This window comes from Geodermatophilus sp. SYSU D01176 (assembly GCF_054050015.1).
In genome coordinates this window covers 1-57,671 of record NZ_JBJGYN010000015.1, presented here as the reverse complement: position 1 = coordinate 57,671, position 57,671 = coordinate 1, and the positions used below count along the sequence as shown (strand labels likewise).

Genomic DNA, 57,671 nt, shown 5'->3' with positions numbered 1-57,671 from the left:
TGAAAGGTGTCGCGGGAAGCCTGTGAACGGTTCCCCGCGACACCGCGGTGGAGCGGGTGACGGGAATCGAACCCGCATGGCCAGCTTGGAAGGCTTGGGACTCCGAGCGCCATCTTGGCTGGCCCGGGCCAGGTCGGGCGGATGCCGTGCCTTTCGCATGCCTTAACGCCACGCGCGGCGGCCCGGACGAGCGGCTCCTCGCTGTTGATCGGCCCCGATGCCAGTTGAGTGCCGGGTTCCGCATCAACTGCGGCTGCGCCGGGGCCGACCTCGCCACTGTGGGCCGGGCACATGCCGTGCGTGCGACGACGCGCCCGGTGCCGAATCCGTGACGCCGCGGTGACAGCGGTCTCCTAGCGTCGTCGGTCGCCCGGACATCGAGGTCGGCCCTCGGTACCAGGGCGACGGGGGGTTGACGTCAGGAGAGGACCGGCTGACCGCCGGACATCGAGCGCGACCCGCTCCTCCGCCACGGGCGGTGCCCTCCCGGCTCCACCGACCGAACGCCACCCGAGAAGGGGATGATCGTCATGGCTCAAATGCTCCGGCGAGCAGTCTGGCGGGACGGGGCGGACGACGGCTGGCACGACGACCTCGTCTGGTATGTGGCCGGTATGGCCCGGATGAGACAGCTGACGCCTGGGCGCGACGACTTCCTCGCAATTTTCAGCGACACCCTGGAGCGAGCCCTTCCGACGACCTCGTCGGGCAGATGGCATCGATCGCCCGGAATTGGTCCGATCCGATGAGCCTCGACTATCACCAAGTCCGAGCGCTTCATTGGGTTGAGCGAAGCATTGACACGCGCAGGGTGGTCTGTTGAATGAGCAGCCGTCCCATCGATAGTTCAGGGGGCCCGATGTCCGGAGATCACGAACCGCGCGGTAACGGAGCGTCCTCCGCTGACGAGCATTCCGGAAGTTATCCTCTTCCCCCGATCCCTCCACCCCCTACATATCCACCTGCCTCGACCCCTCCGCCTGCCTCGATTTCGGCTCCGCCTTCCGTAGGAGCTATAGTCCCTTCTCCGGAGGTTGCCGCAAGAGGATTCTGGTATGAAGTTCGCGGACTGGTGCAAGAGGAGGCCCTGTTCCGGCTGTTGGCCCAAACATTCCGCGCGCTGGAGGAGGCGGAGGATGGCGCTGGTAAGACACTGCATGTATACGTACGTCGAATCGAGGACCCCGAAGAGTTTGAGCGACCACGCGTAGCCGATGGTTGGCACAGTGTTGGTGACAGGCCGCATGAGTCTCGAGGCGGATAATGCCCAGGAGTCATCGGCCGGGTAGGCGTAACCAGGTTTGGTCTAAGGAAGATGTCCTGGGTTACCCGAGCAGCCTCATCGACTATTCCAAGGTGGCAGCGCCACTCCTCGCGGGATTCTCGCTGAGCGCGGTCGTCGCAATTACTGGCCGCGGATCCAGGGGATGGCGCGGCGATATATCGATTCTCCTCTTCACGATGGCCGCAGCCCTCTTAATATTCGCCATACAGGCAGCGCTGAACGCTGCGATGTATCAAACATCCCCGTCGGACCGGCTGGCATGGTGGCCCGAGGCGAAGTCCAACGACTCAGTCGCCGCGAAGGTTCGTCTAGATCAATGGTGGGAAGACGCTACGGCCTTACGGCTCAGGACTCGCGCTAGGTGGGGTTACAATCTTGGCATTGTGGCATTCCTTGGTGGCCTCATAGCGGTCCTCATTCCGGAACCGGGTAACTGGAACGGGGTGCGAATAGCGGCTCTCTGCGTCGCTGGCGCAGCCGTGCTTATCGAGGTTATCGGGACCACAGGGCGACCCGCTTCTCTTCAAAGAATCATTTCCCCATCGCGGGAAGATGTGGAAAGGAAACTATCCTCTCAATCGAACCAAATCCCCGACTCGATTGAAGGTGGCGAGGTGCGAAGGAGGCTATTCGGCATCCTTGGTGATGCTCAAGCGCCCGCCGCTCGCCAGCGGACGCCAGAGTCTCGGGCAGCGGAGTTCATAGCGGCAATTAGACAGGATTCGGGAACGCGTCGTTGACAAACAATCAAGCCGCCTAGTGCTCCGTAACTGACGTCGTCTGTGTCTTGCGGCGTCGTGGGTCGATGGCCTTGGCGATGACGGTGTCCGGGTCCTTGGTCCAGGTGAACGGTGCGCAGCGGTCGTTCCAGGCGTCGATGAAGCCCTCGATGGCCGAGATGAGGTCGGCGACGGTGGGGAAGTTGCCCCGGCGCAGCGCCTGCCGGGTGATGATCGAGAAGAACGCCTCCAGCAGGTTCAGTCAGGAGCCCGAGGTTGGGGTGAAGTGCAGGTGGACCCAAGGATGGCGCTTGAGCCAGGCGCGCACCGCGGGGTGCTTGTGGGTGGCGTAGTTGTCGACCACCACGTGCAGTTCGCGGCGCGGATAGGCCCGCGCGACCTGGCGCAGGAAGGCCAGGAACTCCTGGTGCCGGTGCCGCTGGGTGCAGGCCTCGGTCACCTTGCCGGTGGCCACCTCCAGCGCGGCGAACAGCGTGGTGGTGCCGTGCCGGACGTAGTCGAAGGTCTGCCGCTCCGCTCATCCGGGCCTGGTCGGCAGCGTCGGCGCCGTCCGCTGCAGCGCCTGGATCTGCGGCTTCTCGTCCACGCAGAGCACCACCGCCTTTTCGGGCGGATGCAGGTACAGCCCGACGACGTCGCGGACCTTGGCCTCCAGGGCCGGGTCGGTGGAGAACTTGAACGTCTGCGTCCGCCACGGCTGCACGCCGAAGCGGTGCCAGATCCGGGCCACGGTGGCGTGCGAGATCGGCCTGCCCTCGCCGGCCAGGGCCGAGGCCAAAAGGCGCGAGGACCAGTGCGTCGCCCCGAAAGCGGTCGGCGGCTCGGTCAGCGTCAGCTCCAGCACCCGGTCCCGCAGCGCCTCGGGCAGTTGCGCCGGCTTACCCGGCCGGGGCAGATCCTCCAGCCCGCCCAGGCCGTGGTCGGCGTAGCGCCGTCGCCAGGTCACCACGGTCGGCTCGGCGCAGCCGACGATCGCGGCGATCTGCTTGCCCGGCACTCCCTCGGCCGCGAGCAGCACGATCCGGGCACGCTCGACCTCCCGCGCCGGCGCGCCCTTGTCCCGGACCCGCCGCTCCAGCTCCTGCCGATCGGCGTCGGGCACTTCCACAGTCCGCACGTGCGCGGCCATGAGAAATGGTCACTCCGGCCGCGGATCACATCAAGAAGAACCGTGACGGAGCACTAGGAGGTCTGACAGGCTGCTTGACCTGCGGCTTTGCGTGGAGCGGGTGACCGGGATCGAACCGGCATGGCCAGCTTGGAAGGCTGGGGCTCTACCATTGAGCTACACCCGCGACGGTGCCCCGACAGCGTAACCGCCCGGGCGTCGGCCCTCCGCGCCGCGTCGTCCCGGGGTAGGGGCGGGACCTAGACTCGACCCGCCACGGGGTGTGGCGCAGCTTGGTAGCGCACCCGCTTTGGGAGCGGGGGGCCGCAGGTTCAAATCCTGTCACCCCGACCGTCCCGTCCTCTCCGTCCCGCCGGACCGGCGCCTCCGCGGCTGTCTCTAGACTCGGGGGTCGACCCGGCGTCGTCCGTCCTGCCCGGCGCCCATCCCCATCTGTCGATCGAGGAGCACTGCTGCTGTGAAGAGCACCATCGAGGAACTGGGCCCCACGCGGGTCCGGATGGCGATCGAGGTGCCGTGGGGGGACCTGGACCACGCCTTCGGTGAGGTCTACAAGGAGCTCGGCCGCCAGGTGCGCGTGCCCGGCTTCCGCCCCGGCAAGGTGCCCAACCGGGTGCTCGACCAGCGCGTCGGCCGGCCGCTCGTGCTCGAGCAGGTCGTCAACCACGCCATCCCGGAGGTCTACTCCGAGGTCGTCCGGGAGAACCAGGTGCGCGTCCTGGGCCAGCCGGACATCGAGGTGACCCGTCTCGACGACAACGACACCCTCGCCTTCACCGCCGAGGTCGACGTCGCCCCCAAGGTCGAGCTGCCGTCGCTGGACGAGCTCGCGGTCACCGTCGACGACGTCGAGGTCACCGACGAGGAGATCGACCAGCAGATCTCGGTCATGCGCGAGCGCTTCGGCATGCTCACCGGCGTCGACCGGCCCGCCCAGGACGGCGACTTCGTCTCCATCGACCTCGAGGCCACGCTGAACGGCGAGGTCCTCGAGGACGGCTCGACCACCGGCATGTCCTACGAGGTCGGCTCCGGCAACCTCATGGAGGGCCTCGACGACGCCGTCCGCGGGCTGTCGGCCGACGAGTCGACGACCTTCCAGACCGCGCTGCTGCAGGGCCCGAACGCCGGCGAGACCGCCGACGTCACCGTCACCGTGCGCTCGGTGAAGGCGAAGGAGCTGCCCGAGCTGGACGACGAGTTCGCCTCCACCGCCAGCGAGTTCGACACCCTCGAGGAGCTGCGCGAGGACGTCCGCACCCGGCTGGCCCGCACCAAGGTGCTGCAGCAGGGCGCGCAGGCCCGCGACAAGCTGGTCGAGCACCTGCTGGAGACCGTCGAGGTGCCGGTCCCCGAGAAGCTGGTCGAGCGCGAGATCGAGTGGCGCAACCGGGCCATGCAGAACGAGCTGCAGCAGGCCGGCATGGACTGGGACGGCTTCCTGCAGATGACCGGGGTCGAGAGCCGCGAGGCCTACGACGCCGACCAGCGCAAGAACATCGAGGAGGCGGTGCGCACCCAGTTCATCCTCGACGCCATCGCCGACGCCCGTGAGGTCACCGTCGACAACGAGGACCTCTCAGCGCAGATCATGGCGCAGGCGCAGCGCAACCGGATGAGCCCGGAGCAGTACGCCCAGCAGCTGCAGCAGGGCGGCAACATCGCCGAGTTCGTCGCCGACGTCCGCCGCACCAAGACCCTCGCCCAGCTGCTGGAGCAGACGACGATCACCGACGCCTCGGGCAACGTGGTCGACCTCGAGGCGCTGCGCCCGAAGACGGTGCAGGCCCCGGGCGCCGGCGAGGCCGGCACCGAGGACGAGGACGCCGACGAGGCCCCGGACGCCGAGGTCGCCGACGCCGCTGCGGTCGAGGCCCCCGAGGGTGCGACCGAGGACGCCGAGGACGTCACCAAGAGCTGAGAGAGCACTCCGTCCGAGCCCTTGGACGAGGCCACGCCGCGACGACGCCGTCCCACCCCACGCCCTGGGGAGGGGCGGCGTCGGTCGTCCCCAGAGGGGAGGCGCCCGCCGGCCGCTGCGCCCACGGCGAACACCCCCCGCGCCGGGACTGCCCCCTCACGCACGCGCGTTAGGGTCGTCGTGGACCCAGACCGGCACCGGGACACCGCACCGCGGCGACGCCCCGGAGCCGGCACCACCAGCCCCGCCCAGCGAGACCGGCTGCCCGACAGTCAACGGAGGTCACCGCACCCGTGAGCACCAACCCGAACTCGGCGAGCGCGCCGCTCATGCGTGGCGCCGCCGGGGGGATGAACCTCAACGACTCGGTCTACGAGCGCCTGCTCCGCGAGCGCATCATCTTCCTGGGCACCCAGGTCGACGACGTCATCGCCAACCAGCTGGCCGCACAGATGCTGCTGCTGTCGGCCGAGGACCCCAAGCGCGACATCCACCTGTACATCAACTCGCCCGGCGGCTCGGTCAGCGCCGGCATGGCCATCTACGACACGATGCAGTTCATCGACTGCGACGTCGCCACCTACGGCATGGGCCTGGCTGCCTCCATGGGCCAGTTCCTGCTGACCGCCGGCACCAAGGGCAAGCGCTACGCCCTGCCGCACGCGCGGATCATGATGCACCAGCCCTCGGCCGGCGTCGGCGGCACCGCGGCCGACATCGCCATCCAGGCCGACCTGTTCCGGCGGACGAAGCGTGAGCTCAACGAGCTGCAGTCCTTCCACACCGGGCAGAGCATCGAGCAGATCGAGCGCGACTCCGACCGCGACCGGTGGTTCACCGCGCAGGAGGCCCTCGAGTACGGCTTCGTCGACCACGTGGTGAGCAAGGCGGCCATGACCGACAGCACCAACCCGGTCACGGACAACTGACGGTTCGGAGGAGAACTGCCATGAGCTTCCAGATGCCCTCCAGCCGTTACGTGCTGCCCTCCTTCGTGGAGCGGACCAGCTACGGCATGAAGGAGTCCAACCCGTACAACAAGCTCTTCGAGGAGCGCATCATCTTCCTCGGGGTGCAGATCGACGACGCGTCGGCCAACGACGTGATGGCCCAGCTCATCACGCTCGAGTCGGCCGACCCGGACCGCGACATCACGATCTACATCAACTCGCCCGGTGGCTCCTTCACCTCGCTGATGGCCATCTACGACACGATGATGTTCGTCCGGCCCGACATCCAGACCGTCTGCATGGGCCAGGCCGCCTCGGCCGCCGCCGTCCTGCTCGCGGCCGGTACCCCCGGCAAGCGGCTGGCGCTGCCCTACTCCCGCGTGCTGATCCACCAGCCCTCGGGTGAGGCCGGCGGTCAGGTGTCGGACCTGGAGATCCACGCGGCGGAGATCCAGCGGGTGCGCACGCAGATGGAGGAGATCCTGGCGCGGCACACCGGCCGGTCGGCGGAGCAGGTCCGGGCCGACATCGACCGCGACAAGATCCTCACCGCGGACGAGGCCAAGGCCTACGGCATCGTCGACCAGGTGATCCAGAGCCGGAAGCTGAACGCCCTCCCGGCCTGATCCTCTCAACCGGTACGGGTCGAGTGCTTCGCGTGTCGGGCACTCGACCCGTACCGTCGGGGGACGCGGGACGCATGTGGTTCTGGCGCCGTCCCCGACGGGCGAGTCATCGCCCTCCGGGGCCGGTGCCTGCAGGTACCGTCGGCGAGCGCCCGATCCCCGGCCGGAGTGCCGGGAGGAGAGCCTCGCCGGCAGCGAGGCCGAGCACGGGACATCAGCACCATCAACAGGCGGGCACCTGACACCAGGAGCCTGGAATCCCCCCCGAGGTGGAGGTCAGCAGGTGGCACGAATCGGTGAGAGCGGTGACCTGCTCAAGTGCTCGTTCTGCGGGAAGAGCCAGAAGCAGGTCAAGAAGCTCATCGCTGGCCCCGGGGTCTACATCTGCGACGAGTGCATCGATCTCTGCAACGAGATCATCGAGGAGGAGCTCTCGGAGTCGTCGGACCTGAAGTTCGACGAGCTGCCGAAGCCCAAGGAGATCCACGACTTCCTCGAGCAGTACGTCATCGGCCAGGACAAGGCCAAGCGTGCGCTGTCGGTCGCGGTCTACAACCACTACAAGCGGGTGCAGGCCGGCGGTGCGGGCAGCCGTGACGACTCGGTCGAGCTGGCCAAGTCCAACATCCTGCTGATGGGCCCGACCGGCTGCGGCAAGACCCACCTCGCGCAGACCCTCGCCCGGATGCTCAACGTCCCGTTCGCCATCGCCGACGCCACCGCCCTCACCGAGGCCGGCTACGTCGGTGAGGACGTCGAGAACATCCTGCTCAAGCTCATCCAGGCCGCCGACTACGACGTGAAGCGCGCCGAGACCGGCATCATCTACATCGACGAGGTCGACAAGATCGCCCGCAAGAGCGAGAACCCGTCGATCACCCGCGACGTCTCCGGGGAGGGCGTGCAGCAGGCGCTGCTGAAGATCCTCGAGGGGACGACGGCGTCGGTGCCCCCGCAGGGTGGCCGCAAGCACCCGCACCAGGAGTTCATCCAGATCGACACGACGAACGTGCTGTTCATCGTGGGCGGCGCCTTCGCCGGGCTGGAGAAGATCATCGAGCAGCGGGCCGGCAAGCAGGGCATCGGCTTCGGCTCGGAGATCCGCAGCAAGAAGGAGATCGACGAGGCCAACGCCTTCGCCGAGGTCATGCCCGAGGACCTGCTGAAGTTCGGGATGATCCCCGAGTTCATCGGCCGCCTCCCGGTCATCACCAGCGTGGAGAAGCTGGACCGCGACGCGCTGATGAACATCCTGACCGAGCCGAAGAACGCCCTGGTGCGCCAGTACCGGCGGCTGTTCGAGCTCGACGGCGTGGAGCTGGAGTTCACCGACGACGCGCTCGAGGCGATCGCCGACCAGGCCATCCTCCGCGGCACCGGCGCCCGTGGCCTCCGCGCGATCATGGAGGAGGTGCTCCAGTCGGTGATGTACGACGTCCCCAGCCGGGACGACGTCGCCTCCGTGGTGATCACCAAGGAGGTCGTGCTGGAGCACGTCAACCCGACGATCGTGCCGCGCAAGCCGGCCCGCGCCCCCCGCGAGAAGTCGGCCTGACCCAGGCGCACCACGACGGCCCGTCTCCCACACCGGGGAGGCGGGCCGTCGCCGTTCTCGGCCGGTGACGGTGTGCGCTGGGGCGGGGTTCTGGGCCGTCGCACCCGGCCTGAGCGCACACGGTGCGCCGCTGTCCACAGATGTCGCCGAAGCGGATCACCGAGGCCGCGTCGCCCGCAGGCTGCACCGGTGGCACGGGACGTCGACGCAGTGGTGGGTCCGGACGGCTGGGCGACCCGCGCGGAGCTGAGGCGGAGGGTGGACCGCGGCACGGTCGACGCGTGGGTCGCCTCGGGCCGGCTGGTCCGCCTGCAGCCCGGGGTCTTCGCCACCCCGGCAGCCGCCCGCGACTGGCGCACCCGGGTCGCGGCAGCGGTCAGCTCCAGGCAGGCGGTGGTCAGCCACGGCACGGCGCTGGCGTTGTGGGAGGTCGCACCGCCGCGGGAGTCGGTCCACCTCATCGTCGACGCCACCCGCAGTGGCAGGGGATCCGCCGGGGTCGTGCTGCACCGGGCCGAGGTGGGGGACGCGCTGCGCCGGGTGGCCGGGATTCCGGTCACCTGTGTGGAGCGGGCCGTCGTCGACACCTGGGCGACGCCGGGGCAGCTGACCCGGCCCGTCGTCCGCGCTGCCGCCATCGACGCCGTCCGGCGGCGGCTCTGTCGACCGCGGGCGCTGACCGCGGAGCTGGCCCGGCGATCGAGACTGCCGCAGCGGGCCGAGCTGGCAGAGCTCGTGCGGCTGCTCGCTCAGGGCTGCCGGAGCGAGCTCGAGGTCTGGGGCTGTCTCCACGTCCTGCAGCAGCCGGGCATGCCGGCGTTCGTCCAGCAGCGCCCGGTCGTCGTGGCGGGGGAGCGGTACCTCCTCGACGTGGCGTACGAGGAGGTTCTGCTGGCCGTCGAACTGGACGGCGCGGCCTGGCACGGTTCCCGACGGCAACGGGAGAGGGACATCCGGCGCGACGCGCAGCTGGCGACCGTCGGCTGGCAGACCCTCCGGTATGGCTACTCACGGCTGACCGCCGAGCCCGAGGCCTGCCGACGGGACATCCTGGCGACGTACCAGGCCCGGCGCCGGCTGTTCGGTGTGCGATGAGGCCGGGTTCCTGGCACGAGAACCCGGCCTCAGCGCCCACCGATCAGGCCTCGGCGGGTGGGGCGAGGACGACGTCCACCGCGAGCGGGCCCTCACCGGGGACCACGGTCAGCGACGCGATGCGGCCGGCCTCGGTGAGGTCGCTGCGCGCGGCCTCCACCAGTGGCACCTGCTCGGCCGGCGCGGTCACCGTCGCGGACTCGACGTCGGCGCGCATGGACACCTTCGCGTCGGACTTGGCCTTCCGGACCCCGGCCAGCGCGGTCGCCACCACCGACACCACCGCCGGGTCCCCGCCGGCCGGCAGCTCGCGAGCGGTCGGCCACGGCGCGCGGTGCACCGAGCCCGACTGCCACCAGGACCAGACCTCCTCGGTGACGAACGGCAGCACCGGGGCGAACAGCCGCAGCTGCACCGACAGCGCCAGCGCCAGCGTGGCCCGGGCGGACTCCGCGGCCGGCCCCGTTCCGTAGGCGCGGGACTTCACCAGCTCCACGTAGTCGTCGCAGAAGGACCAGAAGAACGCCTCGGTGACCTCGAGCGCGCGGGTGTAGTTGTAGGTCTCCATGGCCGCGGTCGCCTCGTCGACGACGCCGGCCAGCCCCGCCAGCAGACCCCGGTCGACCGGCTCGGTCACCTGGTCCGCGGACGCCGCGGCCGACGCCCCGAGGCCCAGCACGAACTTGCCGACGTTGAGGATCTTGATGGCCAGCCGGCGGCCGACCTTCATCTGCGCCTCGTCGAACGGCGAGTCCGCCCCCGGCCGGGCACCCGCGGCCCGCCAGCGCACCGCGTCGGTGCCGTAGCGCTCCAGGACGTCGATCGGCGTGACGACGTTGCCCTTGGACTTCGACATCTTCTTGCGGTCGGGGTCGACCACGAAGCCGGAGATCGTGGCGTGCGTCCAGGGCACCGTGCCGTGCTCGAAGTGCGAGCGGACGACGGTGGAGAACAGCCAGGTCCGGATGATGTCGTGGGCCTGCGGGCGCTGGTCCATCGGGAAGACGTGCGCGAACAGCTCCGGGTCGGTGTCCCAGCCCGAGGCCACCTGGGGGGACAGCGACGAGGTCGCCCAGGTGTCCATGACGTCGGGGTCGGCGATGAACCCGCCCGGCTTCCCGCGCTGCGACTCGTCGAAGCCCGGGGGGACGTCGGACGACGGGTCGACCGGCAGCGACTCCTCGGGCGCGAGGATCGGCGACGAGTGGTCGGGCTCGCCGGCGGAGTCCAGCCGGTACCAGACCGGGAACGGGACGCCGAAGAACCGCTGCCGGCTGATCAGCCAGTCGCCGTTGAGGCCCTCGACCCAGTTCTCGTACCGGTGCCGCATGTGCTCGGGCACCCACCGGATCTCCCGGCCGCGGTCGATCAGGGCCTGGCGCAGGTCGGCGTCCCGGCCGCCGTTGCGGATGTACCACTGCCGCGTGGTGACGATCTCGAGCGGGCGCTCGCCCTTCTCGTAGAACTTGACCGGGTGGGTGATCGGCCGCGGGTCGCCCTCGAGGTCGCCGGACTGGCGGAGCAGCTCCACGATCCGCTGCTGCGCGCTGAACACAGTCCTGCCGGCCAGCTCGGCGTACGGCCCGGCCGGGACGCCGGGCGGGGCCTCGGACAGCAGCCGGCCGTCCCAGCCGACGATCGCGCGGGTGGGCAGCTGCAGCTCGCGCCACCAGGTGACGTCGTTGAGGTCGCCGAAGGTGCAGATCATCGCGATGCCGGAGCCCTTGTCCGGCTCGGCGAGGCGGTGCGCCACGACCGGCACCTCGACGCCGAAGACCGGCGTCCGCACCGTCTGGCCGAACAGCGGCTGGTACCGCTCGTCGTCGGGGTGGGCGACCAGGGCGACGCACGCCGGGATCAGCTCGGGCCGGGTCGTCTCGATGGAGACCGGGCCGTCGGAGGTGTGGAAGGCGATGCGGTGGTAGGCACCGGGCCGCTCGCGGTCCTCGAGCTCGGCCTGGGCCACCGCCGTCCGGAAGGTGACGTCCCAGAGGGTCGGCGCCTCCTGCGCGTAGGCCTCACCGCGGGCCAGGTTGCGCAGGAACGCCCGCTGGGCGGTGGCTCGGGAGGTCTCGGAGATCGTCCGGTAGACGTTGTTCCAGTCTACCGACAGCCCGACGCGGCGCCAGAGCTGCTCGTAGGCCCGCTCGTCCTCCTCGGTCAGCCGCATGCACAGCTCGACGAAGGTGCGCCGCGAGACCGGCACCTGGTCCTTGCCCGGCTTGGCCGGCGGCTCGAAGGACGGGTCGTAGGGCAGCGCGGGGTCGCACCGGACGCCGTAGTAGTTCTGCACCCGCCGCTCGGTGGGCAGGCCGTTGTCGTCCCAGCCCATCGGGTAGTAGACGTGCCTGCCGCGCATCCGCTGGTAGCGGGCGACGATGTCGGTGTGGGTGTAGCTGAACACGTGCCCGACGTGCAGCGAGCCGCTGGCGGTCGGCGGCGGGGTGTCGATCGACCAGGTCTGCTCCCGCGGCGCGGCGAGCGCGGCCGCCCGGTCGAAGGCGTAGGTGTCGTCCTCCGCCCAGCGGGCGGTCCACCTGTCCTCGAGCCCGTCGAGCGACGGCTTCTCGGGTACACCGGCGCCCGCTCCGGGGACGGAGGTCTCCGGGGTGTGGATGTCGGTGGTCATGCCCCTCATCGTAGGTAGTGGGTGACTGGCATCCTGGAGAGGATGAGCAGCACCCGCCCCGCCGATCTCGCCCGCGTCGAGGCGGAGCTGCTGGCCCGCTGGCCGGAGACCCGGCTGGAGCCGTCGCTCGGCCGCATCTCCGCCCTGGTCGACCTGCTCGGCTCCCCGCACCGGGCCTACCCCGTCGTCCAGGTCGCCGGCACGAACGGCAAGACGACGACGGCGCGGATGGTCGACGAGCTGCTGCGCGGCTTCGGCCTGCGGGTCGGCCGGTTCACCAGCCCGCACCTGCAGTCGGTGCGCGAGCGGATCGTGCTGGACGGCGAGCCGGTGAGCGCCGAGCGCTTCGTCGAGACCTACGACGACATCGCGCCCTACGTGCAGATGGTCGACGCCGCCGGCGAGCACCCGATGAGCTTCTTCGAGGTCATGGTCGGCATGGCGTACGCGACCTTCGCCGAGGCGCCCGTCGACGTCGCCGTCATCGAGATCGGCATGGGCGGCAGCTGGGACGCCACCAACGTCGCCGACGCGCGCGTCGCCGTCGTCACGCCGGTCGCGCTCGACCACGCCGAGTACCTGGGGCCCGACGTCGGCACGATCGCCGGCGAGAAGGCCGGGATCATCAAGCGGGACGCGGTGGCGGTGCTGGCCCGCCAGCAGCCGGCGGCACTGGACGCGCTGGTCCGCCGCGCGGTGGAGATGGAGGCCGTGGTCGCCCGCGAGGGCACCGAGTTCGGCGTGCTGGACCGCCGCGTCGCCGTGGGCGGCCAGCAGCTGCGGCTGCAGGGCCTCGGCGGCGAGTACGAGGACGTCTTCCTCCCGCTCTTCGGCGCCCACCAGGCGCAGAACGCCGCGACCGCGCTGGCCGCCGTCGAGGCCTTCCTCGGTGCCGGCGCGGCGACCGGTCCGATCGACGTGCAGACGGTGCGCGGCGCGTTCGCCGCCGTCCGCTCGCCGGGCCGGCTGGAGCGGGTGCGCACCAGCCCGACGGTTCTGGTCGACGCCGCGCACAACCCCGCCGGCATGGCCGCGACCGTCGAGGCGGTCCGGGAGTCCTTCGACTTCACCCGGCTGGTCGGCGTGGTCGGCGTGGTGCACGGCAAGGACGTCGCCGGGATGCTCAGCGCGCTCGAGGAGGTCTGCGCCGAGCTGGTGGTGACCCAGAACAGCTCGTCGCGCGCGATGCCGGCCGACGAGCTGGGCGCGCTGGCCGTCGACGTGTTCGGCGCCGACCGGGTCAGCGTCTCGCCGCGGCTGCCGGAGGCGCTGACCGAGGCCATCGAGCTGGCCGAGGCCGGGCCGGACGACGCGCTGGGCGGCTCCGGGGTGCTGGTCACCGGCAGCGTGATCACGGCGGGGGAGGCCCGCACCATCCTGGGCGGGCAGCAGCCGTGACGGCTCCTGACCCGCAGCGGGCGGCGCGGGCGCTGCGCGGGGCCGCGGCCGGCGTGCTGGTGCTCGAGGGCATCGCCGTCCTGTTCGTGCCGCGGGGCATCGCGCAGACCGAGGAGGGCCTCGGCGGCGTGCGGCTGACGCTGCTGCTCGTGCTGGCCGTCGTCCTCGTGCTCGCCAGCGGGGTGCAGCGCCGTCCCCAGGGCCTGGTCGTGGCCACCGCGCTGCAGGTGCCGCTGCTGCTCACCGGTCTGCTCAACGCCGCCATGTGGTTCGTCGGCGGCATCTTCGTGCTCATCTGGCTGTACCTGCTGCAGATCCGCAAGGAGCTGCTCGGCCATCCCTTCCGGGAACCCGCTCCCCGTTCGGACGACGACGCCGGGCCGGGCGCCGCGTAGGCTCCGCGCTCGTGTCTGAAGCCACCCCCGCCCGCACCCTGGTCCTCGTCAAGCCCGACGGCGTCGCCCGTGGCCTGGTCGGCGAGGTGATCTCGCGCCTGGAGGCCAAGGGCCTGCGGCTGGTCGCCGCCGAGCTGCGCACCCTGACCCGCGACGTCGCCGAGGAGCACTACGGCGAGCACCGCGAGAAGCCGTTCTTCGGCCCGCTGGTCGAGTTCATCACCGGCGGCCCGCTGCTCGCGCTCGTCGCCGAGGGCCCGCGGGCGGTCGAGGCGTTCCGCGCCCTGGCCGGCGCGACCGACCCGGTGAAGGCCGCGCCCGGCACCATCCGCGGCGACTTCGCCCTCGAGGTGCAGAACAACATCGTCCACGGCTCGGACTCCGACGAGTCCGCCGCCCGCGAGATCGCGCTGTTCTTCCCGAAGCTGGGCTGACGCGTCCTCGTCGAGATCGCGTGGTCTCGCACGCGTCCCCCCGGCCGGCCGTGCGAGATCGCGCGATCTCGCCGTTCCAGGGCCCGTCTACCCTGGACGGGTCATGAACGGTGAATCGCTGTACCCCCGTCTCGAACCGCTCCTCGCGCAGGTGCAGAAGCCGATCCAGTACGTCGGCGGCGAGCTCAACGCGCAGGTCAAGGGGTGGGACGACGTCGCCGTCCACTGGGCGCTGATGTACCCCGACGCCTACGAGGTCGGCCTGCCCAACCAGGGCCTGATGATCCTGTACGAGGTGCTCAACGAGCGGCCCGACGCCCTCGCCGAGCGCACCTACGCCGTCTGGCCCGACCTCGCCGCCCTGATGCGCGAGCACGGCGTCGGCCAGTTCACTGTCGACTCCCACCGCGCCGTCGCCGACTTCGACCTGCTCGGCGTCAGCTTCGCCACCGAGCTCGGCTACACCAACCTGCTCGAGGCGCTCGACCTCGCCGGCGTCCCGCTGCACGCTCATCACCGCGACGAGACCCACCCGGTCGTGGTGGCCGGCGGGCACGCCGCCTTCAACCCCGAGCCGGTCGCCGACTTCGTCGACTGCGCCGTCCTCGGTGACGGCGAGCAGGTCGTCGGCGACATCACCGACGTGGTGGCGGCGTGGAAGCAGCAGGGCCGGCCCGGCGGCCGGGTCGAGCTGCTGGCCCGCCTCGCGCGGGTGGACGGCGTCTACGTGCCGCGCTTCTACTCCGTCTCCTACGGTCCGGACGGCGCCATCGCGGCCGTGACCCGCACCCGGGACGACGTCCCCGCGCGGGTCGGCAAGCGCACCGTCATGGACCTCGACGAGTGGCCCTACCCGAAGACGCCGCTGGTGCCGCTGGCCGAGAGCGTGCACGAGCGGATGAGCGTGGAGATCTTCCGCGGCTGCACCCGCGGCTGCCGGTTCTGCCAGGCCGGGATGATCACCCGCCCGGTGCGCGAGCGGACCATCACCGGCATCGGCTCCATGGTCGACCAGGGCCTGCGCGCGACCGGCTACGAGGAGGTCGGGCTGCTCTCGCTGTCCAGCGCCGACCACTCCGAGATCGGCCAGGTCGCCAAGGAGCTCGCCGACCGCTACGAGGGCACCAACACCGGCCTGTCGCTGCCCAGCACCCGGGTGGACGCGTTCAACGTGACCCTGGCCAACGAGCTGTCCCGCAACGGACGGCGCTCCGGCCTCACCTTCGCCCCCGAGGGCGGCAGCGAGCGGATCCGCCGGGTGATCAACAAGACGGTGTCCAAGGAGGACCTGGTCCGCACCGTCACCACCGCCTACGCCAACGGCTGGCAGCAGGTGAAGCTCTACTTCATGTGCGGTCTGCCGACCGAGACCGACGAGGACGTGCTGGAGATCGCCGAGCTCGCGGTCGAGGTCATCCGCGCCGGCCGGGAGGCCAGCGGCCGCAAGGACATCCGCTGCACCGTCTCGATCGGCGGGTTCGTGCCCAAGCCGCACACGCCCTTCCAGTGGGCCGGGCAGGCCGGCGCCGAGACGATCGACGCGCGGCTGCGGCTGCTGCGCCAGGCGATCAACGCCGACCGCCGCGTCGGCCGCTCGATCGGCCTGCGCTACCACGACGGCAAGCCCGGCATCGTCGAGGGGCTGCTCTCCCGGGGTGACCGGCGGGTCGGCCGGGTCATCGAGCGGGTGTGGCGCGAGGGCGGCCGCTTCGACGGCTGGAGCGAGCACTTCTCCTACGAGCGCTGGACGCAGGCGGCCGCGCAGGAGCTGGCGCCCCTCGGCGTCGACCTCGACTGGTACACCACCCGCGAGCGCGGCCAGGACGAGGTCCTGCCCTGGGACCACCTGGACTCCGGGCTGGACAAGGAGTGGCTCTGGGACGACTGGCAGGACGCCCTCTCCGAGGAGGAGGTCGCCGACTGCCGGTGGACCCCCTGCTACGACTGCGGCGTCTGTCCGACCAACGGCACCGAGATCCAGATCGGGCCGACCGGGCGCAGCCTGCTCCCGCTCACGGTCGTCGGCCGCTAGTGGCCCGCCAGCCCGAGGGCCCGCCCCCGCCGCCCACCGTCCAGAAGCTGCGGCTGCGGTACGCCAAGCGCGGCCCGCTGCGCTTCGCCTCCCACCGGGACCTGGCCCGTGCCCTGGAGCGGGCGCTGCGGCGCGCGCAGGTGCCGATGGCGTTCTCGGCCGGGTTCACGCCGCACCCGAAGATCTCCTACGTCGGCGCCGCGCCCACCGGGGCGGCCAGCGAGGCCGAGTACCTGGAGATCGGCCTGGCGCGGCGGTGCGACCCCGAGCAGGTGCGGGCCGCGCTGGACGCCTCGCTGCCGCCGGGCGTCGACGTCCTCGAGTGCGTCGAGGCGGTCGAGGGCACCGGGTCCCTGGCCGACCGGATCGACGCCGCGAGCTGGCGGGTGGAGCTGCCCGGCGTGTCGCTCGCCGAGCTCGCAGCGGCCGTCGAGGCGTTCCTGGCCGCCGACGTGGTCACCGTCGAGAAGCGCACCAAGAACGGCCTCCGGGACGTCGACGCGCGGGCCGCCGTGGCCAGTGCGTCGGCGGCCGAGGAGGCAGGTTGTGCCATACTGCACATGGTCGTCCGGCAGGTGACGCCCGCCGTTCGACCCGACGACGTGTTGGCCGCTCTGGGTGCCGTCGCCGACCTGCGCCCGCCGTCGCCCCCTCGGGCCGTGCGTGAGGCGCAGGGCCGGCTCGACGACACCGGGACCGTGGCCGACCCGCTCGGCCCGGACCGCGTTGCGGGCACCCGCTGCCAGGGGGAGCCCGCGTCGGTCTGACCGGTGGGCCCCGGGGCTCCACGCCGTCGCGCGGCACGGCTGCCAGACGTGACGCACCCCGACCAGCACCTGAGACCTGCAGCACCCGGTGTCCGGCCGCGGCAACTCCTCGCCCGGACACCGGCCCACAGACTTCGCGGGCCGAGCCTGCCGCCGCACCCGGCGCGGCAGCCCGACCCGCCCAACCCCGTGCTCCTGCGCGGCCGCCAGTCGAAGCGATCGGCGCCCGGGAGCACCACACAGGAGGCGAGCCACGCGTGGCCGACCAGACACAGGACAGCACCACCACCGCCGACGAGGGCCTCGACCCCGCCGCCCTGCCGGAGGGCGGGGTCGACGAGGCGCAGCCGGTCGAGGACCAGCTCCAGGGCGCCGAGGCCGGCGAGGACGACGACGCCGGCGAGGCGACCGCCGCCGAGGACGACGACGCCGGCGAGGCGACCGCCGCCGAGGAGACGCCGGAGCAGGAGACGCCGGAAGGGGGGGCGCCGGAGGAGGAGCCGGCCACCGAGCCCGAGGAGCCCCCGGTCTCGCCCTTCGGCGCCCAGTTCAGCTCCCCGGAGCCCACCGCGGTCATCGCCCGTCCCCGCCGGCGGGCCACCCGCCCGGCCGGCGCGGCCGACCCCGGCGCCTACACGCCCCCGCCGCCCGTGGCCCCGGCCGTCCCGGCCTTCGTGAGCTTCGTCGCCCCGGCCGAGACCGACGTGCCGCCCCCGCCGCGCCGGCGCAGCCGCCGTCCGGCCGAGTCGCCCGCTCTCGAGGAGGCCGACGTCGAGCCGGCCGAGGACCTCGACGAGGAGACGCCGGCACCGCGCTCGCGGCGCAGCCGCTCCCGTCGCCGCTCCGGGAGCGAGGAGAGCGCGGCGGTCGAGGACACCGACACCGACACCACCGACGACGACCGCGCCGAGGAGGACGAGGACGGCGACGACAACGGGTCGGCCGGCAGCCGGCGCCGCCGTCGGGGCCGCCGGGGCCGCGGCCGCGGGCGCAGCGGCGAGGACGCGGGCGACACCGAGGACGAGGACTCCGCCGACGAGGACGCCGGCGACGAGGACGCCGGCGACGAGCAGGGCGCCGACGAGGCCGACGAGGACACCGACGCCGACACCGACAGCGGTGAGGACACCGCCGAGGACGACGAGGGCGAGGGCGGCTCGAGCACCCGCCGCCGGCGCCGGCGGCGCCGCCGCGGGAGCAGCGCGGAGAACGGCGAGGCCGCCGCCGAGAGCGACGACGACCGCCCCGAGCGGGCCGGCCGCAACGGTCGCACCACCAGCGACGACGACGTCAAGGGCGTCACCGGCTCCACCCGGCTGGAGGCCAAGCGCCAGCGCCGCCGGGACGGGCGGGACAACGGCCGCCGCCGGGCGCCGATCCTCACCGAGGCCGAGTTCCTCGCCCGCCGCGAGGCCGTCGACCGCACGATGGTCATCCGCCAGCGGGGCGAGCGCACCCAGATCGCCGTCCTCGAGGACGACGTGCTCGTCGAGCACTACGTGACCCAGGCGCAGGCGACGTCCTTCGCCGGCAACGTCTACCTCGGCCGGGTGCAGAACGTGCTTCCCAGCATGGAGGCGGCCTTCATCGACATCGGCAAGGGCCGCAACGCCGTCCTGTACGCCGGCGAGGTCAACTGGGACGTCGCCGGGCTGTCCGGCAAGCAGCGCTCCATCGAGCAGGCGCTGAAGTCCGGCGACAAGGTGCTGGTGCAGGTCACCAAGGACCCGATCGGCCACAAGGGCGCCCGGCTCACCCAGCAGGTCAACCTGCCCGGCCGCTTCCTGGTCTACGTGCCCGGCGGCTCGATGACCGGCATCAGCCGCAAGCTGCCCGACACCGAGCGGACCCGGCTGAAGGACATCCTCAAGAAGATCGTCCCCGACGACGCCGGCGTCATCATCCGCACCGCCGCCGAGGGCGCCTCGGAGGAGGAGCTCACCCGCGACGTCAACCGGCTGCAGGCGCAGTGGGAGGTCATCCAGAAGAAGGCGGAGTCCTCGTCCAATGCGCCGGCGCTGCTCTACGGGGAGCCCGACCTCGCCATCCGGGTCATCCGCGACGTCTTCAACGAGGACTTCAAGGAGCTCGTCGTCCAGGGCGACGACGCCTGGGACACCGTGGAGGCCTACGTCGCGCACGTCTCCCCGGAGCTGGTCGGCCGGCTGACCCGGCACACCGGTGAGGGCGACGTCTTCCGCGACCTGCGGATCGACGAGCAGCTGGCCAAGGCGCTGGACCGCAAGGTGTGGCTGCCCTCGGGTGGCTCGCTGGTCATCGACCGCACCGAGGCGATGACCGTCGTCGACGTCAACACCGGCAAGTTCACCGGCTCCGGCGGCAACCTCGAGCAGACCGTCACGCGCAACAACATGGAGGCGGCCGAGGAGATCGTCCGCCAGCTCCGGCTGCGCGACATCGGCGGCATCATCGTCATCGACTTCATCGACATGGTGCTCGAGAGCAACCGCGACCTGGTGCTGCGGCGGCTGACCGAGTGCCTGGGCCGCGACCGCACCAAGCACCAGGTCGCCGAGGTGACCTCGCTGGGCCTGGTGCAGATGACCCGCAAACGGGTCGGCCAGGGCCTGCTCGAGGTCTTCTCCGAGCCGTGCGAGCACTGCCGCGGTCGGGGCGTGATCGTGCACGTCGACCCGGTGGACGACAAGCGCCGCGGGAACGGCGGGGGCGGCACCGGCGGCGGCAACGGCCGGCGCGACCAGCAGCGCGGCGGCGGTAGGGAGACGACCGTCCGCGACGAGGAGAAGGACGCCGCTCCGGCCGAGACCGTGGCCGTGGGCGCCGAGGCGCCGGCCGGGGGGAACCCGGACGGCGACGGCGAGGGCCAGCGCTCCGGCGGCGGACGGCGCAACCGCGGCCGCCGCAACCGCAGCCAGTCGGGCGAGGAGCGCGCGGCCGAGGACGCCGCGGTGCTCGCCGCCACCGGCGAGCCGGACGACACAGCCGATCGGTGGCCCTCTCCAGGGCACCGCCCCGAGCTTGCGAGGGGTGGCGAGGAGGGGGTCCTTCCCCAGCCCGACGCGGTCACCCCGGAGGCGGCACCGGAACCCGTCGCCGAGGAGCCGGCCGCCGGACCCGCCGAGGGGCCGGTCGCCGAGGTCGCCCAGGAGCCGGTCCCCGCGCAGCAGGCGCTGGCCGAGCCGTCGCTCGCCGAGCCGGTGGACCGGGCCCTGGGCGCGGGCGGGTCCGACGACGAGGCCGTGCCCGCCGGTGCCGGCCCGGACGACCCCGGCCCGATGGACGACGAGCCCGCCGAGGAGCAGGCGGAGGACGGGACGCCGCCGTCCGGCGGGGCGACGGGGGAGACCGTGCCGCCGGTGGCCGACGACGGCAGCGGGACGGCCACGCCGGTGACCCGCCCGCGCCGCCGCCGCGCCGCCAGCCGGCCGGCGGGCCCGCCGGCATCCTGAGCCCGGGAGGGGCTGGGGCAGGGGTCGGTCCCCTGTTCGCCCCGGTCCCCGCCGCTCGGGTACGCTGGTCGGGTTGCACCGCCCCGGTGCCGCGCACCTGCGGGTGCCGCCTGGGAGGCGGGCAGCCCGTCCAGCACCCGGCGCCCGGGCGCACGCAGGACATGACAGAGGCGATCGAGGAGTTCAGTGGTGTACGCAGTCGTGAAGGCCGGTGGCCGGCAGCACAAGGTGGCCGTGGGCGACCGGTTCACGGTCAACCGTCTCGCGGGTGAGGCGGGCGACACCGTCACCCTCCCGGCCCTGCTCCTGGTGGACGGCGACACCGTCACCAGCGACGCGGAGACGCTGGCCGGCGTGACCGTGACCGGCGAGATCGTCGGCCACGGCAAGGGCCCGAAGATCCGCATCCACAAGTTCAAGAACAAGACCGGCTACCACAAGCGTCAGGGGCACCGTCAGCCCCTCACCGACGTCGTGGTCCGCGACATCACGAAGGGCTGACGACGACATGGCACACAAGAAGGGCGCCTCGTCCTCCCGCAACGGCCGCGACTCGAACGCGCAGCGCCTCGGCGTCAAGCGCTTCGGGGGCCAGGTCGTGAAGGCCGGCGAGATCATCGTGCGCCAGCGCGGTACCCACTTCCACCCGGGCCTCGGCGTCGGCCGCGGCGGCGACGACACGCTGTTCGCGCTGCAGCCCGGTGCCGTGACCTTCGGCACGCGGCGGGGGCGCAAGACCGTCTCCATCTCCGCGGTCGAGGCGTAAGAACCACTCAGCTGACGTCCACGAGCGCACGGGCCGCCGGCCCGTGCGCTCGTGGCGCTTGACAGACCAGGATCAGGAGGCGGCGCGGACATGGCCGCTTTCGTCGACCGCGTGGTCGTGCACGTCGCCGCCGGCAACGGCGGGCACGGCGTCGCCTCGATCCACCGCGAGAAGTTCAAGCCGCTCGGTGGCCCCGACGGGGGCAACGGCGGCAACGGCGGGGACGTCGTCCTCGAGGTGGACCCCAGCGTGCACACGCTGCTGGACTTCCACCACCGCCCGCACCAGAAGGCCGGCAACGGCCGCCCCGGTGAGGGCAGCAACCGCCACGGCGCCCGGGGCGAGGACCGCGTGCTGCGGGTCCCCGCCGGCACCGTGGTCAGCACGCCCGACGGGCGGGTGATCGCCGACCTCGTCGGCACCGGCACCCGCGTCGTCCTAGCGCACGGCGGCAAGGGCGGCCTGGGCAACGCCGCGCTGGCCAACGCCCGCCGCAAGGCCCCCGGCTTCGCGCTGCTCGGCGAGCCGGGCGAGGCGTTCGACGCGGTCATCGAGCTCAAGAGCATCGCCGACGTCGGCCTGGTCGGGTTCCCGTCGGCCGGCAAGTCCTCGCTGATCGCGGCGATGTCCGCCGCGCGGCCGAAGATCGCCGACTACCCGTTCACCACGCTGGTGCCCAACCTCGGCGTGGTCCGCGCCGGCGACACCGTCTTCACGATGGCCGACGTGCCCGGGCTCATCCCCGGCGCGTCCGAGGGCCGCGGGCTCGGCCTGGAGTTCCTGCGCCACATCGAGCGCTGCGCGGTCCTGGTGCACGTCGTCGACATGGCCACGATGGAGCCCGGCCGCGACCCGGAGAGCGACATCGAGGCGCTGCAGCACGAGCTGGCGCAGTACCGGGAGGACCTCGTCGGCCGGCTGCGGGTCGCCGTCCTCAACAAGATCGACGTGCCCGACGGGCGCGAGCTGGTGGACCTGGTCCGCGAGCCGCTCGAGGAGCGCGGCCTGCAGGTGTTCCCGGTGAGCGCCGCGACCGGCGAGGGGCTGCGCGAGCTCGGGTTCGCGCTGGCGCACGCGGTGGAGGCGCACCGGGCCGCGCTGCCCGAGCCCGAGCCGGTGCGGGTCACCCTCACCCCGCGGGCGGTCGACGACAGCGGCTTCACCGTCGAGCGCGACCCGGACGACGAGGGCGCCTTCACCGTCCGCGGCGTCAAGCCCGAGCGGTGGGTGCGCCAGACCGACTTCACCAACGACGAGGCCGTGGGCTTCCTCGCCGACCGGCTCAACCGGCTCGGCGTCGAGGACGCCCTGCAGGAGGCCGGCGCGCAGGAGGGCGACACCATCGTCATCGGCGACGTCGCCTTCGACTTCGAGCCCACGCTGCCCGCCGGCACGCTCAGCGTCGAGGAGACCGCCGGCCTCGGTGGCCGCGGCACCGACGCGCGCATCGACGCCCCGCACCGGGTGCGCGCCGAGGAGCGGCTGGCCGCCAAGAAGGCCCGCCGGGTGCCCTACGAGCTCACCGAGACCTGGACCGACGACGACCTGCCCGAGGACGACGAGTGACGCCGCGGGAGGACATCGCCGGCGCGCGGCGGGTCGTGGTCAAGGTCGGCTCCTCGTCGCTGACCAGCCTGCCCGGCGGGCTGGACGAGCAGCGGCTGACCGCCCTGGTCGACGTCCTGGCGGCGGTGCACGCGCAGGGCCGCGAGGTCGTGCTGGTGTCCTCCGGAGCGATCGCCGCCGGCCTGGCCCCGCTCGGGGTGGTCGGCCGGCCCCGGGACCTCGCCACGGCCCAGGCCGCCGCCAGCGTCGGGCAGCTGCGGCTGGTGCAGACCTACGCCGACGCGTTCGCCCGGCACCAGGTCACCGTCGGCCAGGTGCTGCTGACCGCCGACGACCTCACCCGGCGCAGCCACTACCGCAACGCCCAGCGCACGCTGGAGCGGCTGCTGACCCTCGGCGTCCTCCCGATCGTCAACGAGAACGACACGGTCGCCACCGAGGAGATCCGCTTCGGCGACAACGACCGGCTGGCCGCGCTGGTCGCGCACGTCGCCCGCGCCGACGCGCTGCTGCTGTTCAGCGACGTGGACGGCGTCTACGACGGCGACCCGCGGCAGGGCCCGGCGCGGCTGATCGACACCGTGCGCGACCCCGCGGACCTCGGCGAGGTCACCCTCGGCACCGCCCGCCGCAACGGCGTGGGCACCGGCGGGATGGCGACCAAGGTCGAGGCCGCGCTGATCGCCGCGCACGCCGGCGTCCCCGTCGTCGTCACCTCCACCGCCCAGGCCGCCGCCGCGCTGTCCGGGGAGGCGGTGGGCACCCGCTTCGCCGTCATGGGGCCGCGGCCCCGCGCCCGCCAGTTCTGGCTGCGGTTCGCCACCCGCCCGCGCGGCCGGCTGCAGCTCGACGCTGGTGCGGTCCGGGCGCTGCGGGAGCGCGGCGCCTCGCTGCTGCCGGCGGGCGTCACCGACGTGGTGGGGGAGTTCCTCGCCGACGACCCGGTCGAGCTGGTCGACCCCGACGGCGTCGTGGTGGCCCGCGGGCTGGTCGCCTACGACGCCCGCGAGCTGCCGCCGCTGCTGGGCCGCAAGACCAGCGAGCTGGACCCGGAGTACCAGCGGGAGATCGTGCACCGCGACGAGATGGTGCTCGTGCGTCGCCCGTCCCTGGGCTGACAACGGTGTGCCGGTTGGTCGACGGGTCGTGCTGTCGCGGCAGCGAGATCGCGTGATCTCGCACGGTTGAACGCCTCGAAGCGTGCGACATCACGCGATCTCGTCAGTTGACCGCCTCCGTCAGCCAACCCGGGAACCGCTGTGAGCCCGCGGATCAGGGCGCGAAGACGAACCGGGTGGCGTCCGCGGGGTAGGACGTCCACGCCAGCACGCGGACGGGGTCCAGCGCCAGCGCGCCCGTGAAGGCGTCCGCGCCGGCGCCGTACTCGGGGTACTTGGCCCGCGACTCCTCCGCCAGCCGCCGGGCGAGCGCCGGGTCCGGCCGGGCCGGTCGCACGCGGCCCTCGACGACGACGCAGCGCTGGGGGTCCGGCAGGTGCATGGCGACCTGCGGGCGGTGCGGACGTGCACCGCGTCGTCCCCGCCGCCGTAGTACCAGACGTCGTCGAGCCAGAACCCCTCCACGGGGACGACGTGCGGCCGTCCGTCGGCCCGGCAGGTGACCACCCAGTACTGCCGCGCCGACGCGAGCCGCGACCGGACCGCGGCCCAGTCCAGAGTGGTCCTCGGGGTGCCGTACCCGGTGGGGAGCCGCAGGGGCTCCGCGCGTGGCTCCATGGCGACCTCCCGCCGTCCACCTGCCGGTACCCGCACTGGGAGACTGCCGACCGTGACGATCCGTCCCATCCGCGAGCTCGGTGACCCGGTCCTCCGCACGCCCGCCGACGAGATCCGCAGCTTCGACAAGGAGCTGGCCGCTCTCATCCGCGACCTGGAGGACACCGTCGCCGACCCCGGGCGGGCCGGCGTGGCCGCGCCGCAGATCGGCGTCGGGCTGCGCGCGTTCTCCTACAACGTCGACGGGCGCATCGGGCACGTGGTCAACCCGCGGATCGTGGAGCTCTCCGAGGAGACCCAGGACGGCGACGAGGGCTGCCTGTCCATCCCCGGCCTGTGGGCGCCCACGGTGCGGGCGATGCACGCCGTCGTCGAGGGCTTCGACGTGCACGGCGAGCCGCTGCGGCTGGAGGGCACCGGCCTGATGGCCCGCGCGCTGCAGCACGAGGTCGACCACCTCGACGGCAAGGTCTTCCTGGACCGGCTCACCGGCGAGGCCCGCAAGGCCGCGCTGCGAGCGCTCCGGGACCGTGGCTGACGTCGAGGCGCGGCTGGCCCGGCAGGCGGCGCGGGAGATGCTGCCGTTCGTCGTCCGCCGCAACGCCGACGGCGCGGTCGACGCGACCACCTACTGCAACCTCGACCTGACCGCCGGCGGCTGGAGGTCGGGCACACCTGGACCGCCGCCTCCGCGCAGCGGACCGGGGTCAACGCCGGGAGCGAGCTGCTCCTGCTCGGCCACGCCTTCGAGGCGGTGGGCTGCCTGGCGGTGGAGTTCCGCACGCACTGGCACAACCACCAGTCCGGACGGCGATCGCGCGGCTGGGCGCCGAGCAGGACGGCGTGCTGCGCAACCACCGGCGGATGCCCGGCGGGTCGCTGCGGGACACCGTCGTCTTCTCGATCACCGACGCCGAGTGGCCCGCCGTCCGCAGTGGTCTGCGCTCCCGGCTCGCCCGGCACGCCGGCTGGCCCGGCCGTAGCGTGGCCGGCGTGACCGACCTCGCCGCCCGGGCCCGCACGCTGCTCGACCTGCACACCGCCCCGGAGATCCTGGTCCTCGCCAACGTGTGGGACGTCGTCTCCGCCCGGGTGGTCGCCGCCACCGAGGGCGTCCGGGCCCTGGCCACCGCCAGCCACGGCATCGCCTCGACCTTCGGCTACGAGGACGGCGAGAACATCCCGCTCGACCTGCACCTGGACATGGTCGGCCGGATCACCGCCGCCGTGGACCTGCCGGTGAGCATGGACATGGAGGCCGGCTACGGGGACGCCGGGGAGACCGCCCGGCGCGCCATCGACAAGGGCGTCGTCGGCGGCAACCTCGAGGACCAGATGAAGCCGCTCGACGAGGCCGTGGCCGCCCTCGAGGCGGTGCTGCGCGCCGGTCGGGACGCCGGCATCGACTTCGTGCTCAACGCCCGGACCGACACCTTCGTCCGGGCCCCGGAGGGCGCCGACCGCGGTGCGCTCGTCGCCGAGGCGATCCGCCGCGGCCGGGCCTACCTGGAGGCCGGTGCGCCGGTCGTCTTCGTGCCGCGCCTGGTCGACCGCGACGAGATCGCCGCGGTCGTCGAGGGCCTCGGCCGCAACAAGCTGACGCTGATCAGCGTCCCGGGCGCCGCGCTGCCCGCCCGCGAGATGCAGGAACTCGGGGTGGCCCGGGTGTCCACCGGACCGTTCACCCAGCGGGTGGCGCTCACCGCGCTGCAGGACGCGACGGTCGAGATGGTGCGCGGCGGCACGCTCCCCGCAGGGACCCGCGCGCTCAACTGAACGAAGGACCCCCTTGCCTTCCACCTGCGAGGGGGCCGTTCCAGCACCTCACCGGGCCGCCACGCCGGCCGGGACCACCACCCCGCCGGTCGGGACCACCAGGCCGCGGACGTCGAACGGGGTGACCACCACGGTCGGCCACGGCCGCCCCGCCAGGACCTCCGCGACCAGCGGCCCGATGTCCTCGCGGCCGTAGCGGTCGTACTGCTCGCGGGACTCCCACACCTCGATCACCCGCAACCCGTCGGCGGTCGGCCAGGTCAGGTGGACCAGTCGGCCGTCGAAGGCCCCACCGGTGCGCTCCAGCAGCAGCCGGTGCACGGTGTCGTACAGCCCCACCAGGTCGTACGGCTCCGCCGGTGGGGACACGTCCTCGGTCACCGCCCAGATCATCTGGGTCCTCCTCGACGAGCCGGGATGCGCCCGGTCAGACGGCGACGCCGGCCCGCGGCAGCACCAGGCCGCGGACCTCGAACTCGGTGACCACCGCGGCCGGGGGTGCCTGCCCCTGCAGCACCTCGGCGAAGACCGGCCCGACCACCTCCCGGTTCCCGCGCTCGTAGTCCTCGCGCGACTCCCACACCTCGATGAGCTGGAACCCGTCCGCGGTGGGCCGGACCAGGTGCAGCAGCAGGCCGTCGAAGGCCGGGCCGGTCCGCTCGAGCATCGCCGCGTGCACGGCGTCGTAGAGCTCCACCGGTGCGGACACGTCCGTGATCACGCCCAGGGTCATGTCGTCCTCCTCGACTCCTCCCGGCGGCCGTCCGCCGCCGTCAGCCGTTCCACGCCCTCGCCGGAGAGCCGGTGCACCGTGGCGGTGCGGCCGGTGATCAGCAGGAGCAGGTCGCCGGTCGTGCCCTCGACCGGTGCGCCCTCGCCCAGCACGAGGTCGCCGTCGGTGGCCCGTAGCTGCAGGCCGGCCAGCCGCTTGCGCACCCCGAACGGGAAACTCATGTCCCAGGCCCGTCTGGCCGACACGGCCGCGGGGACCGGCGGGATCGGCCGCTCGCGACCCAGCGGGACGGCGATGTCCTGCCCGTGCACGAGGACGTCGGTGAGCGGCTCGATGGGGGAGATGAACGGCGCCCGCCGCCGCGAGCCGGCCATCGCCCGGATCCGCCGGCCGTACTCGTCGTCGGGCAGCGGGCCGACCCGCAGTGCCGTGTCCCGGATGATCCGGTCGAAGCTGCCGCCCGCCCGGATCGCGGCGACCGCCATGGGCCACGGGCCCATCTGGGCCAGTGTCAGATGCGCCGCGACGTCGCGCACCCGCCAGGCGTCGCACAGGGACGGGGTCGCCCACTCGGCCGGCGACAGGTCGTCGAGCAGGTCGGCCAGGCTCAGCCGCTGGGCGTCGATGGTGCGCCACACGTCGTCGAGGTCCACGACGACCTCCTCGGGTGTTGGTACGATGGCCTGACTATTCAGTCAGATCATCTGACCAACGTCAAGGGGGACCGTGAGCGTTCGCGACGAGGTCCCGCAGAACGGTGTCCACCGGGGCCGGGACCCCGGGGAGCAGGAGCACCAGAACCTGGCCCTGCTGTGCTTCTACCCGCACCGGGCGATGGAGGCCCGGCTGCTCGCGACGCTGGCGGCCGAGGGGTTCGACGACATCACGCTCGCCCAGGGTCGCATCGCCGCCCGGATCGGTCCCTCCGGCACCCGGTTGACCGACCTGGCCGAGCAGGCGCTGGTCACCAAGCAGACTGCCGGTCACCTGGTCGACCAGCTCCAGCGCGCCGGCTACGTGCGCCGCGTGCCCGACCCCACCGACGCCCGCGCCCGGCTGGTGCAGATCGCCGAGCGCGGCCAGGAGCTGGTGGCGCTCGCCCGCCGGGTGGAGGCCGAGGTCGAGGCCGAATGGACCGCCCACCTCGGCGAGGAGGCCACCGCGCAGTTACGCGCAGCCCTCGAGCGGCTGAGGGAGATCACCGACCCGTACCGCTGACCGCTCAGTGGGCGGCGTGCAGGAGCCCATCGGACCCGGTCGAGCCGCGCCGGGCAGCATCCTGCGGGGTTGGCCAACCCGATCTGGCCAACCTGGTCGGCAGCACCTAGCCTCTGTGCATGACCTACGTCAACGTGCAGGAGGCCAAGACGCGGCTGTCCCAGCTGCTCGCGGCCGCCGAGCGTGGCGAGGAGGTCGTCATCGCACGGGGCGGCCGGCCGGTGGTGCGGCTCGTGCCGGTCGGCGGGCCCGCGCCCCGCCCCGTCGGCTTCGTCGCGGGTTCGGTCCCCGAGGCATTCTCCGAGCCGCTCCCGGACGACGAACTGGCCCGGTGGGAGTGACCTCGCTCCTGCTCGACACGCATGCCCTGCTGTGGGTCCTGGTGGACCCGGAACGCGTCCCCGCGGAGACCCTCGCGACCGTGCGGGCGCCGGAGACCACCGTGTACGTCTCCGCGGCCAGTGCCTGGGAGATCGCCACGAAGCACCGCCTGGGCAAGCTGGAGGGCGCGGCCGCGGTGGTGAGCGGTTACCGGGAGCACCTGGCGAGGCTGCGGGCGGAGGAGCTGCCCATCACCGGGCACCACGCGCTCACCGCCGGCACGTTGCAGTGGTCCCACCGCGACCCGTTCGACCGGGTCATCGTCGCCCAGGCGGTGCTGGGGTCCCTCCCCGTCGTCACGAGTGATGCCGCGCTGGTGGGGTTCCCGGCGATCCGCACCGTCTGGTGACCCGCCCGCTCAGCGGGCTGGTCAGGCCGCGCCGGTGCCGGAGACCTCCGGCTGGTCCTGGCGGTACCCGCGCGCCGGCGGCAGGCCCGTCCCCTCCGGGTGGTGGTGTCCGTCATCGACGGGCCCGGGCTTCGAGGTCGGCGGCCGGGGCGGTGGCAGCGGTCGGGGCGGTGGCAGCGGTCGGGGCGCGTGTCGTCCCGCTCTGGATGGGGATCACTCCCACCAGCGCAGTCCGTGCCCGACGCGGCCGGGAGGCCACTCGCGCCCGCGTAGGCTCGCGGGCGTGTCCGACGTCTCCGGCCTGCCGCTGATCGGCGCCGCGGCGCTGCGTGCCCGCGCCGCCGCCCGGGTGCTGCGCACCCTGCCCACCGACACCAAGGACGGCGCCCTGCGCGCCATGGCCGACGCGCTGGTCGAGCGCGCCGACGAGGTGCTGGCCGCCAACGCCGCCGACGTCGAGGCGGCCCCGGCCGACGGCACCCCGGCCTCGGTCCTCGACCGGCTGCGGCTCGACGCCGGCCGCATCGCCGGCGTGGCCGACGCGCTGCGCCAGCTGGTCGCGCTGCCCGACCCGGTCGGCGACGTCGTCCGCGGGTCGACGCTGCCCAACGGGCTGCAGCTGCGCCAGGTCCGGGTGCCCCTCGGCGTGGTCGGCATCGTCTACGAGGCCCGGCCCAACGTGACCGTCGACGCCGCCGGCCTGTGCCTCAAGAGCGGCAACGCGGCGCTGCTGCGCGGCTCGGCGTCGGCGTTCCGCACCAACACCGCCCTGGTCGCCGTCCTCACCGAGGCGGCGGAGAAGGCCGGGCTGCCCGCCGGGTCGGTGGAGCTGCTGCCCGCCGACCGCGCCTCGGTGGGCGAGCTGCTCAACGCCCGCGGCCTCGTCGACGTGGTGATCCCGCGCGGCGGGGCGTCGCTGATCCAGCGGGTGGTGCGCGAGGCGCGGGTGCCGGTCATCGAGACCGGCGAGGGCAACTGCCACGTCTACGTCGACGCCTCGGCCGACCCCACGACCGCCGAGGCGATCGTGCTCAACGCCAAGACCCACCGGGTGAGCGTCTGCAACTCCGCGGAGACGCTGCTCGTGCACCGGGACGTGGCGTTCCTGCCGCGTCTGCTGTCCGCGCTCGTGGACGCCGGCGTGACGCTGCACGGGGACGACGCGGCCCGGGCCGCGCACGACGCCGTCGTCCCGGCGACCGAGGAGGACTGGGCGACCGAGTACCTGTCGATGGACATGGCGGTGCGTGTCGTCGACGACCTCCCGCAGGCCTTGGACCACATCGAACGGTGGGGGAGCGGGCACTCGGAGGCGATCGTCGCCGACTCGGCGCGGGCCATCGCCGACTTCACCGCCGGGGTGGACGCCGCCGCGGTGCTGGTCAACGCCTCGACCCGGTTCACCGACGGCGGGGAGTTCGGCTTCGGCGCCGAGATCGGCATCTCCACGCAGAAGCTGCACGCCCGCGGGCCGCTGGGCCTGCCGGAGCTGACCTCCACCACCTACGTCGTCACCGGCAGCGGCCACACCCGCTGAGCCGCCCCCGCCCGCCCGAGGAGCCGCATGCCCCGCCCGCCGTCGCAGTCCCCGCAGTTCTCCTCGGTCTCCGACGTCGGCAAGCGGCTGGCGGCCTCGGGCTACCTGCCGGACGCGCAGATCGCGACGACGGTCTTCCTCGCCGACCGGCTGGGCAAGCCGCTGCTGGTCGAGGGTCCGGCGGGTACCGGGAAGACCGAGCTCGCCAAGGCGCTGGCGGCGGCCACCGGGTCGGAGCTGATCCGGCTGCAGTGCTACGAGGGCCTGGACGAGGCGCGGGCGCTCTACGAGTGGAACTACAAGAAGCAGCTGCTGCGCATCCAGGCGGCGCAGGGCACCGACGGCGCGGACTGGGGCACCGTCCACGACGACATCTTCGGCGAGGAGTTCCTGCTCTCCCGGCCGCTGCTGACTGCCATCCGGCGCACCGAGCCGACCGTGCTGCTCATCGACGAGACCGACAAGGCCGACGTCGAGGTCGAGGGCCTGCTGCTGGAGGTGCTCAGCGACTTCCAGGTGACCATCCCCGAGCTCGGCACGGTCACCGCGGTGCGCCGACCGATGGTGGTGCTCACCTCCAACGCCACCCGCGAGCTGTCCGAGGCGCTCAAGCGGCGCTGCCTGTACCTGGCGCTGGACTACCCGTCGGCCGAGCGGGAGCGCGAGATCGTGCTGTCCCGGGTGCCCGACCTCGCCCCCGGCCTGGCCGAGCAGCTGGTGCGCACCGTCCGGGCGCTGCGCGCGCTGGAGCTGAAGAAGTCGCCGTCGATCTCCGAGACCCTCGACTGGGCGCAGACGCTGCTCGAGCTGGGGCTGGACACCCTCGACGAGCCGGCGGTCCGGTCGACGCTGGGCGTGGTGCTCAAGCACGCCAGCGACCAGGATCGGGCCGCGGCCGAGCTGCGGCTGAACTGATGGCAGGGCCGACCACTGCCGGAGGGCTCGCGGGCCACCTCGACGGGTTCGTCCGCGCGGTGCGGGACGCCGGCATCCCGGTCGGGATCAGCCAGGCCGTCGACGCCGCCGAGATCCTCACCGTGGTCGACCTGCTGGACCGCGAGCAGCTCCGGCACGGGCTGGCCGCCGTCCTGCTGCAGCGGGCGGCCCAGCGGCCGGCGTACGACGTGCTGTTCGACCTGTGGTGGCCGCTGTCCGACCGGCCTGCACCCGATGCCGACGAGGACGGCGACGGCGAGGGATCCGCGGCCGGGTCGACCCTCGACCTGCCCGACGGCACCGACCTCGCCCAGCTCATGCGCGAGGAGCTGTCCCGGCTGCTGCTCGACGGCGACGAGGAGGCGCTGCGCCGCTTCGCCCGCGAGGCGGTCGACCAGCTGGGCCGCACCGCGCCGTCGCCGTCGGGCCAGTCCTTCTTCAGCTACCGGGTGATGCGGGCACTCTCGCCGGACACGCTGGTCGCCCAGCTGCTGGCCGGCCTGCTCGGGGACGGCGAGCGCGGCAGGCTGGCCGAGCAGGTCGCCCGGCAGACCGTGCGCGAGCGGCTGGCCGCCTTCCGCGCCGCGGTGGAGGCCGAGGTGCGGCGGCGGACGGCGGCCGAGCGCGGACGGGACAAGGTCGCGAAGAACGCCGTCCGCCCGCTGGCCGACCACGTCAACTTCCTGCGCGCCCAGGCCGCGGACCTCGCCGAGCTGCGCCGCACGGTCGCCCCGCTGGCCCGCCGGCTGGCCGTGCGGCTGTCGGCGCGGCGGCGGATGGGCCGGGAGGGCCGGCTGGACTTCCGGAAGACCGTCCGCGCGTCGCTGGGCACCGGAGGCGTTCCGGTGGTGACCCACCACCGGCCGCGCGCGGTGCACAAGCCGGAGCTGGTGGTGCTCTGCGACGTCAGCGGCTCGGTGGCCGGCTTCAGCCACTTCACCCTGATGCTGACCCAGGCGCTGCGCGAGCACTTCTCCGGCGTGCGGGCGTTTGCCTTCGTCGACTCCACCGACGAGGTGACCCGCTTCTTCCGTCCCGGTGCCGACGCCGCCGACGCCGTCGCCCGGATCGGGCGGGAGGCCGACGTGGTCGGCTTCGACGGGCACAGCGACTACGGCACGGCGTTCGAGGTCTTCGCCGACCGCTGGGCCTCCGCGGTCGGGCCGAAGACGTCGCTGCTCGTGCTGGGCGACGGGCGCACCAACTACCGCCCGCCGGGGATCCCGGTGCTGGCCGACCTCGTGCGCCGCGCCCGCACGGCGCACTGGCTCAACCCCGAGCCGCGCCGGCTGTGGGGCAGCGGGGACTCCGCCGCCGACCGCTACGGCGAGGTGGTCGACATGGTCGAGTGCCGCAACGCCGCCCAGCTCGCGGACTTCGTCACCACTCTCTAGGCCGGCCGTAACCCGGTCCACCGGGGCTCGTTGCACCCGGTGGGTGCCGGGTGTCCCGGCGCCGGTGGCGGTCCCGGTGTCCGCGGGGCCGCTGCCGGCCGCGGCCGGCAGCACGGGGGAGCCGGTCGTGCAGGACCCGTGCTGGGCCCCGCTGCGGAGTTCCGGGCGGGGAGGCCCGTGCCCGCTGTCCGGGGCCGGTCCTCGCGGGCCGGTCCCGGACCCGCCCGGTTAGGCTCGATCGGTGGCAGGTCGGCGGGTCGGGGTGATGGGCGGGACGTTCGACCCCATCCACCACGGGCACCTCGTGGCGGCGAGCGAGGTCGCGGTGCTGTTCGGGCTGGACGAGGTGGTCTTCGTGCCCACCGGCCAGCCGTGGCAGAAGAGCGACCGGCACGTGGCCCCCGCCGAGGACCGTTACCTCATGACCGTCATCGCCACCGCCTCCAACCCGCGGTTCTCGGTGAGCCGGGTCGACGTCGACCGCGGCGGGCCCACGTACACGATCGACACGCTCACCGACCTGCAGCGGCAACGGCCCGACGACGAGCTGTTCTTCATCACCGGCGCCGATGCCCTCTCCCAGATCCTCAGCTGGCGGGACAGCGACCGCTGCTTCGACCTCGCGCACTTCATCGGCGTCACCCGCCCGGGCTTCGACCTGGGCGCGTCCCACCTGCCGGAGGGGGCGGTCAGCCTGGTCGAGGTGCCGGCGCTGGCGATCAGCTCCAGCGACTGCCGGGACCGGGTGGGCCGGGGGATGCCGGTCTGGTACCTGGTGCCCGACGGCGTCGTCCAGTACATCGAGAAGCGCGGCCTCTACCACGCGCGCCCGGGCGTCCGGCCCGTCGCCCGCGAGGGCGTGCCCCACGGCGCGGCCCCGCCGGCCGGGGACCGCCCCACGTACGACCGGCCGCCGGCGACCGCTCCGCAGACCGACAGCCCGTCTCCCGAACCACCGACCACCGATCTCCAGGAGGTACCCCGATGACCGCCTCGACCGAGGCGCGGGAGACCGCACTGCTGGCCGCCCAGGCCGCCGCCGACAAGCTGGCGACCGACGTCGCGATCGTCGACGTCAGCGAGCGGCTGGCCATCACCGACGCCTTCGTGCTCGCCTCGGCGCCCAACGAGCGCCAGGTGCAGGCGATCGTCGACGAGGTCGAGGAGCGTCTCCGGCAGCACGGCGTCAAGCCGGTGCGCCGCGAGGGTGTGGCCGAGGCGCGCTGGGTGCTGCTCGACTTCGTCGACGTCGTCGTCCACGTGCAGCACGCCGAGGAGCGCGCCTACTACGCGCTCGAGCGGCTGTGGAAGGACTGCCCGACCATCCCCTTCGTCGACCGCGCCGCACCGCCCGCCGCGGCCCCGTCCGACGGGGCGGCCACCGGGGGGACCGCGACGCTCTCGGCCGACGACGTCGACCCGACCGGCGCCGACCCCACGCCGCTGCGGCCCGAGCCCGCGGAGGCCCCGGCCGGCGGAGCGCCGGAGGCGGACGAGCCGGAGGCGACCGGCAGGTGAGCGACGTCCCGGCGCTGCCGGTGCCCAGGCTGGTCCTCTGGCGGCACGGGCGCACCGAGTGGAACGCCGCGGGCCGGTTCCAGGGGCAGCTGGACCCACCGCTGGACGACGTCGGCCGCCGCCAGGCGCGGCGCGCCGCCCCGCACCTGGCCGCGCCGCTGCCCGCGGGCACCCTCGTGGTCTCCAGCGACCTCGGCCGGGCGGCGGAGACCGCGGTGGCGCTCACCGACGTGCTCGGGGTGCCGCTGCGGCTGGACGCCCGGCTGCGGGAGGTCGGCATGGGCTCCTGGGAGGGGCTGACCCGGCAGGAGGTCGCCGAACGCCATCCCGGGCAGTACGCCGACTGGCTGGCCGGGCGGCCCATCGTCGGACGCGGCGGCGAGGACGCCGCGGACGTCCCGGCCCGGGCGCTGGCCGCGCTGCGCGCGCTGCCCGAGGCGCCGGCCGCCGTCGTCGTCACCCACGGTGGGACCTCCGCGCGGCTGATCGAGGCCCTGCTCCGGCTGGGCCCGGAGCACCGCCGGGTCTTCGGCCCCCTGGCCAACTGCGCGTGGAGCGAACTGGCCGAGCAGAGCGGCCGGTGGCGGCTGCTGCGGCACAACACCTCCGCACCCGACCTGCCCGACGGCCCGGTACCGCGGCCCGGCGCCCGCCGCCCGGACGCCGGAGCCAGCCCCGAGGAGGGGGCGCCGGGTCCCGCGCAGGACGCCGACGCCCTGTGAGCCCGCCCGCCGGGCCCGCCCCCGGCCGGCCGCCCGCGGCCGCGGGCGAGGCGCGGCCGCAGCCCGTCGCCGTGGTCACGGACTCCTCGGCCTACCTCCCCGCCCCGCTAGTGGAGCAGTACGCGGTCGAGGTCGTGCCGCTGTACGTCGTCATGGCCGGGCACTCCGGCCGCGAGGGGGACGACATCGGGCCGGCGGACGTCGCCCGGGCCCTCGGCGTCCGCGGCCAGCGCGTCTCGACCTCCCGGCCGACGCCCGGGGACTTCGTCGCCGCCTACCGGCGGCGGCTGGACGCCGGAGCCCAGCGGATCGTCTCGGTGCACCTGTCCGCGGAGCTCTCCGGGACGGTGGACGCCGCCCGCCTGGCCGCCGCCCAGGTCGGGGAGCACGTCGTGACGGTGGTGGACTCCCGCTCCGCGGCGATGGGCAACGGCTTCGCGGTCCTCGCCGCGGCCCGCGCGGCGGCGCGCGGCGCGGACCTGGCCGCCGTGGCCGCGGCTGCGCGGGACACCGCCGCCGCGACCCGCACGCTCTTCGTCGTGGACACCCTCGAGCACCTGCGCCGGGGCGGCCGCATCGGGCACGCCGCGTCGATGATCGGCACCGCGCTGTCGGTCAAGCCGGTACTGCACGTCGCCGACGGCCAGGTGGTGCCGCTGGAGAAGGTGCGCACGGCGGCCCGGGCCCTCGTCCGCCTGGTGCAGCGGGGGGTGGAGGCCGCCGCGGGGAGGCCCGTGATGGTCGCCGTCCACCACCTGGCCGCGCCCGAGCGGGCCGAGCGGCTGGCCGCCGAGCTCGAGGAGCGGATCCCCGGACTGCGCGAGCTGTACGTCAGCGAGCTCGGTGCGGCCATCGGCGCCCACGTGGGCCCGGGAGCCGTGGGCCTCGTCGTGGCGCCGGCCGGTGCGCCGCCTGCCGAGCAGGACGACGCGCAGGACCGTCCGCAGGAGGCGGAGGACCGGTAGCCGGGACGGGCGGAGCACCAGGGCAGCGTGCCCGTTCCGCCCGCTCGCGGGCCCTCGGTGTCCACAGGGGCGCCGGCCGTCCACAGTCCGGCGGCGACCCGCCCGGCCGCGTGCGCTGCTCCCTAGCGTCGCGCCGGTGCGCCTACCCTCCCGCCGCAGCGACGACGCCGATCTCATCAGGGCACGGCTGCGGGCCCTGCTGGACGAGAGCCGCCGGCCCGGCTGGGTGCTCGACGACGCCGAGGCCGAGGAGCCGCTCGACCCGGAGCCGGAGGAGCTCCCGGTCGCGGCGGAGGAGGAACTGCCCGCCGGCTTCGGGCGGCACCGTGCGCCGGGCAGCGCCGTGCGGGTGGCCCCCGGACGCCGAACGGCGTGGTCGCTGTGGGTCGTGGGCCTGCTCGCCGCGCTCCTCGTGGTCGGCGGCACCTGGCTCGGCCGTCCGCAGGTGGAGGCGGCGCCGGTCGAGCCGGCCCCCGCCGCGGAGCCGGCCGTCGAGGGTCCGGCAACGTCGCCGTCGGTGGGGGTGGCGGCCGACTCCGCGGCCACGGTCGTGGTCTCCGTCGTGGGGTCGGTGGCGCGGCCCGGGTTGGTCACCCTGCCGGAGGGCGCGCGGGTGGCCGACGCGGTGGCGGCCGCGGGCGGCCTGCTGCCCGACGCGGACCCGGCCTCGGTCAACCTCGCCGCGGTCGTCTCCGACGGCCAGCAGGTGGCGGTCGGCCTGCCCGGCGCGGCGGCCGGCGGGGCCACCGGCGGGGCGGCCACCGGGTCCGGGCCGGGCCCGGTCGACCTCAACACGGCCACCGCCGCCGATCTCGACGCGCTGCCGGGTATCGGCCCGGTGCTCGCCGCGCGGATCGTCGAGCACCGCGAGCGCAACGGGCCCTTCCGCAGCGTGGAGCAGCTGGACGACGTCCCCGGCATCGGCCCGACCACCTACGCGGAGCTGGCCGAGCTGGTGACGGTGTGAGGACCGTGCCGGAGCGCTGGTCGTGGGTGGACCTGCGGCTGGCCCCCGTGGCGGCGGCCGTCTGGGGCGGCACCCTGCTGGCGCCGCTGCTGCCGGTCCCGGTCCTCGCCGCCGTGGTGCCGGCCGCCGTCCTCGCCGCGGTCGCGGTGTCCCGCCGCAGCCGGTCGCCGACCGCGGTGGTCCTGCTCGGCGTCCTGGCGGCGCTGGCGGTCACGGCGAGCACGGCGGCGGTCCGGGAGGCCGCACGGGAGGCCTCGCCGCTGGCCGGGGCCGCGGAGGCACGGCGGACGGTCGAGCTGGTCCTGGAGCTCGACGGCGACCCGACCGCGGTGCGCGGGGCAGGCCCGCCGCGGGTCGTCGTCGAGGCCACGGTCACCGCGCTGGACGACGGGGGGACGCGCACCCGGCTGGACGACGCCGTGGTGCTCTTCGGCGCCGCCCACGAGTGGCTCGGGCTGCTGCCGGGCCAGGCGGTGCGCGTCCGGGCGGCGGTCTCCGCGGCCGCGGCCGACGAGGGGCTGGTGGCGCGGCTGTCGGCGCGGTCGCCCCCGACGGTGCTCGGCAACCCACCGTGGATCAGCGGGCCGCCGGAGGGCTGCGGGAGGGGCTGCGCGACGCCGCCGTCCGGGTGCTCGGGTCGCAGGCGGGCGGGCTGCTGCCGGGCCTGGTGGTGGGGGACACGCGGGCGATGGACCCGGTGCTCGTCGAGGACTTCCGGCGGGCCGGGCTGGCCCACCTGACGGCGGTGTCCGGCGCCAACGTGGCCATCGTGCTCGCCGGGGTGCTGGCGCCGCTGCGCCGCCGGGCGGTCGACCGGCGGCTGCAGGCGCTGCTCGCGGTCCTGGCGCTGGCCGGGTTCGTGGTGCTGGCCCGGCCCAGCGCCAGCGTCGTGCGGGCGGCGGCGATGGGCGCGGTGACCCTGCTGGCGCTGGCCACCGGGCGGTCCCGCGCGGCGCTACCCGCCCTGGGCGGGGCCGTGGTCGTGCTGCTGCTCCTCGACCCTGGCCTGGCGCGGGACGCCGGCTTCGCGCTCTCCGTCGCGGCCACCGCGGCGATCGTGCTCCTGGCGCCGGGCTGGTCCCGCCGCCTGCGGAGCCGCGGCTGGCCGCTGCCGCTGGCCGACGCGGTGGCGGTCGTCGCCGCCGCCGGTCTCGCCACCGCGCCGCTGGTGGCCGGGCTGTCCGGTCTGGTGAGCCCGGTGTCGCTGCCGGCCAACCTGCTCGCCGCGCCGGCAATCGCGCCCGCCACGGTGCTCGGCCTGCTGGCCGCGCGCGCGCTCCCGGTCGTGCCGCCGCTGGGGGACGCGCTGGTCTGGCTGGCGGGGTGGCCGGTGCGCTGGCTGGTCGTCGTCGCCGAGCGCGCTGCAGCGCTGCCCGACGGCGCCACCGGGTGGCCGGCCGGCGCCCGGGGTGCGGTGCTGCTGACCGTGCTGATCCTGGCGGTGGGCTGGCTGCTGTGGCGCTTCCCCCGTGCACGGCCACTGGCGCTCGCGGCGCTCGTCGGCGTCGTGGTGCTGGGCTGGCCGCTGCGGCAGGTCACCCGCGGCTGGCCGCCGGAACGCACCGTCCTCGTCGCCTGCGACGTCGGCCAGGGCGACGCGCTGGTGGTGCCGACCGGGCCGCGGGAGGGCGTGCTCGTGGACGCCGGTCCGGAGGTCGGGCCGGTCGACCGCTGCCTGGACCGGCTGGGGATCGACACGCTGCCCCTGGTGCTGGTCACCCACCTCGACGCCGACCACGCCGGCGGGCTGGCCGGGGCACTGTCCGGGCGGCAGGTCGGCGTGGTCGCCACCGGCACGCTCTCCCCGGCCGAGGACCGGGCCGGCCGCCTGGATGCCGCGGTGCGGCGAGCGGGTGGCGAGCGGGCCGTCCTCGTCCCCGGCGACCGCCGCACGGTGGGGACGGCGACGATCGAGGTGCTCGCCCCGCCGCCGGAGACCGCCACGGCCGCGCTGCCGGCCAACGACCTGTCGCTGGTGGTCCGCGTGACCCAGCGCGGGGTCCGGGTGCTGCTCACCGGCGACCTGAGCGGGGCGGCCGAGGCACGCATCGTCGCCCGCGGCGTCGACCTGCGGGCCGACGTGCTCAAGGTGCCCCACCATGGCAGCGCCGACGCCGACCGCAGCTTCTTCGCCGCCACCGGAGCGCGCGTGGCCCTCGTCTCGGTGGGCGCGGACAACACCTACGGCCACCCGACGGCGCGGGTGCTGTCCTGGCTGGCGGAGGACGGCGTGCGGGTGCACCGCACCGACCGGCAGGGCGACCTGGCCGTGGCCGGGGACGCCGGGGACTGGGGCGTGGCCGTCCGCGGTCCCGGGGACGGCGTCGCCGCGGCCGGCGACCGCGACGCACCGACGGTGGCGGTGGCCGCCCGTGCGGGAGGCCGGGAGCGTCGGCCCCGCGTGACACCATGCCGGTGTGGCCGCAGCACCCCCCGCACCGACCTCCCGCCTGCGCGCCGTGGTCGGCGAGGAGGAGCTGCTCCGCTCGCGCGCCGTGTCCGCGGTGCGCGCCGCGGTGCTCGAGCGCCACCCCAACGCCGAGCTGCACGAGCTGCCGGCCCAGGGGCTGCCCGTGGGCCAGCTCGCCGACGTCCTCGCCCCGTCGCTGTTCGGCACCCACCGGCTGGTCGTCGTCACCGGGGTGCACGAGGCCGCCGGCGCGCTCGTCGACGCGCTGACGGGCTACACCAAGGACCCCGACCCCGACCTGACGCTGGTGATCGTCCACTCGGGCGGCAAGCGCAACGAGGCGCTGGTCAAGGCGTTCACCGCTGCCGGTGCGGCCGTCGACGACTGCCCGAAGGTCAGCTCCGTGGGCGACCGCATCGCCTTCGTGCGCAACGAGGTCCGGAGCGCGGGCGGGCGGATCACCCCCGACGCGGCGTCGGCCCTGGTCGAGGCGATCGGCGCGGACCTGCGGCAGCTGTCCTCGGCCGCCACGCAGCTGGTCTCGGACTTCGGCGGCACCATCGACGCCGACGGCGTCGCCCGCTTCCACCGGGGACAGGCCGAGGTCACCGGCTTCACCGTCGCCGAGCGGGTGCTGGTCGGTGACCGGCAGGGCTCGCTGGAGATGCTGCGTTGGGCGCTGCAGCGCGGTGTCGCGCACGTGCTCATCGCCGACGCGATCGCCGACGGGGTGCGGACCGCGGCCCGCGTCTCCTCGGTCCGCAGCTCCAACCCCGGCGACCTGGCCCGCACGCTGAAGATGCCGCCGTGGAAGGTCAGGAAGGCCCAGTCGCAGGCGCGCGGCTGGAGCATCGACGGCCTGCAGCAGGCCATCGGGGTGGCCGCCGAGCTCAACGCCGACGTCAAGGGCGCAGCGGCCAGCGCCGACTACGCCCTGGAGCGGGCGATCCGCCGGATCGTCGACATCCGCCGGGAGACCGGGCGCGGCGTCCGCGGCTGAACAGGACCCCCTGCCCCCACCCGCCGTCGGCCCCCTCCAGGGCACCGCCGCAGGCCTCGTCCCGGATCCCGCTGGCCCCCTGCAGGGTTCCGCCGCGAGCCTGCGAGTGGCGGGGAGCAGGGGGTCCTTCCGCGAAGGGTGGGGAGGACGAGCCCCCCTCACGGTGGGGAGGAGCGGGTCCGTCCCCGTTCGGGGGGCCGCAGGCCCCGGGAACGCGACGAGCCCCCGTCCCGCAGGGGGAGGGGGCTCGTCGGACGGCCGCGCGGACGCGGCCGGAGCTCAGCGGGAGAGGCCCGCCAGCTGCTTGGCCATGCCCGACTTGCGGTTGGCGGCCTGGTTCTTGTGGATGACGCCCTTGCTGGCCGCCTTGTCCAGCGCCTTGCTGGCGGTCTGCAGCGCGGTCGTCGCGGCCGCGGTATCCCCGGTCGCCGCGGCGGTGCGGAAGCGGCGGACGGCCGTCTTCAGCGCGGACTTGACGGCAACGTTGCGCTGACGCGCCTTCTCGTTGGTCTTGTTCCGCTTGATCTGGGACTTGATGTTCGCCACGCGTGAGCCTCGGGTGTCTCTCGGGAGGGAGTACTTCTGGACAGTGCGTCCGGACGGCGTGCGTCAGCGGACCGGTCTGCCAAGATACCAGCGTCGCCCGGCCGGCCCCAACCCGCGGTCGGCTCGACGCAGCAGGTCACAGCGGCCGGGCCAGGCCGCCGTCCACCCGCCGCCGGGCCCAGGCCAGGGCGGCGTCGTGGAACCGGCGCTGGAAGTCCCGCACGGTCGGCAACCCGGGCGGTGGCCGCCGTCGCATCTCCTGCGCCCACGTCCCGGTCAGCGCAACCAGCAGGTCGGTCACGTCCGCGGGATCGGCGGCCGCCACGACGGGGGAGTCGGCCACCAGCAGCTCCGGGTCCACGCCCCCGTGCACGGCCGGGTCGAGGGCGAACAGCACGGTGTCCACCCAGGCCGCACCGCGGGCCGCCCACGGCCAGTCGACGACGACCACGGCGCCTTCCGCGGTGACCAGCAGGTTGTCGGCGCGCACGTCGAGGTGGACCAGCGTCTCCCCGGACAGCCCGCCCGAAGCGGTCAACCGGCCGATCGCGGCGGCCAGCCAGTCCAGGTGCCGGCGCTCCCAGGGGTCGAGATCGGCCGGCGGCCGTCCGGCCAGCGCGCCCCACGCGGTCAGCTGGCCGGCGAGCCGGTCCGCGACGGGCGGCAGGCCCGGGACCGGGCACGGGGTGCCGGCCCGCGCGAGGTCGGCGAGGACCGGCACGACCTGCGCCGCGGCCGCCGGCGTCCACGGCAGGGCGGGCGGCTCGCCGTCCACCGCGTCGAAGAGCAGCGCCACCCAGGTCGCGCCGTCGACGTTCTGCTCGGTCCACCACCGCAGACGCGGTGCAGGGAGGTCCGGCGGGAGTGCCGCGGCGACCCTGGCCTCGGTCCGGTGCAGATCAGGGGTGTCCGGGTTGAGTGGCGTGCCGACGGCCTTGACGAAGGCCTGCGTCCCGTCGGCGCAGGTGAGCACGGCCGCCGTCCCGGGGGAGAAGCCCCCGGGACGGTCGGTCACGCTGGCCACGGGGGAGCCGAGCGCCGCCTCGATGTCCGCGCGCAGCGGCGCGGGGAGCTCCGGGTACGGCAGCCGGGGGCTGCCCGCGGGCGTCATGGCAGAACTGTCGGCGAGCGCCGCCTCGCGGGCAATCGCCTCACCGGCCCGGGCGCCGTGGGACGATGGGGGCACTGTGACGACTCCCGCCTCCACCGACCCGGCCCGCATCCGGAACTTCTGCATCATCGCCCACATCGACCACGGCAAGTCGACGCTGGCCGACCGGATGCTCGAGGTCACCGGGATCATCGAGGCGCGGCAGATGCGCGCCCAGTACCTCGACCGGATGGACATCGAGCGCGAGCGCGGCATCACCATCAAGGCGCAGAACGTGCGCCTGCCGTGGCAGGTCGAGGACACCGACTACGTCCTCGACATGATCGACACCCCCGGCCACGTCGACTTCACCTACGAGGTGTCCCGGTCACTGGCCGCCTGCGAGGGCGCGGTACTGCTCGTCGACGCCGCCCAGGGGATCGAGGCCCAGACGCTGGCCAACCTCTACCTGGCGCTGGAGAACGACCTCACGATCATCCCGGTCCTCAACAAGATCGACCTGCCGGCCGCCCAGCCGGAGAAGTACGCCGCCGAGATCGCGCACATCATCGGCTGCGACCCCTCGGACGTGCTCAAGGTCAGCGGCAAGACCGGTGAGGGCGTGCCGGAGCTGCTGGACGCGATCGTGGCGCAGATCCCCGCGCCGGTGGGCGACGCCGGGGCCCCGGCCCGGGCGATGATCTTCGACAGCGTCTACGACATCTACCGCGGCGTCATCACCTACGTGCGGGTCGTCGACGGCCGGATCTCCAGCCGTGAGCGGATCAAGATGATGTCGACCGGCGCCACCCACGAGCTGCTCGAGATCGGCGTCATCTCCCCGGAGCCCAAGCCGGTCGACGGCCTCGGGGTCGGCGAGGTCGGCTACTTCATCACCGGCGTGAAGGACGTCCGCCAGTCCCGGGTCGGCGACACCGTCACGCTGCAGCACCGTCCGGCCGCCGAGCCGATCGGCGGCTACAGCGACCCCAAGCCGATGGTCTACTCCGGCCTCTACCCGATCGACGGGAGCGAGTACCCGCTGCTGCGCGAGGCGCTGGACAAGCTGCTGCTCAACGACGCCGCGCTGACCTACGAGCCGGAGACCTCCGCCGCGCTCGGGTTCGGGTTCCGCGTCGGCTTCCTCGGACTGCTGCACCTGGAGATCGTCCGCGAGCGGCTGGAGCGCGAGGCCGGCATCAGCCTGATCTCGACCGCGCCGAACGTCGTCTACCGGGTGGTCATGGAGGACGGCAGCGAGATCACCGTGACCAACCCCAGCGACTGGCCCGAGGGCAAGATCGACAAGGTCTTCGAGCCGGTCGTCAACGCCACGATCATCGCGCCGAGCGACTACACCGGCGCGATCATGGAGCTCTGCCAGAGCCGGCGCGGCCAGCTCGGCGGCATGGACTACCTGAGCGAGTCCCGGGTCGAGCTGCGGTACACGCTGCCCCTCGGCGAGATCATCTTCGACTTCTTCGACGCGCTGAAGTCGCGCACCCGCGGCTACGCGAGCCTGGACTACACCGAGGCCGGCGAGCAGGAGTCCTCGCTGGTCAAGGTGGACATCCTGCTGCAGGGCGAGGCCGTCGACGCGTTCAGCGCGATCGTGCACAAGGACAAGGCCTACAGCTACGGCGTGATGATGGCCGGCAAGCTGCGCGAGCTCATCCCGCGGCAGCAGTTCGAGGTGCCGATCCAGGCCGCCGTCGGCTCCCGGGTGATCGCCCGCGAGACGGTCCGCGCCATCCGCAAGGACGTCCTCGCCAAGTGCTACGGCGGTGACATCACCCGCAAGCGGAAGCTGCTGGAGAAGCAGAAGGAGGGCAAGAAGCGGATGAAGATGGTCGGCCGCGTCGAGGTCCCCCAGGAGGCCTTCGTGGCCGCGCTCTCCACCAACGAGTCCACCGCCTCCAAGAAGTGACCCGCGGCCGCCTCGACGCGGTCTGCGTCTCCGGCAGCGACCTGCTGCCGCTGCCCGGCCGGCGGCCGAACCGCAGCGGCATCGACAAGCGGCCGGTCGCCGGGCGGGTCGCCGTCCACCCGCTCGGGCTGGACGGCGACGTGCAGGTCAACCGCAAGTACCACGGCGGCGAGGGCCAGGCGGTCTACGCCTACGCCCAGGAGGACGCCGGCTGGTGGTCCGCCGAGCTCGACCGCGAGCTGCCACCCGGCCGGTTCGGCGAGAACCTGCGGACCAGCGGGCTGGACCTCACCGGCGCGGTGCTGGGGGAGCGCTGGCGGGTGGGGACGGCGCTGTTCGAGGTGACCGCCTGCCGCATCCCGTGCGCGAACTTCGAGCGCTTCTGGGGCGTGCCGCAGCTGGTCAGGCGGTTCACCGCCCGCGGGGCCAGCGGCGCCTACCTGCGGGTGCTCGAGACCGGGGACGTCGGCGCGGGTGACGCCGTCGAGGTGGTCTCCCGGCCCGGCCACGGGGTCACCGTCGGCCTGCTGTTCCGGGCGACGACCACCCAGCGCCGCCGGCTGCCGGAGATCGCGCCCGCGCTCGAGCACCTCCCGCTGGAGGACCGGCCGAAGCTCGCGGCCAGGATCGCCGCGCGGACCGGTGTTCCGGTCTGAGCGTCGCCGCTCAGTGCAGCCAGGGCGCGTAGGACAGAGCGACGACCAGGCCCTCCACCGACTGCAGCCGGGCCACCGTCTGGCCCCACGGCTCGGTGCGCGCCCCGTGCAGGAGCTGGTGACCGGCGGCCTCCAGTTCCGCCGCGCCGTGGGCGACCGCAGCGGCGTCGGCGAGCTCGAACTCGATGCTGGCCTGCGGCACCGGCCGGTCGGCCGGCCAGTCCGGCGCACCGAAGCAGGCCTGCGCGGCCTCGGCGAGCGGCCAGACCCCGAAGTGCTTGCTGCCGTCGAGGTGCTCGCTGGCGAAGTACTCGCCCGCGAGGCGTTCGAGCGGCAACCCGAGGGCGTCCACGTACAGCCGTCGACTCTGCTCCGGGTCGGGTGCGATGACGCTGACGCTGGCGACGAAGAGGACCTCCATGGACCCACCGTGCCCCCTGCGACGCGGCGGTGCCGACCCGGTTGCACACCGTCCCGGGCGGCGCAGTGGCCGCGGCGAGGTGTCCCACCGGGACCGTCAGCCGACTCCTTCCCCTGACCGGGGCGCCGCTCCACCATCGGGTGCATCCGACAGGCGGAACGCGGAGGTACCGATGACCCGAGCCCAGTCCCCCTCTGGCGTGCCGGTGCCGCGAGGCGGGTCCCCGGACGTCGACGTCCTCGTCGTGGGCGCCGGTCCGACCGGCCTCACGCTGGCCTGCGACCTGCGTCGCCGCGGTCTCGCCGTCCGGGTGGTCGAGCGACTGCCCCGGCCCGACGTCAAGTCGCGCGGCAAGGGCGTGCAGCCCCGCACGCTCGAGGTCTTCGACGACCTGGGCCTCGTCGACCGGGTGCTCGAGGCCGGGTGGTCCCGCGACCTGCGCCTGCGCTGGTACGTCCAGCAGGAGCTGCTCGTGGACCTGCGCCTGCCGGGGCGTGACCCGCTGCCCGACACGCCACATCCGAACCTCGTGCTCATCCCGCAGTGGCGCACCGAGCAGATCCTGCGCGAGCGGCTGGCCGAACTGGGCGGGACGGTCGAGTGGAACCGCGAGCTGGTGGGCCTGGAGCAGGACGGGGACGGAGTCCTCGCCTCCGTAGCGACGTCCCCGGACGGCGCCGTGGAGACGATCCGGGCCGCCTGGGCGGTGGGCTGCGACGGCGGTCACAGCCGGGTGCGGGACCTGCTGGGGCTGGCGCTGGAGGGCGACTCCCGCCCGGAGCGCTTCCTGTTCGGCGACGTGGAGGTCGAGGGGCTCGAGCCGGCCGGCAGCGCGTTCGTGTGGTTCGACGGCGGGGAGTACCTCGCGGCCAGCCCGTTCCGTGGCCTGCGCTCCTGGCAGGTGCAGGCCAGCCTGCCCGCCGGGACCGAGGAGCCGGGGTCGCTGGAGCTGCTGCAGCGGCTGTTCACCGAGCGCAGCGGGCTGCCGCACGTCCGGCTGTCCTCCCCGACCTGGCTGTCCACCTGGCACAGCAACGTGCGGCTGGTCGACCGCTACCGGGTGGGCCGGGTGCTGGTGGCCGGCGACGCCGCGCACCTGCACAGCCCGGTCGGCGGCCAGGGGATGAACACCGGCATCCAGGACGCCTACGACCTCGGCTGGAAGCTGGGGCTGGTGGTCCGGGGCCGCGCCTCCGACCGCCTCCTCGACACCTACGAGGAGGAGCGCCGGCCGATCGCGCAGGCCGTCCTCAGCGGCAGCGACCTCGGGTACCGCGCGGTCTTCGGTGCCGATCCGGTCACCACCTTCCTGCGCGAGCACGTCCTGACCCCCGCGCTCGCGGTGCCGGCCGTGCAGCGGGCCATCCTCGGGGGTGTCAGCGAGCTGGACCTCGACTACCGCGGGAGCTCCCTCGCCGAGGACCGCCGCACACCCGTGACCGCCACCCGGTGGCGCCCCGGTCGCGATGACGAGCGCGCCGGCGCGGTCGACCAGGTCCGGTTCGCGCGGGGCGTCCACGCCGGGGACCGTGCCCCTGACGGCACGGTCCGGGACGCGGCCACCGGGGAGTCCCGTCGGCTGTTCGACGCCTTCCGCGGCCCCCGGTGGACCCTGCTGCTCTTCGACGGGGAAGCCCGTACCGACGACGGCTACACCTCGCTCACCCGGATCGCCGACGAGGTCGAGCGGGTCTTCGGGGCCGACGTCCGCGCCTGGGTGGTGGTCTGGGGACGGCAGTCGCCCGCCGGGCTGGCCGGGCGGCAGGTGCTCCTGGATCCGGACGGCGCGACGCACCGGCGGTACGGCGCGACCGCCGAGGCGCTGTACCTGGTCCGCCCGGACGGCTACGTCGGGCTGCGGGCGCAGCCGGCCTCGGAGGAGGTCGTGCTGCGGTACCTGGGTCGGGTGCTCGACCGGGTCGGCGGCGACGTCCCGCAGCCGGCGCCGCCATCCCCGACGCGGTGAGGGCGGGGCTCAGCCGGCCAGCGCCGCGGTGACGTCGGCGCGCAGCGCCTGCGGGTCGACGCCGCGGTCGAGCAGCACCTTCATGGCCAGCCCCTGTCCCTCGCGGAGCAGCCCCAGGGCGATGTGCCCGTCGGTGATCCGGTTGGTGCGCATCGCCAGCGCCTCGCGCAGCGCGAGCTCCAGGACCTTCTTCGCGCGGGGCGTGAACGGGATGTGCCCTGGGAGCTTCGACCGCCGGCACCTGCGGGGGGCGTCCAGGGCACCCGGTCCGAAGGTCGCCTCGGCGACGTCCCGGACGGCGTCCAGGTCGATGCCCAGGGTGCGGAGCGCCTCGGCGTCCAGGTCCTCGCCGCCGAGGTGGGCCGCGACCGCCTCCGCGACCTCGTCGTGCGCGAGCCCGTGCCGGCGCAGGACCGCGGTCGTCGCCGTGTCGAGCCGGAGCAGGGCGAGCAGCAGGTGCTCGGTCCCGACGGACTCGTGCCCCCGCGTGCGGGCCTCCTCCTGGGCCAGGACGACGACCTGCCGGGCGTCGGGCGTGAAGCGTTCGAACACGGTCAGTCCCTCCGCCGGAGCGGCCCGCGGCCGCCTGCGTACTTCTTGTGCACCGCCTGCCGGGTGACGCCGAGCAGCTGGGCGATCTGCTCCCACGTCCACCCGTGGTCGCGGGCGTTCTCCACCTGCAGCGCCTCCAGCCGCTCGACGAGGGTCCGCAGCGCGCGGACCGCCTCGAGCCCGACCGCGGGGTCGAGGCTGCTGGCGGCGGAGGCCACCTGCGCTGTGTCGGCCATGGCGTCAACTTTGATTGACGTAGCCGACACTGTCAACCTGCTTTGACAGGCAGGTTTCCGGACGGCGTCGCGGCGAGGACCCCTGGCGCGGCGGTCCTCCTCTACGGTGCGCCGCGGGAGGAGGCGTCGTGGACGGGATCCCGCCGCTGGAACTCCGCCTGCTGGGGCCGTTCGTCGCCGCCCGCGGCGACGCCGTCCTCGACCTGGGCGGGCCCCGTCAGCGTGCCGTGCTCGCCCTGCTCCTCGTCGCGCGCGGCGAGACCGTCCTGCGCGAGCGGCTGGTCGACGCCCTCTGGGGCGACCGGCCGCCGGCCGACGCCGCGGGCGCGCTCCAGGCGTACGTGTCCCACCTGCGGCGCGGTCTGCAGCCGGGCAGTCCCGCCCGGACCCGCTCCGAGGTCATCGTGCGCGAGGGGCCGGGCTACGCCGTCCGGTTGCCGCCGGACGCCGTGGACGCCTGGCGGTTCGAGGACCTGCTCGGCCGGGCCCTCGACGCGGCCGACCCCGCCCGCAGGGCCGAGCTGCTCGGCGCGGCGCTGGCGCTCTGGCGCGGTCCTCCGCTCGTCGAGTACGCCGACCAGCCGTGGGCCGAGCCGGAGATCGCCCGGCTCGGGGAGCTGCGCGCCGTGGCCCGCGAGCGGTTGCTCGCCGCCCGGCTGGACCGGGGCGAGGCGGTGCTGCTGGTGCCGGCCCTGGAGACCCTGGTGGCCGAGGAGCCGCTGCGGGAGGAGCGGTGGCGGCTGCTCGCCCTGGCCCTCTACCGCGCGCACCGGCAGGCCGACGCCCTGGGCGTGCTGCGCCGGGCGCGGACGACGCTGGCCGACGAGCTCGGCGTCGACCCGGGTCCGGCGCTGCGCGACCTCGAGCAGCAGGTGCTCACCCAGTCGCCCCTGCTCGACTCCCCGGCACCCGCCCCCCGAGCTCCGGCAGCGCCACCCGCGACGCCGGCCCCCCAGGGTGAGGAGCTGCTCGACCGGGAGGCCGAGCTGGCCGCCGTCCGCTCCGCGCTCGACGACCTCGCGCACGGCGAACCGCGCCTCCTGCTCGTCGAGGGCCCCGCCGGCATCGGCAAGACCCGGCTGCTCACCGAGGTCCGGCGGCTGGCGGGCGCCCGGTCCATGCGGGTGCTGTCGGCGCGCGGCAGCCAGCTGGAGCGCTCCTTCGGCTTCGGCGTGGTGCGCCAGCTCTTCGAGCCGCTGCTGGCCGGCGGGCGCCGCGACGAGCTGCTCTCCGGAGCCGCCGCCAGTGCCCGGGGCGTGTTCGACCTGTCCGCGGGCGAGGTCGTCGACGGCTCGTTCGCGGTGCTGCACGGGCTCTACTGGCTCACGGTCGACCTCACCGCGGAGGGCCCCGTCGTGCTGGCCGTGGACGACGTGCAGTGGTGCGACGCGGCGTCCCTGCGCTTCCTCGCCTACCTGGCCCGCCGGCTCGACGCCGTCCCGGTGCTGGTCGTCGCCACGGCGCGCGCGGGGGAGGAGGCCGACGACGAGGCGCTGCTCACCGAGCTCGCCCTGGAGCCGTGCGCGGTCGTGCTCCGACCGGGACCCCTGTCACCCGAGGCCACCGCCCGCATGGTGGCCCGCCACCTCGGCGAACCCGTGTCCCCGCTGTTCGCCACCGCCTGCCACCGCACCACCGGGGGCGTCCCCCTGCTGCTGCGTCAGCTGCTGCGCGCGCTGGAGGCCGACCGGGTCCGGCCCGACGCCGCGCACGCCGACACCGTGGTGGCCGTCGGCTCGCGCGCGGTCTCGAGCATGGTGCTCGTGCGGCTGCGCCGGATGCCACCGGGCGTGGCGGACGTCGCGCGGGCGGCCGCGGTCCTGGGTGACGGCGCCGCGCTGCCGGTGGTCGCCGGGCTCGCCGGGAAGGACGAGGCGGCCACCGCGGCGGCGCTGGCCACGCTGGCCCGCGCCGAGGTGGTGCGCGACGAGCAACCGGTCGCCTTCGTGCACCCGCTGGTCCGGGAGGCCGTCTACCGCGACCTGCCGGCCGCCGAGCGGGAGCTGCGCCACGAGCGCGCCGCCGCCCTGTTGCGCGCCGCGGGCGCCAGCGACGAGCAGGTGGCCGCCCACCTGCTGCTCGCCCCGCGGCGCCGCGACGACACGACGGTGACGGTGCTGCAGGGGGCCGCGCGGACGGCCGCCGACCGCGGCGCCACCGACAGCGCGGTCACCTACCTGCGCCGCGCGCTGGCCGAGCCGCCGCCGGAGGAGCGGCGCTGCGACGTGCTCACCCAGCTCGGCCTGCTCGAGGCGCTGCTGGACGGCGCGGCCGGCGTGGAGCACCTCCTGGAGGCCCACGCGACCCACCCCGACCCGCGGGTGCGCGCGGACATCGCTCCCGCGGTCGCCCGCGTCCTCGTGTTCGCCGGGGAGCGCGGCGCGGCCGCCGCGTTCGCCCGCGAGGCGGCCGGCACCCTGCCGCAGGAGCTGGCCGACCACCGGCAGGCGCTGGTCGCCATCGAGCTGACCAGCGGCTACATGCAGGCCCTCGACCCCGCCACCTGGCGCCGGGAGGTCCCCGACCCGGTCGGCACCGGACCCGGCGCGCAGATGCTCGCGGCCGCGCTGGCCTTCGACGTCACCATCCAGGGCACCGACCGCGATCGCGCGGTGCGCCTGGCCCGTCTCGCGCTCGACGGGGACCGGCTCTGGGCGGTCGACAACGGTCTGTTCTGGATCGTCGCCGCGGTCATCCGCATGGTGGCCGACGACGACCTCGGCGACTTCTGGCACCGGGCCCGGGCCGAGGCGCACGCGCGGGGCTCGCTGTTCGCGGCGATGTCGACCAACGTGTGGCAGGGCTTCTGGCACGTGCGCCGCGGGGAGTTCGACGAGGCGGAGTCCTGCTTCGCGGCCGCCCTCGAGCAGGACCGCATGTGGGGCGGGGCCGGCGTCGGCGCGCCCTACACGTACGCCTTCCGGATCGGTGGGCTGCTCGACCGCGGCGACGTCGCCGCCGCCCGCGCGGCCGCCGACGCCGCCGCGGACGTCCCAGCCATGGGGGACGGCGCGCGGCTGCTCCGGCTCGCCGGCGCGCGGCTGCTCGTCGCGGAGGGCCGCTTCGCCGACGCGCTCCCCGCGCTGGCCGCCGTCCCGGCGCCGGTACCGATCGCCAACCCGGCGTGGGATCCGTCGCGCGGCATCGCCGCGGCCGCCCTGGCCGGGCTCGGCCGCACCGGGGAGGCCGTCGGGCTGCAGGCGACCGAGGTCGAGCTGCTGCGCCGCTGGGGGGCGCCGACCGCCCTCGGGTCCGCGCTGGTGCGCCTCGGCCTGCTCCGGGGCGCGGACGGCGTCGGCGACCTGCGCGAGGCCGTCGCGCTGCTGGACCGCACGGAGGCCGCGGTCGAGCGCGCTCGCGCCCGCTGCGCCCTCGGCAGCGCGCCCGGCGTGCCGGACACCGAGGCGGTACCGCTGCTGCGAGCCGCCCTCGTCACCGCCGCCGATCGCGGCGCGGTCGACCTGCGGGAGCGGGCGCGGGCGGCGCTGGCCGCGCGCGGCTGTCCGGACGACGGGCACCGCGACCTGCCCCGGCGGCCGTCGGCCACCGAGCGCCGGATCCTGGACCTGGTCGCGGCGGGCGCCGGGGTCCGGGAGGTGGCCCAGCAGCTGTTCCTGACGCCGGGCACCGTGCAGACCGTGCTGGAGTCGGCGTCCGGAGGGTCGCTGACCGGGGCCTCAAGTCCTCCTCAAGTGCCGGGCGGCACGGTGTGAGGACCCCGACCGGAGGAGTGCGGTGATCCAGCAGCTGGCGATCGGCCCCACCCGCGCGGAGGTGCTCCGCGGGCTCTGCGGCGGTGCGGTCCACCTCCCCGGCGACCCGGCGTACGACCTCGCCCGCGGCGCCTGGAACCTCCGTGTGGACGACCGGCCCGCCGCCGTCGTCTACCCCGCCTTCGCCGACGAGGTGGCCGAGGTCCTGCGCGCGGCCGCGGCGGCGGGGCTCGCCGTCGCCCCCCAGGGCACCGGTCACGGCGCGCCGCCGCTGGAGGGGCGGCTCGCCGACGCCGTCCTGCTGCGCACCGCGGCCATGGCCGAGCTGCAGGTGGACCCCGGCCGGCGGACCGCCCGGGTCGGCGCCGGCGTCCTCTGGGGCGACCTCACCGACGAAGGGGCGCGGCACGGGCTGGCGGCGCGGCACCCGTCGTCCCCCGACGTCGGCGTGGTCGGCTTCTCGCTGGGCGGGGGGATCGGCTGGTACGCCCGGCGGCTGGGACTGCAGTCCAGCGCGGTCACCGCGGTGGAGCTCGTGCTCGCCGACGGGACGCCCGTGCGCGCCACGGCCGACCGCGAGCCCGAGCTGTTCTGGGCGCTGCGCGGGGGTGGTGCCCCGCTCGGCGTGGTGACCGCGCTGGAGTTCGACCTGTTCCCGCTGGAGACCGTCGTCGCCGGGTTCCTCGCCTGGGACTGGACGGAGGTCGAGCGGGTGCTGCCCGCGTGGGTGGCCTGGTGCGCGGAGGCGCCGGAGGAGGCCACGACGGCCTTCCGGCTGCTGCAGGCCCCGACGGACGGCGTCCCCTCTGAACTGTGCGGCCGCCGGCTGGTCGTGGTCGACGGCGCCGTGCTGGGGGACGACGCGTCCGCCGCGGAGGTGCTCGCGCCGTTGCGGGCGCTGGGGCCCGAGTTCGACACCGTGACGCGGGTGCCGGCCGCCTCCCTGGTCCGCCTGCACCTCGAGCCCGAGGGCCCGACGCCGGGCTACGCGAGCAGCACGCTGATCAGTGAGCTCCCGGACGCCGCCGTCGCGGCGCTGGTCGCCGCCGTCGGCCCGGGGTCGGGCAGCGCGCTCACCGTCGCCGAGCTGCGCCAGCTCGGCGGCGCCCTCTCCCGGCCCGACCCGGCCGGTGGCGCGCTGGCCTCGCTGGACGGCGCCTTCCTCGCCCTGGGCCTGGCCCTGGGGGAGGACCCGGACCGCTGGCCGCAGCTGCACGCCGACGCGGCCCGCTACCTCGCCGCGCTCGAGCCCTGGGCCACCGGGCGGCACTATCTGCCGATGCTCGACGAGCGCACCGACACCCGGAAGGTCTTCGCGCCCGGGGTGCACGCGCGGCTGGCGGAGATCCGGCGCGCCGTCGACCCGGACGGCCTGTTCGTCGACCCGCACCCGCCGGCGCCCGCGACCTGAGCCGGACCTGAGGCCGGCCCTCAAGGCGGTCACAGCTGTCCCGCAGGACATCGGCGGAACGGTTCCTCCCGTCAGCTCGACCAGACCTGGAGGACCCCGTGACCACCATCCTCGACGCTCCCCCCACCACCGGCGCGCACCTCGCGTTCGACGAGCTCCGCGACCGGCTGACCGGCGCCGTGTACACCCCCGGCGAGCCCGGCTACGACGCCCTCGTCACCCCCTGGAACCTCTCCGTGCCGATGCGACCGGCCGCCGTCGTCGACGTCCGCACCCCTGCCGACGTCGTGGCCGCCGTCCGCTTCGCGGGCGCGCACGGCCTGACCGCCGGCGTCCAGGCCACCGGCCACGGCGCCGAGTCCTCGCTGGCCGGGCACCTGCTGGTCGTCACCCGCGGCCTCGACGAGGTCACCGTGCACCCGGAGGGGTGGGCGCGGGTGGGCGCCGGCGTCAAGTGGCGGCGGCTGGTCGAGGCGGCCGCTCCGTACGGCCTGGCGGGCGTCAACGGCTCGACGACGGACGTCAGCATCGTGGGCTACACCACCGGTGGCGGGGTGGGCCCGCTGGCCCGGACGCACGGCATCAACGCCGACCGGGTGCGCGCCTTCGAGGTCGTCACCGGCGACGGCGTCTTCCGGCGGGTGACTCCGACGGAGTACCCCGATCTGTACTTCGCCCTGCGGGGCGGCAAGGGCGCGGCCGGCATCGTCACCGCCCTGGAGTTCAACCTGATCCACCTGCCGACCTTCTACGGCGGGGCGGTTTACTTCGACGGGGCCGACGCCGCCGCCGTCATCGACCGGTGGCGCGGCTGGGCGGACGACCTGCCTGAGCTGGGCACGACGTCGTTCGCGGTCTTCCAGCTGCCGCCGGTGCCCGAGATCCCGCCGCCGCTGGCCGGCCGGACCTCCCTCGCCATCCGGTTCCTGTGGACCGGGAGCCCGGACGAGGGTGCCCGGCTGCTCGACGAGATCCGCGCGGTGGCACCGGTGATCCTCGACGACGCGAGCCTGCGTCCCTACACCGAGATCGACCACGTGCACGCCGACCCGGTCGACCCGACGCCGGTGGTCGACCCGGCGATCCTGCTCGACGCCTTTCCGGCCGAGGCCGCCGACCGGCTGCTGTCCCTGACCGGCCCCGGGTCCGGGTCGCCGCAGCTGCTGGTCGAGGTCCGGCACCTGGGCGGCGAGTACGCACGGGAGGGCGCGCACCCCAGCGCGTTCAGCCACCGGGCCGCGCGGTTCAGCGTGCTGACCGTCGGGATGGCGATGGACGAGGCGATGCGGGCAGGAGCCCTCGCCCACGCCCACCAGGTGTTCGCCGCGCTGGCCGACTGGGACACCGGCGGCGTGTGGCCGAACTTCGGCGTCCCGCACGACGCGGCCTCGGCGCGGCGGTCCTACGACCCCGCGACGCTGGCCCGGCTGGCCGAGGTGACCCGCACCTACGACCCGCAGGGCGTGCTGCAGGCCGGGCACTACACGCGGGTGGTGGGCTGACCGGCGCCGGCCGCCCGGCCGTGCCGGTGGCCCCGGGCCACCGGCACGTCAGGCGCCGTCGTGGACGTCGTAGTGGGCGACCGTGACCTCGCGGTCGACCAGGAAGCGGTCGTCCTCGGGGTAGAGGACCGCGCGCGTGACGTCGTCGCCGGCGAACCCGCGGACGGCGTCCAGCGAGGACCAGGAGCTGAGGGTGACCCACCTCGGTGCGGCCGTCATCCAGGTCCCGGGTGAGCAGGTACGCCTCGACGTTGCCGGGGTGGACCGATACTGCGCGATGCCTGTCTCCTCGACGTGGGAGACGTAGGCGTCGCCGTCCTCGGTGCGGACCCGGCCGCGCCAGACGCGGGCGATCATGGTCCACCCTCCTCGAGGGGTCGGGCCACGGCCGCCTCGTCGCCCCCGGTCAGCCGCAACAGGTCGGCGTAGGTGAGCGAGACCATCGTGTGGTGGTCGCCGCCGCCGGCCCAGAGCAGCGGGTACCGGGCGAGGTCGACGTCCACCAGCGACCGCAGCGGAGCCGGGTGACCGGCCGGCGCCACCCCGCCGACCTCCTGACCGGTGGCCGCGAGCACGAGCTCCGCGGTCGCCCGCCGCACCCGCCGCGCGCCGACCAGCGCCGCGACCTTGGTGGTGTCCACCCGGTGCGCGCCGCTGGCCAGCACGAGCAGCGGTGCGCCGTCGGCGTCGAAGACCAGGCTGTTGGCGATCGCGCCCACGTCGCAGCCGAGCGCCTCGGCGGCGGCCGCCGCGGTGGGCACCGGCTCCTCGAAACGGCGCACCTCGGCCGCCACCCCGGCCTCGCGCAGCGCGGCGACCACCCGGTCGACGGGACTCACGGGAACGTGAAGACGATCTTCCCGGCCGTCCGGCCCTCGAGCATGCGCTCGAAGCCCTCCCGCGCCTGCGTCAGCGGCAGCTCGACGTCGATGACCGGGCGGACGCCGGTGGCCGCGCACATGCGCATGAGCGCCTCCAGCTCCTCGCGGGTGCCCATCGTGGAGCCGATGACCGACAGCTGGGTGAAGTAGACCCGGTTCAGCTCGGCGCCGGGGTTGAAGCCGGTGGTCGCGCCGGAGATGACGATGACGCCGCCGGGCTTGAGCGACTTGACGCTGTGGCTCCAGGTCGCCTCGCCGACGGTCTCCATGACGCCGTCCACCCGCTCGGGCAGCCGCGCGCCGGTCTCGAACGCCTGCTCCGCGCCCAGCTCGAGGGCCGCCTGCCGCTTCTCCTCGCTGCGGCCGGTCACCCAGACCCGGAAGCCGGCCGCCCTGCCCAGCACGATCAGCGCGGTGGCGACGCCGCCGCTGGCGCCCTGCACCAGCACGGTGTGCCCGGGACGCAGGCCCGACTTCACGAACAGCATCCGGTAGGCGGTCAGCCAGGCCGTGGGCAGGCACGCGGCCTCGGCGAAGGACAGCTCGGCCGGCTTGGGCAGCACGTTGCGCCGGGGGACGGCGACCTGCTCGGCCATGGTGCCCTGGTACAGCTCGGAGAACAGCGTCCGCTTCGGGTCCAGGGTCTCGTCGCCGGTCCAGTCCGGGCTCGCGACGACGCCGTGGACGACGACCTCGTTGCCCTCCTCGTCGAGCCCGGCGGCGTCGGTGCCGAGGATCATCGGCATCCGCTCCTGCGGCAGGCCGACGCCGCGGAGGCTGAACAGGTCGTGGTGGTTCAGCGAGACGGCCTTGACCTGCACCGTCGTCCAGCCGTCGGGCACCTCCGGCTCGGGGCGCTCGCCGACCTCCAGGACGGAGAGCGGGTCCTTCGGGGCAGGCGTCGAGACGAACGCAGCGAGCATGGTCGGACGCTAACGGAGCGACTGCCCGGCAGCGACGCGGGGCCACGGCGGTGGCCGGGGCAGCGCCTGGCCGAGCGAGCAGTTCCGGTCGGTGACACGCGCGGACGCGCCGGGCGGGACGGCCGCACCTGCCCACTCGACGACTCCGACGACGACTCGCCTACCGGACGACGACACGGGTCCGCTTCCGCGCCGCGGTCCGCTCCTCGCTGGCCGGCGCTCGCTGCGATGCTCCCGCGGCTGTCAGCGGACGACGACGACGTGCTCGCCGCGTGGCACGAACTCGCCGATCACCGGGGCACCCGGCACCTCGCCGCCCAGCAGCAGCCCGCCGGAGGTCTGCGCGTCGGCCAGCAGCAGCGCCTCGTCCCCGGAGACCGCGGACAGGTCGGTGTGCGGGCGCACCCAGTCCAGGTTGCGCCGCGTGCCGCCCGAGACGAAGCCCGCGGCCAGCGCCTCCCGCGCCCCGGTCAGGTAGGGGACGGCGGCGGCGTCGACCACCGCGGTCACCCCGCTGGCCCGGGCCAACTTGTACAGGTGGCCGAGCAGGCCGAAGCCGGTGACGTCGGTGCCGGCGCGGATGCCCGCGGCGACCGCGGCCCGGCCGGCGTCCCGGTTGAGCGTCGTCATCGCCGCGACAGCCTCCTCCGACACCTCGCCGGTGGCCTTCATCCGGTTGTTCAGCACCCCGATGCCCAGCGGCTTGGTCAGCGACAGCGGCGTCCCGGCGACCGCGCCGGAGTTGGTGATGACCCGGTCGACGTCGACGACGCCGGTCACCGCCATGCCGTACTTGGGCTCGGGGTCGTCGATGGAGTGCCCGCCGCCGACGTGGCAGCCGGCCTCCTGCGCTGCCTCCAGCCCGCCCCGCAGCACCTCGGCGGCGAGCTCGGCGGGCAGCACGTCGCGCGGCCAGCCGAGCAGGTTCACCGCGACGACGGGGGTCCCGCCCATGGCGTAGACGTCGGAGAGCGCGTTGGTCGCCGCGATCCGGCCGAAGGTGTACGCGTCGTCGACCACCGGGGTGAAGAAGTCGGTCGTCAGCACCAGCCCCTGCCCCCCGGCGATCCGGACGACGGCCGCGTCGTCGCCGGCGTCCAGGCCGATGACCAGCTCGGCGGCGGGGTCGGCCGGGCCGGCCGCGGTCAGGCCCGCCACCACCGTCTCGAGCTCGCCGGGCGGGATCTTGCAGGCGCAGCCGCCGCCGTGCGCGTACTGGGTGAGCCGGATGCGGGCGGGGGCGGTGGTCACGCAGCCACCGTAAGCTCCCCGGCGGAGGCGTCAGGGTGTCTGGTGGCCCCCGCGGCCTCTAAAGCCGACGTGGCCGAGCAGCTCGGTCAGGCGGGTTCGATTCCCGTCCGCCTCCGCCAGCTCACCGTGGGGGGGGGGGGCCGGGGGGGGGCCCCCCCCCCCGGCCGCGCCCCACCCGGCCGGCCGGGCCGCCGCCCGCGGCCCGGCCCCGCCCCACCCCCCCCCCCCCCCCCCC

General features: G+C 74.5%; 50 protein-coding genes, 3 tRNA genes and 2 pseudogenes. 39 read left to right on the top strand and 16 right to left on the bottom strand.

From position 1 onward, the window contains the following. Positions 1-2,041: 2,041 nt before the first annotated feature. Both ACI78Z_RS10660 and ACI78Z_RS10655 read right to left on the bottom strand, forming a co-directional pair. Positions 2,042-3,154, bottom strand: a pseudogene (locus ACI78Z_RS10660) (IS630 family transposase). Between the two features lie 92 nt (positions 3,155-3,246). After that, positions 3,247-3,320: transfer RNA gene (locus ACI78Z_RS10655), tRNA-Gly, on the bottom strand. 90 nt (positions 3,321-3,410) lie between these two features. Between ACI78Z_RS10655 and ACI78Z_RS10650 the strand changes: the two genes are divergently transcribed. The 6 genes from ACI78Z_RS10650 (at position 3,411) to ACI78Z_RS10625 (ending at position 9,301) form a co-directional block, all read left to right on the top strand. After that, positions 3,411-3,484 (top strand) — tRNA-Pro (locus tag ACI78Z_RS10650). Between the two features lie 127 nt (positions 3,485-3,611). After that, positions 3,612-5,075 (top strand): trigger factor, encoded by a 1,464-nt coding sequence (gene tig / locus ACI78Z_RS10645; RefSeq protein WP_457036505.1) that lies wholly within the window; start codon positions 3,612-3,614, stop codon positions 5,073-5,075. Between the two features lie 293 nt (positions 5,076-5,368). Then, positions 5,369-6,004: an ATP-dependent Clp protease proteolytic subunit gene (locus ACI78Z_RS10640; RefSeq protein ID WP_457036504.1), complete on the top strand. Its 636-nt coding sequence runs from the start codon at positions 5,369-5,371 to the stop codon at positions 6,002-6,004. Positions 6,005-6,024: 20 nt separating this feature from the next. After that, positions 6,025-6,651 (top strand): ATP-dependent Clp protease proteolytic subunit, encoded by a 627-nt coding sequence (locus tag ACI78Z_RS10635; protein ID WP_457036503.1) that lies wholly within the window; start codon positions 6,025-6,027, stop codon positions 6,649-6,651. 283 nt (positions 6,652-6,934) lie between these two features. Further along, positions 6,935-8,206 carry an ATP-dependent Clp protease ATP-binding subunit ClpX gene (gene clpX / locus ACI78Z_RS10630; RefSeq protein ID WP_457036502.1) on the top strand — a complete coding sequence of 424 codons (1,272 nt, stop codon included), beginning with the start codon at positions 6,935-6,937 and terminating at the stop codon, positions 8,204-8,206. 189 nt (positions 8,207-8,395) lie between these two features. After that, entirely contained in the window at positions 8,396-9,301 is a 906-nt protein-coding gene (locus ACI78Z_RS10625; RefSeq protein WP_457036501.1) for a DUF559 domain-containing protein, read from the top strand. Positions 9,302-9,344: 43 nt separating this feature from the next. On the opposite strand, the gene valS is transcribed toward ACI78Z_RS10625, so the two are convergent. After that, entirely contained in the window at positions 9,345-11,930 is a 2,586-nt protein-coding gene (gene valS / locus ACI78Z_RS10620; RefSeq protein WP_457036500.1) for a valine--tRNA ligase, read from the bottom strand. Positions 11,931-11,972: 42 nt separating this feature from the next. Between valS and folC the strand changes: the two genes are divergently transcribed. The 10 genes from folC (at position 11,973) to proB (ending at position 23,837) form a co-directional block, all read left to right on the top strand. Next, positions 11,973-13,328 (top strand): bifunctional tetrahydrofolate synthase/dihydrofolate synthase, encoded by a 1,356-nt coding sequence (gene folC, locus ACI78Z_RS10615; protein WP_457036499.1) that lies wholly within the window; start codon positions 11,973-11,975, stop codon positions 13,326-13,328. Then, positions 13,325-13,723 carry a DUF4233 domain-containing protein gene (locus ACI78Z_RS10610; protein WP_457036498.1) on the top strand — a complete coding sequence of 133 codons (399 nt, stop codon included), beginning with the start codon at positions 13,325-13,327 and terminating at the stop codon, positions 13,721-13,723. The genes folC and ACI78Z_RS10610 overlap by 4 nt, the downstream gene beginning before the upstream one ends. Positions 13,724-13,734: 11 nt before the next feature. Beyond that, a complete protein-coding gene (ndk, locus tag ACI78Z_RS10605; RefSeq protein ID WP_457036497.1) occupies positions 13,735-14,157 on the top strand; it encodes a nucleoside-diphosphate kinase in 423 nt (140 codons plus the stop codon). 103 nt (positions 14,158-14,260) lie between these two features. Then, positions 14,261-16,189, top strand: a complete 1,929-nt coding sequence (locus ACI78Z_RS10600) for a TIGR03960 family B12-binding radical SAM protein (RefSeq protein WP_457036496.1) — start codon at positions 14,261-14,263, stop codon at positions 16,187-16,189. After that, entirely contained in the window at positions 16,189-16,956 is a 768-nt protein-coding gene (locus ACI78Z_RS10595; protein ID WP_457036495.1) for a TIGR03936 family radical SAM-associated protein, read from the top strand. Before ACI78Z_RS10600 ends, ACI78Z_RS10595 begins: the two co-directional genes overlap by 1 nt. Positions 16,957-17,213: 257 nt before the next feature. Then, complete coding sequence (locus ACI78Z_RS10590) at positions 17,214-20,387, top strand: Rne/Rng family ribonuclease (protein ID WP_457036494.1); 3,174 nt, start codon at positions 17,214-17,216, stop codon at positions 20,385-20,387. A 189-nt stretch (positions 20,388-20,576) separates the two neighbouring features. Continuing rightward, the gene (gene rplU, locus ACI78Z_RS10585; protein ID WP_457036493.1) at positions 20,577-20,888 is read left to right on the top strand and encodes a 50S ribosomal protein L21; all 312 of its coding nucleotides are present in this window, start codon (positions 20,577-20,579) and stop codon (positions 20,886-20,888) included. Positions 20,889-20,895: 7 nt separating this feature from the next. Continuing rightward, positions 20,896-21,153 (top strand): 50S ribosomal protein L27, encoded by a 258-nt coding sequence (gene rpmA / locus ACI78Z_RS10580; protein ID WP_012947748.1) that lies wholly within the window; start codon positions 20,896-20,898, stop codon positions 21,151-21,153. 90 nt (positions 21,154-21,243) lie between these two features. Next, positions 21,244-22,719 (top strand): GTPase ObgE, encoded by a 1,476-nt coding sequence (gene obgE, locus ACI78Z_RS10575; RefSeq protein WP_457036492.1) that lies wholly within the window; start codon positions 21,244-21,246, stop codon positions 22,717-22,719. Next, positions 22,716-23,837 carry a glutamate 5-kinase gene (gene proB / locus ACI78Z_RS10570; protein WP_457036491.1) on the top strand — a complete coding sequence of 374 codons (1,122 nt, stop codon included), beginning with the start codon at positions 22,716-22,718 and terminating at the stop codon, positions 23,835-23,837. Before obgE ends, proB begins: the two co-directional genes overlap by 4 nt. Before the next feature lie 154 nt (positions 23,838-23,991). On the opposite strand, the gene ACI78Z_RS10565 is transcribed toward proB, so the two are convergent. Beyond that, positions 23,992-24,219, bottom strand: coding sequence for a hypothetical protein (locus ACI78Z_RS10565; RefSeq protein ID WP_457036490.1), 228 nt, complete (start codon positions 24,217-24,219; stop codon positions 23,992-23,994). 288 nt (positions 24,220-24,507) lie between these two features. Between ACI78Z_RS10565 and def the strand changes: the two genes are divergently transcribed. Together def and ACI78Z_RS10555 are read left to right on the top strand one after the other, a co-directional pair. After that, positions 24,508-24,993: a peptide deformylase gene (def, locus tag ACI78Z_RS10560; protein WP_457036489.1), complete on the top strand. Its 486-nt coding sequence runs from the start codon at positions 24,508-24,510 to the stop codon at positions 24,991-24,993. A gap of 305 nt (positions 24,994-25,298) precedes the next feature. Continuing rightward, positions 25,299-26,231, top strand: a complete 933-nt coding sequence (locus ACI78Z_RS10555) for an isocitrate lyase/PEP mutase family protein (RefSeq protein WP_457036488.1) — start codon at positions 25,299-25,301, stop codon at positions 26,229-26,231. A gap of 48 nt (positions 26,232-26,279) precedes the next feature. Here ACI78Z_RS10555 and ACI78Z_RS10550 read toward each other — a convergent pair whose 3' ends face one another. The 3 genes from ACI78Z_RS10550 to ACI78Z_RS10540 are packed head-to-tail and all read right to left on the bottom strand — an operon-like array spanning position 26,280 to position 27,617. Further along, positions 26,280-26,624 (bottom strand): hypothetical protein, encoded by a 345-nt coding sequence (locus tag ACI78Z_RS10550; RefSeq protein WP_457036487.1) that lies wholly within the window; start codon positions 26,622-26,624, stop codon positions 26,280-26,282. A gap of 34 nt (positions 26,625-26,658) precedes the next feature. Beyond that, the gene (locus ACI78Z_RS10545; RefSeq protein WP_457036486.1) at positions 26,659-26,964 is read right to left on the bottom strand and encodes a hypothetical protein; all 306 of its coding nucleotides are present in this window, start codon (positions 26,962-26,964) and stop codon (positions 26,659-26,661) included. Beyond that, positions 26,961-27,617 carry a maleylpyruvate isomerase family mycothiol-dependent enzyme gene (locus tag ACI78Z_RS10540; protein ID WP_457036485.1) on the bottom strand — a complete coding sequence of 219 codons (657 nt, stop codon included), beginning with the start codon at positions 27,615-27,617 and terminating at the stop codon, positions 26,961-26,963. Before ACI78Z_RS10540 ends, ACI78Z_RS10545 begins: the two co-directional genes overlap by 4 nt. A 73-nt stretch (positions 27,618-27,690) precedes the next feature. Between ACI78Z_RS10540 and ACI78Z_RS10535 the strand changes: the two genes are divergently transcribed. The 14 genes and pseudogenes from ACI78Z_RS10535 (at position 27,691) to holA (ending at position 40,361) form a co-directional block, all read left to right on the top strand. Beyond that, entirely contained in the window at positions 27,691-28,182 is a 492-nt protein-coding gene (locus tag ACI78Z_RS10535; RefSeq protein ID WP_457036484.1) for a MarR family winged helix-turn-helix transcriptional regulator, read from the top strand. Between the two features lie 119 nt (positions 28,183-28,301). Then, positions 28,302-28,523: a type II toxin-antitoxin system Phd/YefM family antitoxin gene (locus ACI78Z_RS10530; protein WP_457036483.1), complete on the top strand. Its 222-nt coding sequence runs from the start codon at positions 28,302-28,304 to the stop codon at positions 28,521-28,523. Continuing rightward, positions 28,520-28,912, top strand: a complete 393-nt coding sequence (locus ACI78Z_RS10525) for a type II toxin-antitoxin system VapC family toxin (RefSeq protein WP_457036482.1) — start codon at positions 28,520-28,522, stop codon at positions 28,910-28,912. The genes ACI78Z_RS10530 and ACI78Z_RS10525 overlap by 4 nt, the downstream gene beginning before the upstream one ends. Positions 28,913-29,195: 283 nt before the next feature. Continuing rightward, positions 29,196-30,449 (top strand): glutamate-5-semialdehyde dehydrogenase, encoded by a 1,254-nt coding sequence (locus ACI78Z_RS10520; RefSeq protein ID WP_457036481.1) that lies wholly within the window; start codon positions 29,196-29,198, stop codon positions 30,447-30,449. Positions 30,450-30,476: 27 nt separating this feature from the next. Continuing rightward, positions 30,477-31,364: an AAA family ATPase gene (locus ACI78Z_RS10515; protein ID WP_457036480.1), complete on the top strand. Its 888-nt coding sequence runs from the start codon at positions 30,477-30,479 to the stop codon at positions 31,362-31,364. Next, positions 31,364-32,779: a vWA domain-containing protein gene (locus ACI78Z_RS10510; RefSeq protein ID WP_457036479.1), complete on the top strand. Its 1,416-nt coding sequence runs from the start codon at positions 31,364-31,366 to the stop codon at positions 32,777-32,779. The genes ACI78Z_RS10515 and ACI78Z_RS10510 overlap by 1 nt, the downstream gene beginning before the upstream one ends. Before the next feature lie 241 nt (positions 32,780-33,020). Continuing rightward, positions 33,021-33,767, top strand: a complete 747-nt coding sequence (nadD, locus tag ACI78Z_RS10505) for a nicotinate-nucleotide adenylyltransferase (protein WP_457036478.1) — start codon at positions 33,021-33,023, stop codon at positions 33,765-33,767. Then, positions 33,764-34,297: a ribosome silencing factor gene (gene rsfS / locus ACI78Z_RS10500; protein WP_457036477.1), complete on the top strand. Its 534-nt coding sequence runs from the start codon at positions 33,764-33,766 to the stop codon at positions 34,295-34,297. The genes nadD and rsfS overlap by 4 nt, the downstream gene beginning before the upstream one ends. Then, positions 34,294-35,019, top strand: coding sequence for a histidine phosphatase family protein (locus ACI78Z_RS10495; protein ID WP_457036476.1), 726 nt, complete (start codon positions 34,294-34,296; stop codon positions 35,017-35,019). The genes rsfS and ACI78Z_RS10495 overlap by 4 nt, the downstream gene beginning before the upstream one ends. After that, positions 35,016-35,984, top strand: a complete 969-nt coding sequence (locus tag ACI78Z_RS10490; protein WP_457036475.1) for a DegV family protein — start codon at positions 35,016-35,018, stop codon at positions 35,982-35,984. Before ACI78Z_RS10495 ends, ACI78Z_RS10490 begins: the two co-directional genes overlap by 4 nt. Positions 35,985-36,120: 136 nt before the next feature. Next, positions 36,121-36,951 carry a ComEA family DNA-binding protein gene (locus ACI78Z_RS10485; protein WP_457036474.1) on the top strand — a complete coding sequence of 277 codons (831 nt, stop codon included), beginning with the start codon at positions 36,121-36,123 and terminating at the stop codon, positions 36,949-36,951. Beyond that, positions 36,948-37,691, top strand: a complete 744-nt coding sequence (locus ACI78Z_RS10480) for a hypothetical protein (protein ID WP_457036473.1) — start codon at positions 36,948-36,950, stop codon at positions 37,689-37,691. The genes ACI78Z_RS10485 and ACI78Z_RS10480 overlap by 4 nt, the downstream gene beginning before the upstream one ends. Next, a pseudogene (locus tag ACI78Z_RS10475) lies at positions 37,640-39,013 on the top strand (ComEC/Rec2 family competence protein); the annotation flags it as partial. The gene ACI78Z_RS10480 and the pseudogene ACI78Z_RS10475, both read left to right, overlap by 52 nt. 355 nt (positions 39,014-39,368) lie before the next feature. Further along, positions 39,369-40,361: a DNA polymerase III subunit delta gene (gene holA / locus ACI78Z_RS10470; protein WP_457036472.1), complete on the top strand. Its 993-nt coding sequence runs from the start codon at positions 39,369-39,371 to the stop codon at positions 40,359-40,361. A gap of 279 nt (positions 40,362-40,640) precedes the next feature. On the opposite strand, the gene rpsT is transcribed toward holA, so the two are convergent. Then, a complete protein-coding gene (gene rpsT / locus ACI78Z_RS10465; protein ID WP_457036471.1) occupies positions 40,641-40,907 on the bottom strand; it encodes a 30S ribosomal protein S20 in 267 nt (88 codons plus the stop codon). Positions 40,908-41,043: 136 nt separating this feature from the next. Next, positions 41,044-42,018, bottom strand: coding sequence for a phosphotransferase family protein (locus tag ACI78Z_RS10460; protein WP_457036470.1), 975 nt, complete (start codon positions 42,016-42,018; stop codon positions 41,044-41,046). Positions 42,019-42,094: 76 nt separating this feature from the next. On the opposite strand from ACI78Z_RS10460, the gene lepA reads away from it, so the two are divergent. Together lepA and ACI78Z_RS10450 are read left to right on the top strand one after the other, a co-directional pair. Then, a complete protein-coding gene (gene lepA, locus ACI78Z_RS10455) occupies positions 42,095-43,924 on the top strand; it encodes a translation elongation factor 4 (protein WP_457036469.1) in 1,830 nt (609 codons plus the stop codon). Further along, on the top strand, positions 43,921-44,580 hold the full coding sequence (locus tag ACI78Z_RS10450) for an MOSC domain-containing protein (protein WP_457036468.1): 660 nt from the start codon (positions 43,921-43,923) through the stop codon (positions 44,578-44,580). Before lepA ends, ACI78Z_RS10450 begins: the two co-directional genes overlap by 4 nt. Before the next feature lie 10 nt (positions 44,581-44,590). On the opposite strand, the gene ACI78Z_RS10445 is transcribed toward ACI78Z_RS10450, so the two are convergent. Next, positions 44,591-45,001 carry a VOC family protein gene (locus ACI78Z_RS10445; RefSeq protein ID WP_457036467.1) on the bottom strand — a complete coding sequence of 137 codons (411 nt, stop codon included), beginning with the start codon at positions 44,999-45,001 and terminating at the stop codon, positions 44,591-44,593. A 172-nt stretch (positions 45,002-45,173) separates the two neighbouring features. Here ACI78Z_RS10445 and ACI78Z_RS10440 point away from each other — a divergent pair, with 172 nt between their 5' ends. Further along, a complete protein-coding gene (locus tag ACI78Z_RS10440; protein ID WP_457036466.1) occupies positions 45,174-46,967 on the top strand; it encodes an FAD-dependent monooxygenase in 1,794 nt (597 codons plus the stop codon). Positions 46,968-46,976: 9 nt separating this feature from the next. Here ACI78Z_RS10440 and ACI78Z_RS10435 read toward each other — a convergent pair whose 3' ends face one another. Both ACI78Z_RS10435 and ACI78Z_RS10430 read right to left on the bottom strand, forming a co-directional pair. Beyond that, a complete protein-coding gene (locus ACI78Z_RS10435; RefSeq protein WP_457036465.1) occupies positions 46,977-47,519 on the bottom strand; it encodes a Clp protease N-terminal domain-containing protein in 543 nt (180 codons plus the stop codon). A gap of 2 nt (positions 47,520-47,521) precedes the next feature. After that, the gene (locus tag ACI78Z_RS10430) at positions 47,522-47,755 is read right to left on the bottom strand and encodes a helix-turn-helix domain-containing protein (protein WP_457036464.1); all 234 of its coding nucleotides are present in this window, start codon (positions 47,753-47,755) and stop codon (positions 47,522-47,524) included. Between the two features lie 128 nt (positions 47,756-47,883). On the opposite strand from ACI78Z_RS10430, the gene ACI78Z_RS10425 reads away from it, so the two are divergent. The 3 genes from ACI78Z_RS10425 (at position 47,884) to ACI78Z_RS10415 (ending at position 54,381) form a co-directional block, all read left to right on the top strand. Beyond that, the gene (locus ACI78Z_RS10425) at positions 47,884-51,468 is read left to right on the top strand and encodes a BTAD domain-containing putative transcriptional regulator (RefSeq protein ID WP_457036463.1); all 3,585 of its coding nucleotides are present in this window, start codon (positions 47,884-47,886) and stop codon (positions 51,466-51,468) included. Positions 51,469-51,490: 22 nt separating this feature from the next. Beyond that, positions 51,491-52,879: an FAD-binding oxidoreductase gene (locus ACI78Z_RS10420; protein WP_457036462.1), complete on the top strand. Its 1,389-nt coding sequence runs from the start codon at positions 51,491-51,493 to the stop codon at positions 52,877-52,879. Positions 52,880-52,977: 98 nt separating this feature from the next. Continuing rightward, positions 52,978-54,381 (top strand): FAD-binding oxidoreductase, encoded by a 1,404-nt coding sequence (locus ACI78Z_RS10415; RefSeq protein WP_457036461.1) that lies wholly within the window; start codon positions 52,978-52,980, stop codon positions 54,379-54,381. Between the two features lie 48 nt (positions 54,382-54,429). Here ACI78Z_RS10415 and ACI78Z_RS10410 read toward each other — a convergent pair whose 3' ends face one another. The 4 genes from ACI78Z_RS10410 to selD form a co-directional block, all read right to left on the bottom strand. Then, positions 54,430-54,738 carry a hypothetical protein gene (locus tag ACI78Z_RS10410; RefSeq protein ID WP_457036460.1) on the bottom strand — a complete coding sequence of 103 codons (309 nt, stop codon included), beginning with the start codon at positions 54,736-54,738 and terminating at the stop codon, positions 54,430-54,432. After that, the gene (locus ACI78Z_RS10405) at positions 54,735-55,220 is read right to left on the bottom strand and encodes a YbaK/EbsC family protein (protein ID WP_457036459.1); all 486 of its coding nucleotides are present in this window, start codon (positions 55,218-55,220) and stop codon (positions 54,735-54,737) included. The genes ACI78Z_RS10410 and ACI78Z_RS10405 overlap by 4 nt, the downstream gene beginning before the upstream one ends. After that, the gene (locus tag ACI78Z_RS10400; protein WP_457036458.1) at positions 55,217-56,185 is read right to left on the bottom strand and encodes a zinc-binding dehydrogenase; all 969 of its coding nucleotides are present in this window, start codon (positions 56,183-56,185) and stop codon (positions 55,217-55,219) included. Before ACI78Z_RS10400 ends, ACI78Z_RS10405 begins: the two co-directional genes overlap by 4 nt. 243 nt (positions 56,186-56,428) lie before the next feature. Continuing rightward, positions 56,429-57,436 (bottom strand): selenide, water dikinase SelD, encoded by a 1,008-nt coding sequence (gene selD, locus ACI78Z_RS10395; RefSeq protein ID WP_457036457.1) that lies wholly within the window; start codon positions 57,434-57,436, stop codon positions 56,429-56,431. 23 nt (positions 57,437-57,459) lie between these two features. On the opposite strand from selD, the gene ACI78Z_RS10390 reads away from it, so the two are divergent. After that, a tRNA-OTHER gene (locus ACI78Z_RS10390) sits at positions 57,460-57,555 on the top strand. Positions 57,556-57,671: the final 116 nt, after the last annotated feature.

Coding starts and splice junctions, on each gene's coding strand:
- ACI78Z_RS10545 (WP_457036486.1), bottom strand. CDS start 26,964: ATGACCCTGGGCGTGATCACGGACGTGTCCGCACCGGTGGAGCTCTAC.
- ACI78Z_RS10600 (WP_457036496.1), top strand. CDS start 14,261: ATGAACGGTGAATCGCTGTACCCCCGTCTCGAACCGCTCCTCGCGCAG.
- ACI78Z_RS10410 (WP_457036460.1), bottom strand. CDS start 54,738: ATGATCGCCCGCGTCTGGCGCGGCCGGGTCCGCACCGAGGACGGCGAC.
- ACI78Z_RS10430 (WP_457036464.1), bottom strand. CDS start 47,755: ATGGCCGACACAGCGCAGGTGGCCTCCGCCGCCAGCAGCCTCGACCCC.
- ACI78Z_RS10440 (WP_457036466.1), top strand. CDS start 45,174: ATGACCCGAGCCCAGTCCCCCTCTGGCGTGCCGGTGCCGCGAGGCGGG.
- ACI78Z_RS10635 (WP_457036503.1), top strand. CDS start 6,025: ATGAGCTTCCAGATGCCCTCCAGCCGTTACGTGCTGCCCTCCTTCGTG.
- ACI78Z_RS10550 (WP_457036487.1), bottom strand. CDS start 26,624: ATGATCTGGGCGGTGACCGAGGACGTGTCCCCACCGGCGGAGCCGTAC.
- ACI78Z_RS10530 (WP_457036483.1), top strand. CDS start 28,302: ATGACCTACGTCAACGTGCAGGAGGCCAAGACGCGGCTGTCCCAGCTG.
- rpmA (WP_012947748.1), top strand. CDS start 20,896: ATGGCACACAAGAAGGGCGCCTCGTCCTCCCGCAACGGCCGCGACTCG.
- ACI78Z_RS10400 (WP_457036458.1), bottom strand. CDS start 56,185: ATGCTCGCTGCGTTCGTCTCGACGCCTGCCCCGAAGGACCCGCTCTCC.
- ACI78Z_RS10510 (WP_457036479.1), top strand. CDS start 31,364: ATGGCAGGGCCGACCACTGCCGGAGGGCTCGCGGGCCACCTCGACGGG.
- obgE (WP_457036492.1), top strand. CDS start 21,244: ATGGCCGCTTTCGTCGACCGCGTGGTCGTGCACGTCGCCGCCGGCAAC.
- folC (WP_457036499.1), top strand. CDS start 11,973: ATGAGCAGCACCCGCCCCGCCGATCTCGCCCGCGTCGAGGCGGAGCTG.
- valS (WP_457036500.1), bottom strand. CDS start 11,930: ATGACCACCGACATCCACACCCCGGAGACCTCCGTCCCCGGAGCGGGC.
- ACI78Z_RS10515 (WP_457036480.1), top strand. CDS start 30,477: ATGCCCCGCCCGCCGTCGCAGTCCCCGCAGTTCTCCTCGGTCTCCGAC.
- rsfS (WP_457036477.1), top strand. CDS start 33,764: ATGACCGCCTCGACCGAGGCGCGGGAGACCGCACTGCTGGCCGCCCAG.
- ACI78Z_RS10445 (WP_457036467.1), bottom strand. CDS start 45,001: ATGGAGGTCCTCTTCGTCGCCAGCGTCAGCGTCATCGCACCCGACCCG.
- ACI78Z_RS10460 (WP_457036470.1), bottom strand. CDS start 42,018: ATGACGCCCGCGGGCAGCCCCCGGCTGCCGTACCCGGAGCTCCCCGCG.
- ACI78Z_RS10565 (WP_457036490.1), bottom strand. CDS start 24,219: ATGCACCTGCCGGACCCCCAGCGCTGCGTCGTCGTCGAGGGCCGCGTG.